The following is a 56,122-nucleotide window of genomic DNA, read 5'->3' as shown; positions in this document are numbered from 1 at the left end:
TCCCGATAGTCGGAGTAGCCCAAAAGCTCGCAGACGATCCGGTGGAGCGCGGCCCCTCTATTTCTTTCTTGATCCCGACCAGCATCGGGGAAGGAACGGCCTATCGCACCGCGCAATCGCTCAAAGACTTCGCCGAGCGGTAGCATCAAGCCGTGAGCAGGGTGGTCTGTTGGGCTGACGTGTTCAGCGAGATTCGCTCCTGCGCGAACGTGAGGGTTGAGAAGGTCCGTATCCGTCGCTGAAATCAGTTCTTCGGTTTCATCGCTGGGTACCAGCCGCGCCTGATACTTTTGCGTCAGCGTTCCCGTCGTGTCGAGTTGAGCGAGTTCCTCGCCATTTACGACCTTAACTCGCGTTATGGCCCCTGCGTCGTCTACCCGCAGAATCACGTAGCGCCGTGACGGAGAAAGCTCTTCGTTCCAAACCTGAAGGTTATTGGCTTTCTGGGCATACGTGTCGAACATTTGTCCGAAGAACCGGGGCTGGATTTTTTTGAAACTCTTTGGGATCGGGTAACCAAGCGCCCGGCATACGTGCTGCTTGACCAGTTTCGATCTTGTCCGAATTGGAACGTCGAGGCCGTCAATGCCGACAAGTTTCTCGTTTAATATGCGCTCAAGGTCGGGTGTGGGAATCCAAAGGTCAGGATCGCCAATTTCGATAGGATCAAAGATGGAAAGCCCGCTATTGGTGATGTTTTCTACGTAATTTGTTTTCATGAATGGTCCTGCCCTTCCTCAATACTCGTTGAGGGTTAGCACTGGTGGGGACCAACTTCCAGAACCGTGCGCACAACTGGGCGAGCCGTATGTATGCGAACGCGCGCATCCGTTTAAACACGGATTCGGGCAAATCACCGTGGTGTTTGAAAAATGTTTGAAAAACGCGAAAACCGCCAAGCTGTCGCTCGGCGGTTTTTCGTTTCCGATCAATCGGTTAAAGTGGTGAGCCGTGCAGGATTCGAACCTGCGACCCACTGATTAAAAGTCAGTTGCTCTACCAACTGAGCTAACGGCCCACTCTGTGGAGGCGGTGACTATAACCCGGGGCGGGGCGGGTCAAGCACATTTTTGCAGGAATCTTCACGATCGCTGGCAAATTTTTCGAGCAGGGCGTATATCGCCCTTCATGACAAGGCCTGAGCATACGGAATCCCTGCATTTCATGAAATGGCATGGGGCAGGAAATGACTTCGTGATGATCGATTCACGGGGGCGGGCGCCTATTGTGAGTCGTGAACTGGCCGCAGCCCTCGGCGATCGGCACCGGGGCGTGGGATTCGATCAGCTGGCCGAGATCCGCACATCGGATGTGGCAGACATCGACCTGGACTTTTGGAACGCGGATGGCTCGCGTGCTGGGGCCTGTGGCAATGCAACTCGCTGCGTCGCGCGCTACATGATGGATCGCGCGCGCACGGACCGGCTGACCATCCGCACTTCGCGCGGCATCCTGGAAGCCCGCAGCGAAGGCGAGCTGGTCACCGTGAACATGGGGCAGCCGCAGCTGACCTGGCGCGACGTGCCCCTGGCCGGGGATGTGGACCTGCAACACCTCCCGCTGGACGGTGACCCGGTCGCCGTTGGCATGGGCAATCCGCATTGCGTTTTCTTCGTCGAGGATGCCGAAGCCGTGGATGTCGCCGGAATCGGCCCGCGGTTCGAGAAAGACCCGCTGTTTCCCGAGGCCACCAATGTGGAGTTTGCCGAGGTGCGCGCGCGGGACGAGATTCGCATGCGGGTCTGGGAACGCGGCACCGGCATTACGCTGGCTTGCGGCTCGGGCGCCTGTGCAACCGCCGTCGCCGCTGCGCAACGGGGCCTCACCGATCGCAAGGTGCGCATGGAGGTCGACGGCGGCTGGCTGACGCTGGACTGGCGTGAGGATGGTGTCTGGATGACCGGCCCGACCTCCTTTATCTTCGAGGCCGAGCTGACCCCCGCCTTCCTGGACGCCCTGTAATGACCGCCAAGCCCCCCATCTTCGCGACGCTCGGCTGTCGCCTGAACGCCTATGAGACCGAGGCGATGAAACGCCTGGCCGCCGACGCAGGGGTCGAGGGCGCCGTGGTGGTCAACACCTGCGCCGTCACAGCCGAGGCCGTGCGCAAGGCGCGGCAGGAGATCCGCAAGTTGCGCCGCGACAACCCGAACGCCAAGGTGATCGTTACCGGCTGCGCCGCCCAGACCGAGCCCGAGACCTTCGCGAATATGGACGAGGTCGACGCGGTCATCGGCAACTCGGAAAAGATGGCGCCGGAGACCTGGGCAGGCTTGGCCCCCGACCTGATCGGCGATACCGAACGCGTGCAGGTCAATGACATCATGTCGGTGACCGAAACCGCTTCCCACCTGATCGACGGATTCGGCACGCGAAGCCGCGCCTATGTTCAGGTCCAGAACGGCTGTGACCACCGCTGCACCTTCTGCATCATTCCCTATGGCCGGGGCAATTCGCGTTCGGTCCCCGCTGGTGTCGTTGTGGACCAGATCAAGCGCCTGGTGGATCGCGGCTTCAACGAGGTGGTGCTGACCGGGGTGGACCTGACCTCCTGGGGCGCCGACCTGCCGGGCGAGCCGCGTCTGGGCGATCTGGTGATGCGAATCCTGAAACTGACCGACGTGCCGCGCCTGCGCATCAGCTCGATCGATTCGATCGAGGCGGATGAGAACCTGATGCTGGCTATCGCAACCGAGCCGCGCCTGATGCCGCATCTGCACCTGTCCCTGCAGCATGGCGACGACCTGATCCTGAAACGCATGAAACGCCGCCACCTGCGTGACGATGCGATTGCCTTTACCGAAGAGGCCCGGCGCCTGCGCCCGGACATCACCTTCGGTGCGGATATCATCGCGGGCTTCCCGACCGAGACCGACGAGGCTTTCGAAAACTCGGTCAAGCTGGTCACCGATTGCGACCTGACCTGGCTGCATGTCTTCCCCTATTCCGCGCGCGAAGGCACGCCGGCGGCCAAGATCCGCAACACGGTGAATGGCAATGTGATCAAGGCCCGCGCCGCCCGCCTGCGCGAGGCAGGCGCCGCGCAGGTCGACCGCCACCTTGCGGCGCAGATCGGCAAGACCCATCGCATCCTGATGGAAAACCCGCGCATGGGCCGCACCGAACAATTCGCCGAGGTCCGCTTCGACAGCGACCAGCCCGAAGGGCAGATCGTTGACGCCTGTGTCAAAGGGATACTGGACGGACAGCTGACCGTCTGACAGGCTGCCTCCGTTTCGAGGAGGTCCAATGCATCCGAATCCCGTTTTCCGCGACACACCCACCCATCGCAACCTGGCCTTTGCAAGGGAGCGCGGTTTCGGCGTTCTGTCGGTGAATGGTGGGGCCGGGCCGCTGGTGGCACATGTGCCCTTTGTCGTGAATGATGAGGGGACCGAGGCTTATCTGCACCTCATGCGCTCGAACCCCATCGCCCGCGCGCTGGAGCAGGACCTGCCCGCCGTGCTGGCCGTATCCGGGCCGGACGGCTATGTCTCGCCGGACTGGTATGACCTGCCCGACCAGGTGCCGACCTGGAACTATGTTGCCGTGCATCTACGCGGGTCGCTCACGCGCATGGCCGACATCCGGCTGCGGGAGGTGCTGGACCTGTTGTCGGCCGAGTTCGAAACGCGCCTGGCCCCGAAACCCGCCTGGCTCAGCGCCAAGATGGCCCCGGACGCGATGAACCGCATGATGCGCATGATCCAGCCGGTAAAGCTTGAGATCGGCTCGGTCGATGGCACCTGGAAGCTGAACCAGAACAAGCCGGAGGCAGCACGCATGGCAGCTGCCGAGGCGATGCCGGATGGGATCGGACAGGAGCTTGCTGTGTTGAGCACGCTGATGCGCATGCCGCCCGAATAAGTGGACTTTCACTGCGGTCGTTCCTACATTTTCCCTAAAGCGTTTCGAGATTAACTTGGGACGCGAGGTAATCTCGAAACGCACACAACATCGGAAGGTTGCGCGCGTTTCGCCTCATTGTTGTGTCTCAACAATAAGCCGAAACGCTTTAGGAGGAGAACGTCATGGCCCTGCCCTTAGCCCCCGTCGCCGCCCCAATCATCACCACAGTCCTGCGCTATGGAACCGTCGCGCTTGCCGGATATGCGATTGCCCGCAGCGTCGAAAAAGGCCGCCGCGATCAGCGGGCCGAGGATGCGCTGGACGAGGTGCCAGAAGGCCTGACCGCCCGGCGCGAGACCGAACAGGTCAATGCCACGCACCGTTTCCGGCGGGTGATCCGGCTGGGCTCCACCGGCCCGGCCATTGAAATCGACGCCACCACGCTTACCCGCATTCGTTTCCGAAAGGTCTGATCCCATGCAACTGATTTCCTCGCCCGCCTCGCCCTTCGTGCGCAAGGTGCGGGTGGTTCTGCTTGAAACCGGCCAGGAAGGGGATGTGGAGCAGATTGACGTCTCGACCACACCGCTGGCCCCGGCCGCCGAAGTGACCGCGGCCAACCCGCTGTCGAAGATCCCCGCGCTGATCCGCCCGGATGGGCCGACGCTCTATGACAGCCGCGTGGTGACCCGGTTTCTGGATGCCCGCGCCGGGGGGCACCTCTACCCATCCGAACGCATCTGGGAGGTGCTGACCCTCGAGGCCACCGCCGACGCGCTTCTGGATGCTGCCGTGCTGATGGTCTACGAGGGCCGCTGCCGCCCCGAGGACAAGCAGGACAAGGGCTGGCTGGACGCGCAATGGTCCAAGATCGAAGGCGCGCTGGATGCGCTCAACGAACGCTGGATGAGCCACCTGTCCGGCCCGCTCGACATGGGCCAGATCGCCGTGGCCTGCGCCCTGGGCTACCTCGACTTCCGCCACGGAGACCGCCAATGGCGCAAGGGGCGGGATGCGCTCGACGATTGGTTCGCGGTGTTTGCGCAGCGGGACGCGATGCAGGCGACGAAGCCGGTGGGGTGATTTGCTTTGTTAGATTTGGGGAATAAGTGCAGTGCATACTTTCGGGATGAGCTCTCCACGAGATGCGTTGGAGGACTTTCGGCAGAAGTCCAACCATCTTCAGGCTGAACCCCTCAATGACTCTCTTGCAATGGACTGTGCTGTAGCGGCCTGGTCTTTAGTTGATTGGCTATTTGAAACATATGGGACGAGCCACGGGCATGGATCATTAGGTGCCCTGCGTGCGCACTTGATCGCCCGATGCCCTCAGCTTGAATGGCTTCGGGACGTTTCAAACGGACGAAAGCACATGTTCATTACAAGGTACACACCACGGATAGGGCGCGCACGAACAAGAGGAGGGGCGTTTAGCTCCGGGTTTTCGACCTCGTTCGACACAAGTCGCCTTGTCGTGGAATTGGACGGCGTGGAACACAGCTACATCGATGCCGTGACAAACGCACTAACGACCTTCGATGCCTACTTCGCCGCTCACTCGATAGCGTAGGGTGTCTTATGCAAGCCCCACCCACCCCTCGCGGTTGCTTGACGCATGTTAAGGGCGATTCGGCTCGTTTGCGCTAACCAGTGCTTAACATGATGATTTTTCGATCACGCCGACCTTGCTTTTCGGCCCCTGCGCCCTATTGACCGCTGGACGCAGCTTCTTTCCTTGGCTAAACAGCGCCCCAATGGGCTGCGCGTAAGCGCGGCCTTCCGTCGTGTCGGTCGCGAAAAGCGACCTAGCTAGGGAGATGCGAACGTGTCACACGCTGACGACCAAGGGGGAACCCGTCGGGATTTCCTGTACTATGCCACCGGCGGGACCGCCGCCGTGGCGACCGGGGCTGCTGTCTGGCCTCTCGTCCACCAGATGAACCCTTCGGCTGACGTGAAAGCGCTCAGCTCGATCCGGGTTGACGTCTCGGGTGTCGAAGTGGGCAGCCAGATCACCGCCCTTTGGCTGGGCAAGCCGGTGTTTATTCGCCGCCGCACCGCCGAGGAAATCGAGCGCGCCCGCGCCGAGAACAATGCCTCCGACATGATCGACGTGCTGGCCCGCAACGACAACCGCGATCCCGCACTGTCGGCTGACGACCAGAACCGCGCCATGGACGAAGCCGGTGAATGGCTGGTCATGATGGGTGTCTGCACCCACTTGGGCTGTGTGCCCCTGGGCGATGGCGCCGGTGACTACGGCGGGTGGTACTGCCCCTGCCACGGCTCGCACTACGACACCTCGGGCCGCATCCGCAAAGGCCCGGCACCCGAAAACCTGCCAGTTCCCGTCGCCGAGTTCGTCGACGAAACGACGATCAAGCTGGGCTAAGGGAGGCGCACATGTCCGGAATTCCGCACGATCATTACGAACCCAAGACGGGTATCGAGAAATGGCTGCATCAGCGCCTGCCCATCGTTGGCATGGCCTATGACACGCTGATGATTCCCACCCCCAAGAACCTGAACTGGTGGTGGATCTGGGGCATCGTCCTGGCGTTCTGCCTGGTGCTGCAGATTGTCACCGGCATCATCCTGGTGATGCATTATACCCCGCATGTGGACCTGGCCTTTGCCAGCGTTGAACATATCATGCGTGACGTGAACGGCGGGCATATGCTGCGCTATATCCACGCCAACGGCGCCTCGCTGTTCTTCGTGGCCGTCTATATCCACATCTTCCGTGGCCTGTTCTACGGCTCCTACAAGGCGCCGCGCGAAGTGACATGGATCATCGGCATGCTGATCTATCTGATGATGATGGGCACCGCCTTCATGGGCTACGTTCTGCCCTGGGGTCAGATGTCCTTCTGGGGCGCGACCGTGATCACCGGCCTGTTCGGCGCCATCCCGTTCATCGGTGAGCCGATCCAGACCTGGCTGCTTGGCGGCCCGGCGGTGGGCAACGCGACGCTGAACCGCTTCTTCTCGCTGCACTACCTGCTGCCCTTCGTGATCGCCGCCCTGGTGGCACTGCACATCTGGGCCTTCCACCACACGGGCAACAACAACCCGACCGGTGTCGAAGTGCGCCGTGGATCGAAAGAGGAAGCCGCGAAGGATACCCTGCCCTTCTGGCCCTATTTCGTGATCAAGGATCTGTTCGCCCTGTCGCTGATCCTGCTGGTGTTCTTCGCGATCGTCGGTTTCATGCCGAACTACCTGGGTCACCCGGACAACTATATCGAGGCGAACGCCCTGGCGACGCCTGCGCATATCGTGCCTGAATGGTATTTCCTACCGTTCTACGCGATCCTGCGTGCCTTTACCGCCGATGTCTGGGCCGTTCAGTTCGTCAGCTTCATCACCGGCGGCATCGTCGATGCGAAGTTCTTCGGCGTGCTGGCCATGTTCGGCGCCATCGCGGTTATGGCCCTGGCCCCGTGGCTCGACACTTCGTCGGTGCGTTCGGGCCAGTACCGTCCGCAGTTCCGCTGGTGGTATCGCCTGCTGATCGTCGACTTCATCGTGCTGATGTGGGTTGGCGCGCGCGACACCGAGTTCCCGCATGACTGGATCTCGCTGATCGGTGCGACCTACTGGTTCGCCTACTTCCTGGTCATCCTGCCGATCCTGGGCCTCATCGAGAAGCCCGAGACCCCGCCGGCGACCATCGAGGAAGACTTCAACGCCCACTATCCCGGCGCAGCCGAGTGAGAGGATCTAGCAACATGATCAAGAAACTCACAGCAACCGCCCTTACGGCTCTGACCCTGACTGCCGGTGGCGCACTCGCCGCCGGTGGCGGCGGGGAAATCCACGACGAGCAGTTCTCGTTCGAAGGGCCCTTCGGCACCTATGACCAGAACCAGCTGCAACGCGGGCTGAAGGTCTATACGGAGATCTGTGCCTCCTGCCACGGCCTGAAGTTCGTGCCTCTGCGCACGCTGGCCGATGAAGGCGGTGTCGGGTTCACCGAAGACCAGGTGCGCGCATTTGCGGCCGAGAACTTCGAGATCTGGGATCCGTCGCTGGAAGATGGCGAAGGTGACTTCCGCCCGGCCAAGCCGGTGGATCACTTCCCGGCGAACACTTCGGCCGGCGCCCCGGACCTCAGCCTGATGGCGAAGGCACGCGCAGGGTTCTCCGGCCCGGCAGGCACCGGCCTGAACCAGCTGGTGCGCGGAATCGGTGGTGCGGAATATATCGCCGCCTTCCTGGCCGGGTATACCGGAGAAGAGACGGAAGTCGCGGGCAATATCCTTTATGGAAACACCGCCTTCCCGGGTGGCTGGACCGCCATGGCCCCGCCGCTCTATGGCGAGGATGTCGAGTTCGATGACGGCCATGCCAACGACCTGCACCACGAGGCGGTCGACGTCGCGGCCTTCCTGATGTGGGCCGCCGAGCCCAAGATGATGGCCCGCCAGCAGGCCGGTTTCGTCGCCGTCATGCTGCTGACCCTGCTGACTGTTCTGCTCTACCTGACGAACAAGAAGCTCTGGGCGCCGCACAAGGGCAAGAAGCTGGACCTGTGATCCGCGTCACATGAGACACGAAAGGGCGTCCCACGGGGCGCCCTTTTCTTTTGCCGATTGCCGTTAATCTCGGCCCAGATAGTCGCGCAGCGCCTCGGGCGGGTTGGCAAAGATCTGATCCGTCGGCACCGGCACATGGGCGCGCCCTTCGGCGACCAGCACCACGTGATCGGCGATCAGGCGGGCGTCCTCGGGCTCGTGGCTGACCATCATCAGCGTCGCGCCGGTCTCATTCAACAGCTCTGCCACCAGCGACAGCATCTCGGCCTTCAGGGCCGGTCCCAGCGCACCGAAGGGTTCGTCGAGCAACAGCACCGGCCGGTCGCGCAGCAGAACCCGGGCCAGCGCCACACGAGCCACCTGACCACCAGAAAGGCGGCCTGGCTTGCGCGCGCCGTACCCGTTCAAACCGACGCGCTCCAACGCCCCATCGACCCGCTTGCGGTCCTCCGTGGACAGCCGCAGAGATGGGTTGAGCCCGAGTGCAACATTGTCGAAGGCGCTGAGGTGCGGAAACAGGTTGTTGTCCTGAAACACCATGCTGATCGGCCGTTTCGCGGGGGTGGTCGGCATGGGCGCGCCATCCCACAGCACCCGGCCCTGCACCAGCTGAAATCCGGCGATCGCGCCCAACAGCGTGGATTTGCCAGCCCCGGACGGACCCAGCACGGCAACCCGCGCACCGGTGGGCACGGTCAGATCGGCAGAAAGGGCAAACCCCTCCATCTCGACGCGCATGTTCTCAAGCGTCAGCATCCACGCGTCCTCCTCGGTCGAAGATCCAGAAAATCGCCAATGACAGCGCCAGCAGCAACAGCCCCGCCGCCGCCGCATCATCCATGCGGTAGGCCCCCATCAGGCGATACATCTGCAAGGGCAGCGTCGCGGTCTGCGGGTCGGCGAACATGGTGATGACGCCCAGGTCCCCCATGCTCAGCGCGGCGGCCAGCCCGCCTGCAAAGCCCAGCGGACGGCGCAGGCGTGGCAACCACAGCCGCCTGAGCCGCGCCCAGCCGGTCAGGCCCATCTGATCGGCCAGGGGCCCGAAATTCGTCTCTATCCCGGCCAAGGCGGGGGTCAGGGAACGCAAGGCAAAGGGCAGCGCCATGGCCGCATTCACCAGCGCGGTGACCGGCAGTGCCAGGGCGAAAGGGTCCATGATCGGGAAGACAATGACGAAGAGCCCGGTGCCGATCACCAGCGGCGAGGCGGCAATCGTCAAATAGCCCACGCCCTCGATCAGGGCCGATCCGCGCTTCACGGCGAGGGCAGCAATCGGCAGGGCGAGAGTCAGGCATAGGAGCGCGGAGGAAAGCGAGACGATGATCGACAGGCCCGCGGCCTCAATCACCGCAGAAGGCAGCGACAAAAGCTCCGGCACGCCCCGCGCGACGATCATCGACAGAGGCAGTACCAGAAACAACGCAGCCAGGGCGATGCAGGCTCCATCTTGCACCACCAGCCAACCGCCCCCATCCCAGCGCGTCACGGCGCGGTCCAGCCCGCTGCCCATGCCGCCAGGGATGGCAACACGAAAGGCGATCAGGGCCGCGCCTGCGCTCATGGCGAATTGCACCAGCGCCAGCAGAGCGGCCTTGCCAAGGTCGAAGTCGAAGCGGAAGGCCTGGTAGATGGCGAGCTCCACTGTCGTGGCGCGCGGGCCACCGCCCAGGGCCAGAGCCACGGCGAAGGAGGTCAGGCAGATGAGGAAGATCACTAGCAGTGCGCCGGGCACCACCTCGCGCAGCATCGGGCGTTCGAGCACGCGGAAGGTGTCGGCGGGGGTAAAGCCCAAGGACGCGGCGAGGCGGAAGCGTTCGGCGGGGATCGCCAGCCAGCCTTGCAGGATCAGCCGCGTCGCCAGCGGCAGGTTGAAGAAGACATGGGCGATGATGACGCCGTGCCAGCCATAGATGGAAACAGGCTCTAATCCAGCCCAAATCAAGATCTGGGACAGGATGCCCGCCCGTCCGAAAACCGCCAGCAGGCCCAGGACGGCCACGATCACTGGAAGGATGAAGGGCGCACCCAGAAGGGTGATCAGGATGCCCCGCCCGGGGAAGCTGCGACGCGCAAGCGCGCGGGCTACGGGCGCCGCCAGGGCGACCGACAGCGCGGCTGACAGCACCGCCTGCCACAGGGTGAAACGGATCGCGGCCCAGTCGGCGGGGCCAAACCCGCCCGCCCCTTCTGCCCGCCAGGCAACCGCCACCAGCGTGCCCAGCGTCAGGCAGACCACCACCCCCAGCGCGAGGGCGCCAAGGGTGGTGGTGCGTGTCATTTGGCCGAAGCCGCCAGCCATTCGGCCAGCGCCGCGTCACGCACCGCATTCGCATCGGCGGCCGGTACAATCAGAGCCTTTTCCGGCTGGATCAGGGTCGAAAAACCCTCCGGCAGGCCACCCACCGGGGTCACTGCCGGATACATCCAGTTGGTGGTCGGGATGATCGACTGGAACGCGTCCGAGCCCACGAAAGCCAGGAACTGATCGGCCAGCTCGGGCACATCCGTCGAGGCAATCTTGCCCGCTACTTCGATCTGCATGTAGTGGCCGTCCGAAAAGGCCGCAGCGGATTTCGAACCGTCTTCCTCGGCAATCAGGTGATAGGCCGGCGAGGTGGTGTAGGAGAGCACCATGTCGGCCTCGCCCTCCAGGAACATGCCATAGGCCTCGGACCAACCCTTGGTGACGGTCACGACCTGGTCGTTCAGCGAAGCCCAAGCCTCGCCCGCCTGGTCGCCATAGACCGATTTCACCCACAGCAGCAGGCCCAGACCGGGGGTCGAGCTGCGCGGATCCTGGATCACGATGGACAACTCGCTGTCGGCCAGTTCGGCGAAGGATTTGGGCGGGTTAGTGACCTTGGTGTTGTCGTAGACGAAGGCGAAATAGCCCCAATCGTAGGGCACGAAGGTCGGGTCGGTCCACTCGACCGGCAAGGCCCAGTCGCCAGTCACGCCATGGGCCGCGAACAGACCCGTGGCCTCGGCCGCCGCCGTCAGGTTGGTGTCGATGCCCAGCACCACGTCAGCATTGGTGCGCGCGCCTTCAAGCTTCAGGCGCGAAAGCAGCTCAGCGCCGTCACCAACGGCCACGAACTCCAGGTCGCAGCCGCATTCGGCCTCGAACGCGGCCTCGACCGCCGGGCCCGGGCCCCATTCCGAGGTAAAGCTGTCATAGGTGTAGACGGTCAGGGTGTCGGCCTGCGCGGCCGTCGCCATCAGGGCGCCTGCGATAACGGGAAGGGTCTTCATCTCATCCTCCATTTCGCCGGACGGTGTTCGGGTGAGGATCACCTTCCCTCCGCCGGTCTTAACCGGTTCAGGTTCTACGGGTTCGCGATTGCGCATCTCAGCCGGGAAATCCCAGGCACCCCGAGGTTCGTTCTCTGTGAACCTTTGCGCCCTCAAAGGCAAGCCCCTTGACGTCGGTCGCGTTTGGCGCAATGTGAGCGGTAACAACCCCAAAACGCCGGAACAGACCCATGTCCGAGACCTCCCAATCGCCCCTCAAGGGCCTGGGCGCCGCCTTTGGTGCTTTCGCGCTTTTCGCCACGCATGATGCGATCATCAAGGCCTTGGGCATGGAGTACGCGGTGTTCCAGATCATCTTCTTCGCGATGCTCTTTGCCTTCGTGCCCATGGCAGTGGTAATGCTGGCGGACCGGCAGGTGGACAATTTCCGCCCGCACCATCCCTGGCTGATCCTGGGACGCGCGGCGATGACGGTGCTGGCGATGGCCTCGGCCTTCTATGCCTTTACCGTACTGCCGCTGGCCGAGACCTATGCGCTGCTGTTCGCCACGCCTTTGCTGATCACCGCGCTATCGGCGCTGCTGCTGGGGGAAAAAGTGCGCCTACAACGCTGGGGGGCGGTAATCGTCGGGCTTGTTGGCGTGATCGTTGTCCTGCGGCCCGGGGTGACGCAAATCAGCTTCGGCCACCTATGCGCATTGACGGCGGCGGTGGCGTCGAGCTTCGGTTCCATCATCGTGCGCAAGATCGGGGGCGAGGAACGCTCGGCCGTCATGATCCTTTACCCGATGCTGGCGGCGATCCTGGCGATGGGGGTGATGTTGCCCTTTGTCTACAAACCGATGGACCTGCCGGATCTTGGCATGGCAGCCTCGGTCGGGCTTTTGTCGGTCATCGCACAAGGCGGGATCATCATGGCCTATCGCGCGGCCCCTGCCGCCGTGGTTGCGCCCACGCAGTATTCGCAGATCATCTGGGCCGCGCTCTTCGGCGCGCTGTTCTTTTCCGAACGTCCGGACATGTGGGTGGCTGTCGGCGCGGGGATCATCATTGCCTCGGGCATCTTCATCGTCTGGCGCGAAGCCCGGCCCGCAGTGTCCAACCGCAACCCGGTCCTGCGCAACCCGAACCCGCGTTATGACGCCGGTCCCAGCCCGAAACCGAAACACCGCCGCCCAAGCTGACTTTTCAACGGCGCGCCAAGCCGCTATCACGCTGGCGAACAAGGAGCACGCCCATGTCGATGAACAGCTTTGGACACCTCTTCCGCGTCACCACCTGGGGCGAAAGCCACGGGCCTGCTCTGGGGGCAACAGTGGATGGCTGCCCGCCGGGCGTGGCGCTGGAACCCGAGATGCTCCAGGTCTGGCTGGACAAGCGCCGCCCGGGTCAGGACAAGAACATGACCCAGCGCAACGAGGCGGACGAGGTGCGCATCCTGTCCGGCGTGTATGAGGGCAAGACCACCGGCACGCCGATCCAACTGATGATCGAGAACACCGATCAGCGGTCGAAGGACTATGGCGAGATCGAAAAGACCTTCCGCCCTGGACATGCCGATATCACCTATTGGCAGAAATACGGCATCCGCGATCCACGTGGGGGTGGACGCTCATCCGCCCGTGAAACCGCTGCGCGTGTGGCCGCCGGGGGGGTGGCGCGCGAGGTGCTGAAGGCGCTGGTGCCGGGGCTTGAGGTCAAGGGTTATATGACCCAGATGGGCGAGCTGCACCTGGACCGGTCCAAGTTCGACTGGGATGCGATTGACACGAACCCGTTCTGGCTGCCCGATGCTTCCGCCGCGAAGGACTGGGAAGCCTATCTGCAAAAGATCCGCACGGATGAGAACGACTCGGTTGGCGCCGCGATTGAGGTCGTCGTGCGCGGTGCACCCGCAGGCCTGGGCGCGCCGGTCTATGCGAAGCTCGACACTGATCTGGCCGCCGCGATGATGTCGATCAACGCCGTGAAGGGCGTCGAGATCGGCGAGGGCATGGCCGCCGCCGCCCTGCGCGGCACCACAAATGCGGATGAGATCTTCATGGGGGAAAACGGGCCCGAATACAGCTCGAACCATGCAGGCGGCATCCTGGGCGGGATTTCGACCGGGCAGGATATTGTCGTGCGGTTTGCGGTGAAACCCACAAGCTCGATCCTGACGCCCCGCAAGTCGATCACCAAGGCGGGCGAGCCCATCGAGGTTGTCACCAAAGGCCGCCACGACCCCTGTGTGGGCATCCGTGCCGTGCCCGTGGGCGAAGCCATGGCCGCCTGTGTCGTTCTGGACCACCTGCTGATGGACCGCGCCCAGACCGGTGGAGATCGCGGCAAGATTGGCTAGAGGCCTTCCCGGACCGACGCAAGTAAAAGGGGGCCTGCGTGGCCCCCTCTCTGATTCAGCTGCGTGGACCTGATCAGGCGGTGGCCGCCGCCAGAGCCGTATCCATCAACGCCTTGATGTCCGACTTGCGGGTACCGGCGACGATGCGGCCAAGCTCCTGGTTGCCCTTCAGCACAACGAGCGTCGAGCGGCGCGGGATATTGAGGCTTTGCGCCAGCGCGCCATTGCCGTGGGCATCCCAATCGACATTGATAAAAGTGATCGCGCCGTCATAGGTCGGGTCCTCGGCGCGCAGGGCGTTGATCACACGTTCCTGAGCGGCGCAGGTCGAACACCAGCTTGCCTTGAAGTCCAGAAAAACGGTTTCGCCATTGTCCAGCGCCTGCTGAACCAGACCGGGGGTGTAGTCCATCACCGCGGCGCGGGCGGCAAGCGGGGCCAGGGTGGCACCGGTGGCGAGGGTCAGGAAGGTACGACGTTTCATCAGGGGGACTCCTTACAGGGAAACGGAAAGATCAATCAGCCAGGCGGGCAGGTTGGCGACCGCCCAAGCCTCAAGCATGTGATGGACACGCAGCAGGATGCCGACACCCACAGCGACAAAGACCGCACCCAAGATCGGGCGGGACTTCGCGGCGATAATGCGCATGGTGGCCTGACGGCGCTGGATCGCGGCACGGGCACCATAGCCCAGCACGAGGATGATGGAGGACACGCCCAGCGCAAAGAACACCATGATCGCGGTGGCCCAGCCCAGGCTTTCGCCTTGCGAGGCCAATCCGATGGCGCTGCCCAGGGTCGGGCCGATACAGGGGCTCCAAACCGCGCCCAGAAGCACGCCGCCAAGGAACTGGCCCATCAGGGACGAGCGGTCAACCTCCTCCAGCCCGGCGTCGGCGCGGGCCGAAACACCGGCTGTGGCGGTGGCAAAACGTTCGGACAGGCGCGGGACCAGCAGGACCAGGCCGAAGCCGATCATCAGCACCGCACCCGCATTGGCAATGGTGCCTTCGTGAATGCCAAGGGACCGTCCGGCGACGGTGACGAGCATGCCCAATGTGACGAAAGACAGGCTCATCCCCGTCGCCACTGCCAGGGGGCCAAACCGGCTTGCGTTCAGGGCGGTGGCCAGGACGATGGGCAGCACCGGCAGAACGCAGGGGTTGATCAGGGTCAGAAGCCCTGCGGCATAGGCAAAGACGAGTTCCATGGCGCTACCCTATTCGGGCAGCGGGGAAAGTCACCTCACAAGGGAGGCGCAGCAGTTCACGACTGCGTGGGGTTTTGTTTCGCCAGTTGCACCAACAGAATGCCGACAGTGATCACTGCCACGCCGACCCCATCGAGCCAGCCCAGCGCTTCGCCCAGCAGGACGGCGGCCACGGCGACGCCGAAGAACGGGTTGAGGAAATGGAACGTGGCCGCGCGCACGGCGCCGACGCGGGTAACCAGGGCAAACCAGATCCAAGTTGCCAGCAGACCCGGCCCCAGCACCGTGTAGGTAAAGGCGACGCCCAACTGCCAGCTCCAGGTCACCGTGGGCGTTTCCAGCACGGCAGAGGCGATGGCGAGCGCAAAGGCGCCCACGAACATCTGCAGCCCGACAATCATCATCAGATTGCCGCCCGAACTGGCCGTTCGCACCGACAGGGTGGCGATGGTCAGCGCGGCGGCGGCAATGAAACAGAGCACAACTCCGGTCACATCCACCCCGCCCGACAGGCGCGAGCCCATGATCAGCGTGACCCCGGCAATGCCCAGCGCCAGTCCGATCGCCGCCTGCGGTTTCAGCCGATCGCCAAATATGGTCCACCCGGCAAAGGCCACCATCAGCGGCATGGTCGACGCAATGATCGAGGCCAGCCCGGCTTCGACCCATTGCATCGCAACGAAATTCAGGCCCAGGTAGAGCGCGTTCTGGCACAGGCCGAAGACGATCACCGCACGCCACTGGTTGCGGGTCAGGTGCCAGTTCTGCCCCAGCGCCTTGGCGATCGCCACGCCGATCAGGCCCGAAATCAGGAAGCGCACCGCAAGCGAGCCCATCGGTGGCGCGTAGGTGACGATCACCCTGGCCGAGGTAAAGGCCGAGCTCCAGAGAAAGGCAAAACCCAGCCCCATGAAGATTGCGCGCAGGTCCATTCCAAACTCCATGAGAACAAGGGCCGCCAAGTCGTGCGAGACTTTCCCAGTTCCCGGCAAATGGCAATGGCAGTTCTTCTGACTTCGCGCATAAGATTTTTTGCTCGCCTCGCGCATGCGGGCAACGAAAAAGGGCCGCCCGGAGGCGACCCTTTGACGAATTCCGTTGATCCGGACTTAGCCGTTCACACTGTCCTTCAGCGCTTTGGCGATGGTCATTTTCACGACCTTGTCGGCGTCCTTGTGGATCTGTTCGCCGGTGGCAGGGTTGCGCACCATGCGGGCCGGACGCTCACGGCAATAGATCTTGCCAACACCCGGAAGGGTCACGGCACCGCCGCCCGACACTTCGTTGGTGATGATCGACACGATGCCGTCCAGCGCGGCCGAAGCGGCCTTCTTGTCAGCGCCCATTTCTTCGGCCAGAGCGGCCACCAGTTGGGTTTTGGTCATCGGTTTTGCCATGTAAGTAACTCCTCGTTGGCCCCCTATACTGGGGTTAGATTGCGCGCATTAAACTGGATATGGTTGACCTACACAATCATTAGTGTTCCGAAATTTGACCAAATCGGCAGGTTTTCCCCTGTTTTTTAGGGTTGACCCCGCGTCAATCCACCCCGGAGCCCTTACAGGAAGGCCGTTTCCTCGAAACTGCGCAACTTCCGGCTGTGGATACGTTCAAGCGGCATGCCCCTCAAGATCTCCATCGCGCGGATGCCGATCAGCAGATGTCGGCCCACCTGGTCCTTGTAGAAATCAGACGCCATGCCGGGCAGTTTCAGCTCCCCATGCAAGGGTTTGTCGGACACGCAGAGCAGCGTGCCATAAGGCACGCGGAACCTGAAGCCGTTGGCGGCGATGGTCGCGCTTTCCATGTCGAGCGCGATGGCGCGCGATTGGCTGAGGCGTTGCACCGGACCGGTGTGGTCGCGCAGCTCCCAGTTGCGATTGTCCAGGCTCGCGACTGTGCCGGTTCGCATGATGCGCTTGAGTTCGAAGTCCTCCAGCTCGGTCACGCCCGCCACGGCCTGCTCCAGGCTGCGCTGGATCTCGGCCAGCGGCGGGATCGGGATCCAGATCGGCAGATCGTCATCCAGCACCTTGTCCTCACGTAGGTAGGCATGGGCCAGGACGAAGTCCCCCAACCGCTGCGAGTTACGCAGACCAGCGCAGTGGCCGACCATCAGCCAGGCATGCGGACGCAGGACGGCAATGTGGTCTGTCGCGGTCTTTGCGTTCGACGGACCCACACCGATATTGACCAGCGTGACCCCGGTCCCATCCGGTCGCTTCAGGTGATAGGACGGCATCTGCGGCAGTTTCGCCGGCGCCTCGATCTTGCAATCACAGGTCGTGATCTCGCAATTGCCCGGCCCCACGAAGCTGGTATATCCGCTGTCCGGATCGGCCAGAGCCCGGCGGGCATAGGCCTCGAACTCCTCGACATAGAACTGGTAGTTGGTGAAGAGCACGTGGTTCTGGAAGTGCTCAGGCAGCGTGGCGGTGTAGTGGCTGAGGCGCGCCAGCGAATAATCCACACGCTGCGCCGTAAAGGGTGCCAGTGGGGCTGAGCCATCCTCATGCGTATACCCCAGCCCGTTGACGATATCATCGTGGGTGGTCGCCAGATCCGGCACGTCGAAAACATCTCGCAGCGGGAAGGCCATCGCGCCTTCCTGCGGGACCGTCACGGACGGGTCGTTCGCCACCGCGAAATGTACCGGAATCGGTGTTTGCGAGGGGCCAATCACCACCGGCACGCCGTGGTTTTCCAACAGCAGGCCGATCTGCTGCACCAGGTAGTTCTCGAACAGGTCCGGGCGGGTGATCGTGGTGGAATAGATACCGGGCGCAGACACGTGACCAAAGCTCAGCCGCGTATCGACCTGGGCGTGGCTGGTCGTGGTCAGGCGGATCTCGGGATAAAACGCGCGATACCGCGTCGGGGGCTGCGCGCCATGCACGGTCTGGCTGAAAGTCTCGGCCAGGAAGGCGCAAGCCTGGGCATAAAGCTCCTTCAGCCGGTCCACAGCGGCCTGGGCGTCGGTGAAAACCTCGTGCTCCGCATGGGGCGGGGTCACGACCGGAATACGCAGCTCACTCGCGTTCATGCGGTCTCCTCGAACAGGGATGTGATTTCAAATGTGTTGACGTCGACCAAGCCCAGATCGCTGATACGCAGCTCGGGGATGACCACGAGCGCCAGGAAAGAGTGCTGGATCGACGCGTTGTTCAGGGTGCAACCGCAGGTAAGCATCGCCTCGACAATGGCCTCGGCCTTTTCGGCCACCAGGGGCGCGGGGTCGTCGGACATGAGTCCCGCGACGGGCAGTTCGACCAGCGCCAGCTCCTTGCCGTCCTTGAAGACGCAGATGCCGCCGCCGACCTCGCCCAGACGATTCGCTGCCAGCGCCATGTCACCGTGATCGGTGCCGACCACGATCATGTGGTGGCTGTCATGTGCGACGGTCGAGGCCATGGCCATCTGACCCTGATAACCGAACCCGCTGACGAACCCGTTGACCACGCCACCGGTGCCCTTGTGCCGTTCCACCAGAGCGACCTGCGCCACGTCCTGCGCCTGATCCGGCAGCACGATGCAGTCGGTCACGGACAGACTCGCACGCAGCGCCTTGGTCGGGGCCTGGTTTTCAACAATCCCGATCACCTTGGCGGTAACGGAGTTCGCACCTTCAGGCGCTTCAATGCGGAAATCGGACGGGGTCAGCACCTTGCCCAGATGCATGGTGTTGCGGGCATGGTCAGGCCAGGCAAGGTGTGGGAATTCGACCCTATTCTGGCCGGTTTCGGCCACTTTGATGCCCTTGGCATAGACCGTATTCACCGGCAGGGAACGCAGGTCGTCGGTCAGGATCACATCCGCGCGCCGCCCCGGCGCGATGGAGCCCAGCTCGCGCTCCAATCCAAAATGCGTCGCCGTGTTGATCGTCGCCATCTGCAGCGCGATCAGCGGGTCACAGCCACATTCGATGGCATGGCGCACGGCGCGGTTCATGTGGCCTTCGTTCACCAAAGTGCCGGAGTGGCAATCATCCGTACACAGAATGAAACTGCGCGGGTCCAATCTCTTTTCGGTCACGGCGCTGATCTGTTTTTCGACGTCGAACCAGGCCGAGCCCAGCCGCATCATCACCCGCATCCCCTGACGCACGCGAGCGATGGCATCCTCTTCACAGGTGCCCTCGTGATCGTCCGCCGGGCCGCCCGCCGCATAGGCGTGGAAGTTCGGCCCCAGGTCGGGGCTGGCATAGTGCCCGCCCACGGTCTTGCCCGCGCGCTGGGTCGCCGCAATCTCGGCCAGCATCTTGTCGTCACCATGGATCACGCCAGGGAAATTCATCATCTCGCCCAGCCCGATGATGCCGGGCCAGGTCATTGCCTCGGCCACGTCCTCGGGGGTGATTTCATAGCCCGTGGTCTCCAGCCCCGGCGCAGAAGGCGCGCAGCTGGGCATCTGGGTAAAGATCGAAATGGGCTGGATCAGAGCCTCATCATGCATCAGACGCACGCCTTCGATGCCCAGCACGTTCGCGATCTCATGCGGGTCGACAAACATCGAGGTCGTGCCATGCGGCGTGACCGCACGGGCAAACTCGGCCGGGGTCAGCATGCCACTTTCGATATGCATGTGCCCGTCACATAGGCCAGGGACCAGATATTGCCCCTCGGCCTCGACCACCTCGGTGCCGTCGCCAATACAGTGGCTCGCATCCGGCCCAACATAGGCAAACCGCCCGTCGGCCATCGCCACCTGCCAGTCGAGCACTTCGCGCGTGTGTACATTTACAACACGCCCGCCGCGGATCACCGTATCGGCAGGCGTACGTCCTGCCGCCACCGCCACCAGGCGGGCCGCAGATTCAGGCCATGTTTTGAAATATGTATTCTCCATGGACCAATTGTTCAGCTTTTCCGGTCGGCTTCAAGCCCCCTTCGTGACCTCGGCACGTAACCAGCGTGTGAACGCCTGCGCATGGGGGTTCGCCTCGGCCTGTGGGGTCTGCAGCAGGTAATAGGCCTCGGGCAGCGGGGCGCGGTGGTGGAAGGGGGCAACCAGTTTACCCTCGGCGATGAGCCGCCCGGCAATCATGTCATGGGCCAGGGTCAGTCCCCCACCGGCCTGGGCCACGGCGAGGGTAAAGGTAAAGGTGGTGGCAAAGGTCACGTCCGGATTGGGCCAGATTAGAGACTGTTCCTCGGCCCAACCCGCCCAGCTGCCCAGCATGTTGGTGCAGTCATAAAGCGGTTGGTCGGCGAGCGTTTCCAGGGTGACATCATATCCCGGCGCGCAGACGGGATAGTAGTGATCGCGGGTCAGTAGCTCGGCCCTTGTGCCTTCATCCGGGCGCAGGGAATAGCGGATTTCGACATCCACGCCTTCGGCCATCGAGGCGGGCTCCCACAGCTCGGTCTGGATCTCGAGGTCAATCTCGGGGTGGGCGGCGCGAAAACCGGGTAGGCGCGGGGCCAGCCAGTGGATCGAGAAGGTAATGTTCGACTGGATGCGCAACAGGTTGGTGCGTCGCCCGGTCACCGCATTGGTCCCACGCCGGAGCGTGCCGAAGGCGTCGCGCACCACGGGCAGATAGGTCAGCCCGGTCGAGGTCAGCTCCAGCGCCTTCGGGCGGCGGTGAAACAGGGGCCGACCCAGGTGGCCCTCCAACGACTTGATCTGCTGGCTCACCGCACTTTGGGTCATGTTCAGCTCGCCCGCCGCGCCAGTAAAGGACAGGTGCCGCGCAGCGGCCTCGAAAGCGCGCAGCCAATTCAGCGGAGGCAGGTTTTGCCGCATATGCATAATCCCATCATAAGTTTGACTAATAGGATGGCCGCGTTTTTTTCATTTGTTAAGTGCTTCGTCGCGCGGCACCGTTTCCAGACGAACAGGGAGACCAAGATGAGCGTCACGAAACTGCGCCCCAACATGGATCATTGGCAGGAACGGGTGGACATGGCCGCCGCCTTCCGCTGGACCGAACGGCTGAACATGCACGAGGGGGTGGCGAACCACTTCTCGCTGGCCGTGAATGACGATGGCTCGCAGTTCCTGATGAATCCGAACCAGATGCATTTCGCGCGGATCCGGGCCTCGGACCTGTTGCTGCTGGATGCGAATGACCCGGAAACGATGTCGAAACCCGGCGCGCCGGACCCGACCGCCTGGGGGCTGCATGGCTCGATCCACCGGCTTTGTCCGCAGGCGCGTTGCGTGATGCATGTGCATTCGATCCACGCGACGGTGCTGGCGTCACTGGCAGATTCGAACCTGCCGCCGATCGATCAGAACACCGCGACCTTCTACAACCGTTATGTGATCGACGATGGGTTCGGTGGGCTGGCCTTCGACGATGAGGGCGCGCGCTGTGCCGCGATGCTGACCGACCCCAAAGTCAAGACGATGATCATGGGCAACCACGGTGTCCTGGTGATCGGTGACGACCCGGCGGATACGTTCAACCGGCTCTACTACTTCGAACGCGCGGCCGAGACCTATATCCGCGCCTTGCAGACCGGTCGGCCGCTGCGCGTTCTGTCCGACGAGATTGCCGAGAAGACCGCGCAGGAGCTGGAGGATTACCCCGGCCAGGCCGAAGCCCACATGCGCGAGATCAAGGCGATCCTGGACGCCGAAGGCTCGACCTACGCGGACTGAACCCATGGCAAAGAACATCTACACATACGGCGGCCACCCGGCACGCCGCAATCTGACTGTTGCCTGCCTGCGGGCGAACAAGGCGGCGGGGGTGAAGATGACCCAGGTCTCGGCGCTGAATGGCGACGAGGCGGCGGCCTGTGCAGCGATGGGCATCGACATGATCACCATTGCGGATGTGGACATTGTCGAGGTGCGGGCAGCGGCGCCCGAAACCTTCGTCACCGGCAGCCAGACCATGGTGCAATACATGACCGAGGACGAGGCGCTGGCGGCCGCGATCCGCTGCGCCGAGGCCGGGGCCGACGCGATCTATACACCGCGCGGGCTGAAGACCATCGAGCGGCTGGCGGGCGAAGGCCTGGCGGTGCAGGGCCACCTGGGCCTGGTTCCGCGCAAATCAACCCTGGTCGGGGGCCTGCGCACTGTCGGCAAGACCGCCGAGGAGGCGCTGCGCCTGTTTCAGGATTTCAAGCGGCTGGAAGACGCAGGCGCCGTGGCAGCCGAGGTGGAATGCGTCGCCGTCGAAGCCCTGCAAGAGATCGGTCCGCGCACCTCCATCGTCACCCATTCCATCGGCGCAGGGTCCGGCGGGGACATCATTTTCTCATTCATGGAGGACATCTGCGGCGACGTGGAAGACCCGCCGCGCCACGCCAAGGCCTGGGGCGATGTGCTTTCGATCCGCAAGGCTCTGGCCGCCGAGCGCGAAAAGGCGCTGACCGGGTTTCGCGAGGACGTGCAATCCGGCGCCTTTCCCGATGCCGCCCACACGGTCGGCATGGCCCCCGGCGAGGAAAACAAGTTCAAGGAGGCCCTGGACCGATGGACGCCCGTACACCAGTGAACGACGCCACCGACTATACCAAGGCGTTCGCCGCCAAACCCCAGCCGCTGACGCTGGAACAGGCCGCGTGGAAGACGCCGCCGATGCAGCTGACCGATACCGAGGGCATGATCGACGTGCCCCGGATGCGGCGCTATCGCCAGAACCGTCTGCGTGAGCAGATGAAGGCGCACGGGTTGGCCGCTGTGATCCTGACCGACCCGCTGTCGATCCGCTATGCCACCGGGGTGCGCAACTGCACCCTGTTCCAGATGCATATCCACGCGGGCTACCTGTTCATGCCCGCCGAAGGGCCAGTGATCTATTTCGATTCGGAGCCCGGGCGGGAAACCGGGGCGCAGTTGGAAACCATCGATGAAATTCGCGACGACCTGATGCCGCTGAGCTACATGTTCGCGGGCTATCGCCACCAGGAATGGTGCGCGAAATGGGCGCGGCAGATGCGGGCGCTGGTGGATGAGCATTGCGGCGGCGAGACACGCATCGGTATCGAACGCACCGCCCCCCTGCCCCACATGGCGCTGGAGGCCGAGGGGCTGACCCTGATCGATGCGGGCGAGGCCCTGGCCCATGCGCGCAAGATCAAGAGCCCGGAAGAAATCCTCTGCATGAACCAGACCATCGCGATCGCCGAAGACGGCATGACGCGCATGCGCAACAACCTGGTCAACGGGATCTCGGAACAGGAGCTATGGAGCCACATGTGGGCCGCCAATATCGAGGGTGGCGGCGAATGGATCGACTATCGTCTGCTGGCCTCGGGCGAGCGCACCAATCCCTGGCAGCAGGAAGCGTCGTCACGCATCATCCGCGCGGGCGATCTTGTGGTGTTCGATTGCGGCATGGTCGGCCCGTGGAGCTACGGCGCCGATATCAGCCGCGCCTATCATTGCGGGCCCGGTCGGCCCAGCGACGAGCAATGCCGCCTCTACCAGCACGCACATGCGGAAATCATGCACAATGCGTCTCTACTCCGGCCCGGGATCAGCTTCCGCGAGCTGATCGACAACCGCTATATCCAGACCGAAGGCTACGGCGACCAGTTCTATCCCTGCATGATGCACGGGCTGGGCATGGCCGATGAATACCCGGTGATCTACTACCCGAAGGACGCGGAATTCCACTACGACGGCCAGCTTGAGGTCGGCATGGTGATCTGCGTTGAAAGCTACGTCGGCAAGATCGGCGGGCACGAGGGCGTGAAGCTCGAAGACCAATATCTCATCACCGATACCGGCGCGATCTGCCTGTCGCGCTACCCGTTCGAAGACGCGCTTCTGTCGCGCGAAGTCTGATCTGGTCAGGGAGGAGAGACCAATGACCGATGCCACCACCCAGATGGGCCAGACCACGGCCCCGCAGGAGCAGATGGAGGATATGAGCCGCGAGTGGAATTACCACCCGGAGCTGCCGCTGGATAACCCGTCGATCTTCAAATGGCCGCCGAACCCCGCCTACCTGGCAGGCTGGCTGGCACGCAACTGGCTGACCCTGTCCGAACGGGTGTTGATGCTGGGCCTGGCGCTCCTGCTCTATTTCTTCTTCTACCCGTCGCTGGAGGCCGCCCAGAGCTTCGCGCTCGGCTGGATCGCCCAGGTCTATGTGGTGAATTTCGCCATCATCGCGCTGACGGCCGGCACGCTGCATTGGTATTTCTACATCCGCAAGGGCCAGGGCAAACGACTGAAATTCGAACGGCGCGAACAGGGGAAGAACAACTCCCTGTGGAACTTCAGCGACCAGGTGAAGGACAACATGTTCTGGTCGCTCGGCTCGGGCGTCGCCCAGCTGACCCTGTTCCAGGTGGTGACCATGTGGCTGATGGCCAACGGCCATACCCCCACAATCACATTCGCCAGCAATCCGATATGGTTCCTCGCCTTCCTGGTGATCATCCCGATGTGGTCGGCCTTCCATTTCTACTGGGTGCATCGGTTGCTGCACCAACCGTTCCTCTACAAGCGGGTGCACGCCCTGCACCACCGCAACGTGAACATCGGACCGTGGAGCGGCTTTTCCATGCATCCGGTGGAACATTTCATCTACCTGACCACGCTCTGCGTGCACTGGGTCGTTGCCAGCCACCCGATTCACCTGATCTTCCACATTGTGTTCCAGGGCCCGGGCGCCGCGATGAGCCACACGGGCTACGAAGACCTGCTGATCAAGGACAAACGCCGCCTGGCTCTTGGCACCTTCTATCACCAGCTGCACCACCGCTATTATGAGTGCAACTACGGCAACCAGGAGATGCCCTGGGACCGCTGGTTCGGCACCTTCCATGACGGATCGCCCGAAGCCACGGCGGAAACCCGGGCACGCAAGAAAAGGATGTTCGGATGAATGTACTATTCCTGATGGTGGACGAGCTCTCCTGGTGGGGGCTCGGCCATATGAACCCGGCGGTCCGGACCCCCAATCTGGACCGTCTTGCCGCGCGCGGGGTGCGGTTCGACGCGGCCTATACGCCTTCGCCCATGTGCGTGCCAACCCGCGCGGCGATTGCCACGGGGCGCTATGTGCACGAGGTCGGGTATTGGTCCTCGGCCGAGGCCTATGACGGGCGCGTACCCAGCTGGGGGCACGTGCTGCGCGACGCAGGCAAGTTGGCCGTGTCGATCGGCAAGCTGCACTATCGCAACGGCACGGATGACACAGGGTTTGCCGAACAGATCGAGCCGATTCACATCCCCGGCGGGCGCGGCTGGGTGCGCGGGCTTCTGCGCCGCCCGGTCTGTTCCTATGACGCCACGGCGGAGCTTGCGCAGATGATCGGCCCCGGCGACAGCGAGTATCTGCAATTTGACCAGCGGGTCACCGCGCGAGCCTGTGAATGGCTGTCTGACCCCGCCCGCCGCAACCAGGACTGGGCCGCTTTCGTCAGCTGGCTATCCCCGCATTACCCGCTGATTGCCCCGCCGGAGTTTTATGACCTCTACGATCCGAAAGACTTCGAGGCCGAGGCTCAGACACCGCCAGATCACCCGATTTTGGCCGAAATAGTCTCTTTCTTTGACCATGACACCCATTTCACGCCGGAAAGCCGCGGCATTGCCATCGCCAGCTACTATGCGCTGTGCAGCTTCATGGATGCGCAGGTGGGTCGGGTTCTGGACGCGTTGGAGGCGGCAGGACTGGATGATACGCTGACCCTGTTCACCTCGGATCATGGCGAGATGCTGGGCGAGAAAGGGTTCTGGACCAAATCCTGCATGTATGAAAGCGCGGCGCGCGTGCCGCTGATCATGTCCGGGCCCGGGATTGCGCCAGGGGTGCGGGTGGACCCGGTCAGCCTGATCGACGCAGCACCGACCATCTGTGCCGCCCTTGGCGTGCTTAGCCGCGCCTTTTCGGGTCACGACCTACGAGCGGAACCGGAAGGATCCCGCACGGTGCTGTCGGAATACCACGACGGCGGGTCGTCGGTTGGGGTCACGCTGGTGCGTTGGATCGAGGGCGACATATCGTGGAAATACGTGCACTACGCCGAGGGTCACCCGCCGCAGCTGTTCAACCTGACCGACGATCCGCGTGAGGAAGACGATCTGGCCGCCTCCCGCCCGGACCTGGTCACCGAAGCGCTGAAACGCCTGTCCCGTTGGATGGACCCGGAGGTCACCAATGCCCGCGCCCACGCCGACCAGGCAACCCGGATCGAAGCCATGGGCGGGCGCGCCGCATTGGAGGCGGAGCCGCAGTGGAACTTCACCCCGGCAGACAGCAAATAGGGTCTATTCCGGCGGAAAACGCATATCGCGCGGAGTTTCCCCGAACTCCGCACGAAAGGCGCGGGTAAAGGCGCTGGCATCCTGATAGCCCGCGCGCAGGGCGACCTCGGCCACGCTCAGGTCGCTCTCCAACACCAGCTTGCGCGCTGCGATCAAACGCAGGCGCTTGTAGATCGCCTGCGGTCCCGCCCCCAGTTCTCGCCGCATCCGTGCCTCCAGGTCCTTCTGACTACGCCCGATCCGCCGCGCGACCTCGCCAATGGGCAGGGGCTCCTCCAGGTTCTCCTGCATCAGCGCTACAGCGCGCGCGACCGACTTGCCGCGGGCCAGCGGCGCATCCTGCGGGCCGGTGGCCTCGGGCGACATGAACAGGGTCGCGACCTCCAACCGCAGGGTCGGCCCATGGGTCGCGCCGATCAGCTCGACCATCAGGTCAAACGCGGCCTGCGCACCGGAACAGGTAATCCGATCACCATCGATCACATGCCGCTTGTGCTGCGCAATAACGTCGGGAAAGGCCTCTTCAAACCGCGCTAGCTCCTCCCAATGAATGGTCGCGCGTCGCCCGTTCAACAGCCCCCCCGTTGCCAGCAACCAAGCGCCGGTGTCGAACCCGGCCAGCACTCCATACCGCCCCGCCGCAGCCCGCAGCGCCCGCAGCACCATCGGCGTGGCATGTCCAACGAAACGGTAGGAGGGCAGCGCGATCAGCATGTCGCCGGTCCCGTCCATCGGTTCCGCCGCCACGGTCATGCCAGACGACGAGGTCGCTGGCGCCCCGTCCACGGAAACGAATCGCCAGTCATACAACCGCCGCCCCGACAGCTGGTTCGCTGCCCGCATCGGTTCGACCGTATTCGCCAGGCACAGGCCCGAGAAATCATCGAACAGAAGCAGGTCCACCTGCTGCGCTGCGGCGTTTTGTTTTTCCCAACTCTGCATGGTTTTTTCTAATCCGGCACGAAAGCCGTATGCAACCCTCTTACGCTAAGTCAAAACCGCGAACAGAAAGGGTTCCCGATGCAGTTTGGTCTGTCCGAAGAACAGGAGATGATCGTCTCGACCGTGCGCAGCTTTGTCGAGAACGAGATCTATCCCCACGAAGCCGAAGTCGAACGCACCGGCCAGGTGCCCCACGCGCTGGGCGAAGAGATCAAACAGAAGTGCATCGACCTGGGCTTCTACGCCTGCAATTTCCCCGAAGAGGTGGGCGGTGCGGGTCTATCCCACCTCGATTTCACCCTGGTGGAGCGCGAATTGGGGCGCGGCTCGATGGCGCTGACCCATTTCTTCGGCCGCCCGCAGAACATTTTGATGGCCTGCAATGACGAGCAGCGCGAACGCTACTTGCTGCCTGCCGTGCGCGGGGAGCGCATGGATGCGCTGGCAATGACCGAACCGGACGCCGGGTCGGACGTGCGCGGCATGAAATGCCAGGCGTTGCGCGATGGGGGCGACTGGGTGGTGAACGGCTCGAAACACTTCATCTCGGGCGCAGAGCATGCGGATTTCTTCATCGTCTTCATCGCCACCGGCGTGGATGAAACCCCGAAAGGTCCGAAGAAGCGCATCACAACCTTCCTGGTCGACCGCGGCACGCCCGGGTTCGAGGTGCGCGAGGGGTACAACTCGGTCAGCCACAAGGGCTACAAGAACTACATCCTGACCTTCGACGATTGCCGCCTGCCCGACGCGCAGGTGCTGGGTGAGGTCGATGGCGGGTTCGCCGTGATGAACGAATGGCTCTACGCCACCCGTCTGACCGTGGCGGCCTTCTGCGTCGGACGTGCGCGGCGCTGCTTTGATTACGCGCTGGAATACTCCGCCGAACGCAAACAGTTCGGCCAGCCAATCGGCAAGTTCCAGGGCGTCGGCTTCCAGATTGCTGACATGATCACCGAGATCGACGCGGCCGACTGGTTGACCCTCTCCGCTGCCTGGCGCCTGGACCAGAACTTACCCTCGAACCGCGAAATCGCCTCGGCGAAACTCTATGCCTCGGAAATGCTGGCGCGAGTCACCGACACAACGTTGCAGATCTTCGGCGGCATGGGGTTGATGGATGACTTCCCGATTGAACGGTTCTGGCGTGATGCACGGGTGGAGCGCATCTGGGACGGGACCAGCGAGATTCAACGCCATATCATCAGCCGCGACCTGCTGCGGCCACTTGGGGCATGAGCGGGCGCATGAGCGCGCGCGATCTTTCACGCCTGTTTCGCCCCCGCACCATCGCTGTCATCGGCGGGGGAGCCTGGTGTACCCAGGTGGTGGAACAGTGTCGCAAGATGGGCTTTGACGGCGCGGTTTGGCGGGTACATCCAAAGGGGGGGGAAGGTGTCTATTCCACCCTGGAATCGCTCCCCAGCGCGCCAGATGCCGCCTTTGTCGGCATCAATCGGCACGCGACCATCGAGGCGGTGCGCGTGTTACGCGACATGGGTGCGGGCGGGGCCGTGTGCTTTGCCAGCGGGTTCTCCGAGGCGGCTGCCGAGGACGCCCAGGCGCATGATCTGCAAGCCGATCTTCTGGCAGCGGCCGGGGACATGCCGATCCTTGGGCCCAACTGCTACGGCTTCATCAACGCCATCGACGGCGCGCTTTTGTGGCCGGATCAGCATGGGTCCACGCGGGTCGCCAAGGGCGTGGCGATTCTGACGCAAAGCTCGAACATCGCGATCAACCTGACCATGCAGGCGCGGGGCCTGCCGATTGCCTATACCGTGACCTGCGGAAACATGGCCCAGACCGGCCAGGCGGAGATCGCCGCCGGGCTACTGGACGACGATCGCGTCACCGCCATTGGCCTGCACGTCGAAGGCTTCTCCGATCTGCGCGCCTGGGAGGCGCTGGCCACCAAGGCCCATGCCAAGGGCATCCCGCTTATCGCTCTCAAGGTGGGACGCTCGACGCAGGCTCAGGCAGCAACAGTGTCTCATACGGCGTCGCTCGCGGGCGGTGACGCGGGCGCGCAGGCCCTTCTGGACCGGTTGGGCATTCCCCGGCTGGACAGCCTGCCAGCCTTCCTGGAAACGCTCAAGCTGCTGCACATTACCGGGCCGCTGCTGTCGAACCGCATCGCCTCGATCTCGTGTTCAGGCGGCGAGGCATCGCTGGCCGCCGACACGGCCCATGGGCGCGACGTGGTGTTTCCACCGCTGAATGCGACGCAGAAACAGGCTCTAACCAAGGCACTTGGGCCAATGGTGGCACTGGCGAACCCGCTCGACTACCACACCTATATCTGGCGCAACGAGGGTGCGATGACCGCGGCCTGGTCGGGCATGGTCGACCCGGATCTGGCGTTGACCATGATCATCCTCGACTACCCGCGCGCGGATCGCTGTGATGCAACCGACTGGGATATTGCCACCCACGCCGCGCTGAACGTGCGCGCGCAGACCGGCGCGAATGTGGCCGTGGTGGCCAGCCTGCCGGAACTGATGAGCGAGGCCACCTGTGAACGGCTGATGGCGGGCGGTGTGGTGCCGATCCTGGGATTGGACGAGGCGGTCATGGCTGCGGAGGCGGCTGCAAAATGGCGGCCCCCCGTGTCGGAACCCGTCTGCCTGCCTGGCGCCGAACGCAACGGCCGGGTCCTGTCCGAGGCCGAGGCGAAATCCGCTCTGGTGGCCCACGGCCTGGACATCCCGAAGGCCAGATCAGGCTCTAATCCAGCCGAATTGGCATCCGAGGTCAGCTTCCCCCTGGTCCTGAAGGGCGAAGGTATTGCGCACAAGACCGAGGCCGGCGCCGTAGCCTTGGGGCTGACCAACACTGAAGAGGTCACCGAAGCCGCCGCGAAAATGCCGACGGAGAGCTTCCTGGTCGAGGAAATGATCACCGGTGGCGTGGCCGAGCTGCTGATCGGCGTGACCCGGGATCCGGCGCATGGATTTGTCTTGACCCTGGCAGCCGGGGGCACGTTGACGGAACTGTTGCAGGACAGCGCCTCGCTTCTGGTCCCAGCCAGCCGAGTGAGTATCGAACAGGCTCTATCCCGCCTGAAAATGTACAAACTGCTGCAAGGTTATCGCGGTGCGCCTGCCGCCGATATCGACGCCATCCTGGACGCCGTGGATGCGATCCAGTCCTATGTGCTTGCCAATGCCGATAGGCTTGAGGAAGTTGAAGTGAACCCGCTCATCTGTACCCCCACCCGCGCGGTGGCGGCGGATGCTCTGATCAAGGAAGACCCCGCATGACCAACCCGATCAAGACCCGGCGCGAAGGTGCCATCCTTGAAGTCACCCTGGACCGCCCCAAGGCCAATGCGATCGACCTGGCGACCTCGCGCATCATGGGCGATGTCTTTGCCGAGTTTCGTGACGACCCGGAGCTGCGCGTGGCGATCATCACTGGCGGGGGCGAGAAATTCTTTTGTCCCGGCTGGGATCTGAAAGCGGCGGCAGATGGCGACGCGGTGGATGGGGATTATGGCGTCGGTGGGTTCGGCGGCATACAGGAACTACGCGATCTGAACAAGCCGGTGATTGCCGCGGTGAACGGCATCGCCTGCGGCGGCGGGTTGGAGCTGGCCCTGTCCGCCGACATGATCCTGGCCGCCGATCACGCGACGTTCGCGCTGCCGGAAATCCGCTCGGGCACCATTGCCGATGCCGCCAGCGTGAAACTGCCCAAGCGTATCCCCTACCACATCGCGATGGAGCTGCTGCTGACCGGTCGCTGGTTCGACGCCGAAGAGGCGCATCGCTGGGGCCTGGTGAACGAGATCACCACCGGCGACCAGTTGATGGACCGCGCCTGGGAGCTGGCGCGCCTGCTCGCCTCCGGCCCGCCGCTGGTCTATGCCGCAATCAAGGAGATCGTGCGCGATGCCGAGGATGCCAAGTTCCAGGACGCGATGAACCGGATTACCCGGCGCCAGCTGCGCACTGTGGATGTGCTTTATGGCTCGGAAGACAACCTTGAAGGTGCGCGTGCCTTTGCTGAGAAACGCGATCCCGTATGGAAGGGCAAATAGGCGCACTGGCGGGGCTGGAACTCTGGCATAGGCGGTGGAATAGTGCCGCCCATGAAACGACTTCTGATCTTCGGCTATGGCTACACCGCCCGCGCGCTGGCGATCCGTTTGCGCGCGGAGGGATGGGAGGTGCGCGGCACCACGCGGGATGGCAGGGATTCCTTGCAATGGCCCGGCACCGATATGACCGAACATCTGGACTGGGCCAGCCACCTGTTGATCTCAATCGCCCCGCGCGCCGAGGGCGATCCAGTGCTGAACGCCTACGCGGAACAGCTTAAATCAGCGAAGTTCGATTGGGTCGGCTACCTGTCCACAACGGCAGTCTATGGCGATCACGATGGCGGCTGGGTCGACGAGGACACGCCCCTGACGCCTGCCACCCAGCGTGGCAAGTGGCGCGTGGCCGCGGAAGAGGGCTGGGCAGAAATTGATCTGCCGCTGCATATTTTCCGACTGGCCGGGATCTATGGCCCCGGGCGCGGCCCGTTCGCCAAGGTGCGCGCGGGCACGGCGCGGCGGATCGTGAAACCGAACCAGCTGTTCTCGCGCATCCATGTCGATGACATCGTCCGGACCCTGGCGGCATCCATTGCGCGCCCCAACCCGGGCCAGTCCTATAATGTCTGTGATGACGAGCCCGCACCGCCCGAGGACGTGCTGGCCCTAGCGGCCGAGATGCTGGACCTGCCAGCGCCCCCGGCCGAGGATTTCGCCACCGCCGAGATGACGCCGATGGCGCGCAGCTTCTACGCCGAATCCAAACGGGTCCGGAACGACCGGATCAAGGACGAGTTGGGCGTCAGGCTGACCTACCCCACCTATCGCGAGGGGTTGGCCGCGCTTCTTGACGAGAGCTGATGAGTGTCAGTCATTCCGGCACATAGGACGAGCCGCTGGACAGCGCCACGCCCAGGAAGATCAGCATCATGATTGGGACCAGGATGCCGTGTGAGGAGGAAGAGGCCGCCTCTTCAATGATCACGGCCGGTTCAACAATCGGATCGGTGTAGCCGTCGGCGAAGACCGAGTTGGCAGACAGGGTCAATGCAGCAGCAAGGATGATTTTTTTCATTGGTAACGCCTTTCTTGAGCAGACGTTATCGACTCTTCTTGCAAGCTGATTCGAGTCCAGCCCAACCGGCGGAGTTTCGCCGAATCTTAAGGAAATGTGGCCTTTTTGTGTCAGGCTAGACTTGGGTCAGGCCCGGCGACTTCCCAGCTGGGTGATTCCCAGAACCTGCAGGACCTTGGCCTCGATATCCTCGGCATTCAGCCCGGCATCAGCATACATTGCGGCAGGGTTGGCGTGGTCGATGAATGTGTCGGGCAACACCATTGAACGGAACTTGAGCCCGGTGTCGAATACGGCTTCGTCGGACAAAAGCTGCGCTACATGGCTGCCGAATCCACCCACGGCGCCTTCCTCGATCGTGATCAGGGCTTCGTGGTCGGCGGCCAGGCCCAGGATCATCTCGCGGTCCAGCGGCTTGGCAAATCGGGCATCCGCAATGGTCGGTGTAATCCCGCGCGCTTCAAGCTTTTCAGCAGCCTTTTCGACCTCAGAGAGACGGGTGCCGAAGGACAGGATGGCAACGCGCGCACCCTGCTGGATCATGCGACCCTTGCCGATTTCCAGCACCTCGCCCTTCTCGGGCAGCTCAACGCCGACGCCCTCGCCGCGCGGATAGCGGAAGGCCGAGGGGCGGTCGTCGATGGAATGCGCGGTGGCGATCATGTGCATCAGCTCCGCCTCATCAGCGGCGGCCATGACCACGATATCGGGCAGGTTGGCCAGGTAGGCGATGTCGAACGATCCCGCATGGGTCGCGCCATCCGCACCGACCAACCCCGCGCGGTCGATGGCAAAACGAACCGGCAGGCGTTGCACCGCGACGTCATGCACAACCTGGTCATAGCCACGCTGCAAGAAGGTCGAATACATCGCGCAGAAAGGTTTCAGCCCGCCCGCCGCCAGACCGGCGGCGAAGGTCACGCCATGCTGTTCGGCAATGCCCACGTCGAAGGTGCGCGACGGGTAGCGGGTCAGCATTTGCGCAAGCCCCGTGCCATCTGGCATGGCGGCGGTCACGGCACAGACCTTGTCGTCTTCGGCAGCCAGGCGCACCAGTTCCTTGCCGAACACGGACGTGTAGCTGGGCGCGTTGGACGGCGCCTTGTGCTGCTTGCCGGTCACCACGTCGAACTTGGCGGTCGCATGGCCCTTGTCATCAGCCGTTTCGGCGGGGCCGTATCCCTTGCCTTTCTTGGTAATCACGTGGATCAGCATCGGCCCGGTGGCGCGGTCGTGCACCGTACGCAGGACACTCATCAGCTGGTCCATGTCATGCCCGTCAATGGGGCCGACATAGGAAAAGCCCAACTCCTCGAACAGGGTGCCGCCGACGGTCATGCCCTTGAGCATTTCCTTTGCCCGACGTGCACCTTCCTGGAAAGGTTCGGGCAGCAGGCTGACCGCGCCCTTCGCCGCGGCCTTGAACTCCTGGAACGGCTCGCCCGCGTAAAGGCGGGACAGATAGCTGGACAGCGCCCCCGTGGGCGGCGCGATGGACATCTCGTTATCGTTCAAGATCACGAACAGGCGCTTGCCCAGGTGGCCCGCATTGTTCATCGCCTCGAACGCCATGCCTGCAGACATGGAGCCATCGCCGATCACCGCAATCGCATCGCCGATCCCGTGTTCCGGCGCACCGCCCAGGTCGCGGGCGACGGCGAAGCCCAGCGCGGCGCTGATCGAAGTGGACGAATGCCCAGCGCCAAACGGGTCAAACGCGCTTTCCGAGCGTTTGGTGAACCCGGACAGCCCGCCTTCGGTGCGCAGGGTGCGAATTCGGTCGCGGCGCCCGGTCAAGATCTTGTGCGGATAACACTGGTGGCCCACGTCCCAGATCAGCCGGTCACGCGGCGTGTCAAAGATGGCGTGCAGCGCGACGGTCAGCTCGACCACCCCCAGCCCCGCGCCCAGGTGTCCACCGGTCTCGGACACGGCCGAGATCGTCTCGGCCCGGACCTCATGGGCCAGCTGCTCCAGCTCACGGTCCGATAGCGCCTTCATGTCGGCGGGAACCGCGATACGGTCCAGAATGGGCGTGATGGGACGCTCGGACATGAGGAATTCCTTGGCTTACCTGTCTCGCGAGATAACGAACCGGGCGGCTTCCCGCAAGGTTTCGGCGTCGTCGCCATAGGGGGAAAGAGCGTCGCAGGCATCATCGATCAAGGTGCGCGCGCGGGCTTTCGCCGCGTCCAACCCCAGGAGCGACACAAATGTCGCCTTGCCCGCGTCGGCATCCTTGCCAACCGCCTTGCCAACCGCCTCGGCATCCCCTTCGACGTCCAGCACGTCGTCCCAGATCTGGAAGGCCAGGCCCAGTTTGTCCCCGTAGGTATCAAGCGCATCAATTTCGGCATCAGCCAGAATAGCACCAGCAGTGGCGGACCAGCGGATCAACGCGCCGGTCTTGCCGTTCTGAATTGCGATGATCTGGTCCAGGCTGTACGGGGTCTTGCGTGTCTCGGCCATGATATCAGCCATCTGCCCGCCAACCATACCGGAATGACCAGCTGCTGCGGCCATGCGGCGTACCAATTTCAACCCGATCCGTTCCTCTCCGATCGACGCGTGTGTGAGCAGCCAGAAACAGAGCGCCTGCAACGCATCCCCGGCCAGAACAGCCGTATGTTCATTCCATCTGCGGTGAACAGTTGGTTTGCCACGCCGCAAGTCGTCGTCGTCCATACAGGGCAGGTCGTCATGGATCAGCGAATAGGCATGCAAACATTCAACAGCCAGCGCGGCCCCCCCGGCACTCTGCGCCGAAATATTGTGGACGCGCGCGCCTTCCAAAACCAGGAAAGCCCGCAGCCCCTTTCCTCCGTCCAGCGCATATTTCATCGCAGCGATCAGGTCTGGCGTTCCATGTCGCGTCTGTCCGCGAAAACTCGCCTCCAGGCTGGATGCGACAACGCCTTGCGCCCGCTTGAGCGCATCGGGGAATGGTAGCGGATCCAGCGAGGTGTCGGGCAGGCGCTGGAAGCTAAAGCCCTTGCCGTCGGACATTACAGCCCTTCGACCGGTTTGGTGCCGGTGGGGGTGCCGTTCGCATCCAGGGTGATCGCGGCGACCTTTTCCTCGGCCTCCTTCAAGGTGGTTTCACAGCGCGCCTTCAAGGCAGCGCCGCGTTCGTAGAGCTTGATCGACGCCTCCAGCGCCACGTCGCCGCGTTCCAGCTGGCCGACCACGCCTTCCAGCTCGCGCATCGCTTCCTCGAAGCTCATTTCTTCCACAGGCTTGCCGCTCATGCCCCGCGCTCCATCATGACCCTCACATATGCCCCGACGCTCTCGCCCAGGGCCGTGAGATCATAGCCGCCTTCCAGGCAGGACACCACCCGCCCGGCGCAGCATTCGGAGGCCAGATCGCAGATGCGGGTCGCCAGCCAGGAAAAATCCTCGTTCTCCCATTGCAGCCCCGCCAGTGGGTCGCGGACATGGGCGTCGAAACCCGCCGAGACCACGATCAGGTCGGGGTCATAGTCTCGCAGAACTGGAAAGACCTTTTCCTCGTAGGCGTCACGCATGACCGCACCGCCGGTGGCTTCCTCAAGCGGCACGTTGATGATCTGCCCGAAGGCGCCTTTCTGGTGGATCCCGCCGGTGAACGGGTAGAAGGGCATTTGGTGGGAGGAGGCGAACTTGACCCGACTTTCGTGCCACAGCACATCCTGCGTGCCATTGCCGTGGTGCACGTCGAAGTCGATCACCGCGACGCGCCCAAGGTCGTATTCATTAGCCGCATGGATCGCCGCAATCGCCACGTTCGAGAAGAAACAGAACCCCATCGCGCGGGCTTTTTCGGCGTGGTGCCCCGGCGGACGAGTGGCGACGAAAGCGTTGGTAGCCTCGCCAGTCATGACCGCATCGACAGCGGCCACGGCCCCGCCAACTGCGCGCAAGGCCGCCTCCCAGGTGCCAGGTGACATAAACGTGTCAGGGTCCAGATGCGCGTCGCCATAGTCCGGCATCGCCGCCTTGATGCGGTTGTAATAGACCTTGGAATGACCCTTGCGGATGGTCTCCAGTTCGCCAAGCGGGGCCAGGCGGCGGTCCAGCGCCGCAAACTCGGGGGCGGACAACACCGCCTCGATCGCCTCGATCCGCGCCACCTGTTCCGGGTGGCCGTGAGGGGTGACGTGATCCAGGCTGGCGGGGTGGGTGAACAGAGCGGTTGTCATGGCCGGAGCCTATGGCAATAGTCGGAGGCAAACCATTGAGAAAGATCAATATGCGACACCTTGTTTCCCTTGTTGCCGCCCTTGCCCTAACGGCAAGCCCAACTCTGGCGCAGGAGTTTTCCACCACCCTGGTGGCCGATTTCACCGGCGAGGGGCTCAATGATCGCGCCGAGCTGATCGCGATGCAGCGCGGCGATGACGCGACTCTGAAGATCTGGAACAACGGCAATTTCGTTTTGGAGGTGCCCGGTATCGCCTGGGTCGGCGGCATCGGGCAGGAGCCTGAACTGGCCGTCACCCCTCACGGGTCATTGCAGGTCATTTCGATGAACGAAGCCATCGGCCGCAACCGTTGGCACGAAACCCTGACCATCGCCTATCGGCGCGGCGTGTTCGTGGTCGCAGGCTATACCTATGACTGGTACGACACGCTGAACCTGAACGATCAGGGCACTTGTGACATGAACTTCCTGTCAGGCAAGACCTTCGTTGACATCGGCCCCGATCGCACCCGGATCATTCGTCCGACCGAGATGACCGTTCTGCCCCTTGCGCTTTGGCCGGGTGACATCCCGAAGGTCTGCGCGGATTACCTGAACTGACCGGACCGGCAGAGGCGCCTATTCCGGCGCCAGCATGTAACCCGCGCCGCGCACGGTTTGCAGGAAGCGGGGCTGTTTCGGGTCGCTCTCGATCTTCTTGCGCAACCGGGTGATCTGCACGTCCACAGCGCGCTCCTGGGCCTGGCCCTCGGCACGGCCCAACTGTTCGACCAGATCGCCCCGGCTGACCGGCTCGCCGACCGAACCGGCAAAGATCTTCATCAACTGGCTTTCCGTGGCGGTCAGCCGCACCAGCTCTTCGCCCGACCATAGCTCGCCCCGTTCGACGTCATAGCGCACCGGACCCAGTTGCAGCATCTTCGGCGCCAGGTCCGCGGCCACCTGCGGCACGCGGCGCAGGATCGCGTTGATGCGCAGCAAAAGCTCCTTGGGCTCGAACGGTTTTGCCAGGTAATCATCCGCCCCGGCTTCGAGCCCGGCGATGCGATCTTCGGTCTCGCCCTTGGCGGTCAACAACAAGATCGGCGTGGCAATGCGCCCGCGCAGGTCGCGGGTCAGGCTGATCCCGTCTTCGCCCGGCATCATCACATCCATGACGATCATGTCGAACTCCAACCCATCCAACAGGCGCCGCGCATGAGCCGCATCCCGCGCGGCCGAAACCCAGAACCCATGGCGAATCAGAAACTTCTGCAACAGCCCGCGAATGCGTTCGTCGTCATCCACAATCAGCAGGTGGGTATCATTTCCGTCACTCATGTCCCGCATCCTTCAACCGGTTGAACAGGCGGCGCAGCTCGGGGTCCATCATCGCCTCCAGCACCGCACGAAATCCCTGGACCGCCTCCGGCCCGGCCTCACGGTAAGCGACCCGCATGCGCTCACGTTGCGCATCCGACAACTCACGTTCCAACGCCTCGCCTTCGTCGGTCAGGAACAGATGCCGCTCGCGCTTGTCCCGCGTGCCGACCCGGCTTTCGACCAACCCGTCCTCGACCAGGGTACGCAGCACCCGGTTAAGGCTCTGTTTCGTCACGCCCAATATCGACAGAAGATTGTTCACCGTGGTGCCCGGGCTGCGCGAGATGAAGTGGATCGCGCGATGATGCGCGCGCCCATAGCCTTTTTCATCCAGGATGCGATCCGGGTCGGCGGTAAAGCCACGATAGGCGAAAAACATCGCCTCGATCCCTTTGCGCAGCTGTTCGTCCGTCAAGAACAGCAGCGACTGTCCTCCCGGAGACCCCCCTGGCGCCCGCCCGTCATTCATCTGCCGCCTCATCACGTTTGATGTTTCAGTTTTGGATTTTATGTCAGCCTTGTTGACTTTCCAAGAATCAATTGATAGCCATCGTCGGATTTTGCGAAATATTATGTCCGAACCGGCCATATCTTCGCAACAATCGCAAATTTGAAACGCCCGAGGTGGCACAGCAAAGGAACATGGTCATGAGCGGATACGAAGACCGCGACGGCAAGATCTGGATGGATGGCAAGATGGTGGACTGGCGCGACGCGCAGGTACATATCCTGAGCCACGCGCTGCATTATGCCTCGTCGGTATTCGAGGGCGAGCGCTGCTATGAGGGCAAGGTGTTCCTCAGCCGCAAACACTCGGAACGCCTGCTGAAATCCGGCGAGCTGATGGACATGCCGATCCCCTACACCGTTGACGAGATCGAGGCAGCCAAACGCGCCGTGCTGGACGCCAACAACCTGACCAACGCCTATGTGCGCGTTCTGGCTTGGCGTGGTGCGGGCGAAGACATGGGTGTCAGCGCCGCACGCAACCCGGTCCGCATGGCAGTCACCGCCTGGGAATGGGGTGACTATTACGGCGATGCCAAGATGAAGGGTGCCAAGCTGGACGTGGCCAAGTGGAAACGCCCCTCGCCGGAAACGATCCCGACCGCTGCCAAGGCTGCGGGTCTTTACATGATCTGCACCATGTCGAAACACGCCGCCGAGGCAAAGGGCTGCTCGGACGCGCTGTTCATGGACTACCGCGGCTACGTGGCCGAGGCGACCGGCGCCAATGTCTTCTTCGTCAAGGACGGCGAAGTGCATACGCCGCTGCCCGACGCGATCCTGAACGGGCTGACCCGTCAGACCGTGATCGGCATGCTGAAGGAGCGTGGCATCACCGTGCATGAACGCCACATCATGCCGGACGAGCTGGACGGGTTCGAACAGTGCTGGCTGACTGGCTCCGCCGCCGAGGTCACCCCGGTCGGCCAGATCGGCGACTGGCATTTCGAGGTCGGCGCGCTGACCCGTGAGATCTCGGAAGCCTATGAGAAATTGGTGCGCTCGTAAGCGTATTAACCGGTTTTGAACCTGTGACTCCTATCCTGAGGTCAACTTGGGATAGGAGTTTTCTTATGCTGGTAATGCAGCGCAGCGTCATGCACCTGCTGATCGTCATCCTCCTGGTGGTTGCTCCGACCGCCGGTGCGCTGACCTATTACTGGTTTACCAAGAACCCCCACGTGCGCCCCCTGGGCATTACCCGCGAGAGCCTGGATGCCTTCGAACGTGGCGGCGGCCCGGTATTCGAGATCGTGGCGCATATCTCCTACGATCCGCGCTATTCCGACGGCAAGTCCCAGGCCGAGATGCACCGTGCCTTTTCCAACGCCTTTCGCGCCAAGGGGGTCCATGTAAACGTGAAATTTGCGCGCACCGGTGGATCGGGCACCTGGGTCACCTATGTGATCGGCCCTTCAACGATTGGCCCCTACCCATTGTCCGAAGCCTCCAGCGGGATCAACAAGGCCGTCGAAGCCTATCGGATGAGCGTGAAACCCCCGGCAGACTGACAAAGGTCGGCCCCCGAAGGGACCGACCTGACTTCACCCCTGATGTGGGATCATTGCGGCAGGATCTCTGCCGTCGGACGCGGGGTGGTACCGGTTTCTGCAGGAAGGGCCGGGACCGAAACCGCAGGCACGGGGCCCGACAGCGCCCCCAGGAAGGCGACGATCTGATCGGCTTCCCCATCCGTCAGCTCTTCTCCCAGTTGGCTTTCCGCCATGATCTGCACGGCGACCTTGAGGTCCCAGACCTTGCCGGAATGGAAATAGGGTGCGGTTTCGGCGATATTGCGCAGTGGCGAGGCCCGGAAGACGTATTCGTCATCGGCGGTTTCCGTCACCGCAAAGCGGCCCTTGTCGCCCTCGGGCAGCACGTCGCTGCCGGGCTTTTCGATCAGACCGAACGGGTAATAGCCATGGCCGCCCACGTTCACGCCCGAATGGCAGCTGGCGCAACCCTTGTCCATGAACAGCTCGAGCCCGGCCAGCTCGACCTCGCTCAGCGCAGCGTCATTTCCGTTCAGCCAGGCATCAAAGGGCGCGGGGGTCAGCAGGGTCGCCTCGAAAGCCTCGATCGCCTTGGCCATATTGTCGAAGCTGACCGCATCCCCACCGTCGAAAGCACTGTCGAAAGCGGCGACATAGCCGGGCATGGAGTTCAGCGTGGCGACCACATTGGCGGGCGTGTTGGCCATCTCGACCCCGGCCTGGATCGGGCCCTTGGCCTGCTCGGCCAGGTCGGCGGCGCGACCGTCCCAGAACTGCGCCTCGTTCAGGACCGAGTTCAGAACGGTCGGCGCATTGCGCGGCCCCTTTTGCCAGCCGTGACCGATGGAGGTCTCCAAATTGTCGTCCCCACCAGTCGCAAGGTTGTGGCAGGAATAACAGCTGAACACACCCGAAGCAGACAGGCGCGGATCGAAATAGAGCATCTTGCCCAGCTCGATCTTGGCGGGCGTGATCGGGTTGTCCGCCACCGCCGGCACGGTCGAGGGCAAGGGTTTGAACATGTCCAGAGCCGCCTCGCGCAGGTCATTGGCCAGGGCCGGGCTGGCCAGCAGGGTGGATGCCAGAAGAGTGGGGATGATGCGTTGCATTGTAGCCTCCAAGTTACGCATTGGAAGCATTCTAATTCTTATTCAAAATACACTTTGATTTAGAACAATTCCAGGAAATTGATCCAGATCAAATGGCGGCCCTAGCGCGGTTTGTTTTCCAGTATTTCAAGGGCCCATCGCGCAGCGTCTGCCACCACCGGGGCCGGGTCTGCGACAAGCTGCCTCACGGTCGGGATCAGGCTGACGTCGCGGGAGTTTCCGATGGCGTAGAGCACATTGCGCACAAAACGGTCGCGGCCCAGCCGTTTTACCGGCGAGCCGCTGAAAAAACTGCGAAATTCCGAATCACCCAGGGCGACCAGATCTGCCAGTTTCGGTGCCAGCAGATCATCGCGCGCGGCATAGCGCAGCTCATGCGCCTCGACCGCGAACTTGTTCCACGGGCAGGCCGCCAGACAGTCATCGCAGCCGTAGATATGGTTGCCCAGCAGGGGCCGCAGTTCGGGGTCGATCGGCCCCTGATGCTCAATCGTCAGGTAGGAAATGCAGCGTCGCGCATCCAACTGGAAGGGCGCGGGAAACGCATTGGTCGGACAGACATCCAGGCAGGCAGTACAAGTCCCGCAGTTCTCCCGCCCCGGCTCATCCACCGGCAGCTCGAGCGTGGTGAAGATCGCGCCCAGGAAGAACCAGCTGCCCAACTCGCGGGACAGAAGGTTTGTATGTTTGCCCTGCCAGCCCAACCCGGCGGCAGCAGCCAGGGGTTTTTCCATCACCGGGGCAGTGTCGACGAAAACCTTGATTTCACCCCCGTACTGGTCGATCAGCCAGCGCCCGACCCGTTTCAGCCGCTTCTTGACGATGTCGTGATAGTCGCGGTTCTGCGCATAGACGCTGATCGCACCGCGGTCGGGCATGGCTAGCACATCACGGGGGTCGTGGTCCTGCGTATAGGGTTCGGCCAGCATGATGACCGATCGCGCCTCGGGCCAAAGCGCGGCGGGGTTTCCGCGCCAATGCATGCGCTCACCCATCCAGCCCATGTCGCCATGTTTGCCCTCGGCCACGAACTGCGCCAGACGGTCGGCAATTTCAGGCACGGCATCCGGGCGGCAGACACCCGCTTGCGCAAACCCTTCCTCAAGCGCCTTGTCGATGATCGCGACTTTGACCTCGGCGGTCAAAAGTCCAGATCCGCATAGTGGCCGGGCGGCGGGAAGCCGGGCACCTGGTCGGCCAGGATCGAGCGAAACGCGGGGCGCGATTTGATCTTGGCGTACCACTCGCGCACGTTCGCGTTGCGGTTCCAGTCCACGTCCGAAATGTAATCCAGCGCCGACAGATGCGCGGCGGCGGCGAAATCGGCCAGGCTCATCTGATCGCCCGCCAGCCAGCGGCGCTGGTCCAGCAGCCAGCCCATGTAATCCAGGTGATACTTGATCGCCTTGGCCCCGGCTTTCACAGAGGTGGAGTCCGGGTAACCCTGTTTCATCACCTTCTTGTTGACCCGCTCATATAGCAGTTTCGAGGTGACCTCGTGATGGAACTTGTCATCGAACCAGGTGACCAGGCGACGCACCTCGTATTTGCCATCCGGGTCGGTAGGCATCAGCGGCGGTGTCGGGTGGCGCTCCTCGATATATTCACAGATCGCCGCGCTTTCCGTCAGAACTTTACCGTCCATCTTCAGGACCGGCACCTTGCCCGCCGGGTTACGGCGCAGGAATTCGGCGCTTTTCTCCCAGTACCTTTCCTCGACCAGCTCGACCTCCAACTTCTTTTCGGCCAGCGACAGGCGGACCTTGCGGCAGAAGGGGGACAGGGGGACGTGGAACAGTCGGATCATGGGAAACTCTGCAATCGTGCGCGTTTCCTCTCTATTGCCGCAAAATGGGCAGGAGGATCAATCCTCGAAACAGGCCGCGCGCCCGTCCCGGCGGATCGTTGCGGCCCCATCACGGATGCTGGCGGCACGTCGCTGGACAAAGGCCGAGGGTCGCGCGGCGGATCGGCGTTTGGGATCCGGAAGCAACGCGGCCAGCAATGCGGCCTGCTGCGCGGAGAGGTCTTCGGGGCCCACACCGAAGTAGTGACGCGCGGCGGCTTCGACACCAAACACACCCTCATCGAACTCGGCCACGTTCAGATAGACCTCGATGATGCGGCGCTTGGACCAGACCAGTTCCATGCCGGGAGTGATCAACGCCTCCAGCGCCTTACGCACCCAGCTGCGCCCGTGCCAGAGATAGACGTTCTTGACCACCTGTTGGCTGAGCGTGGAGGCCCCGCGCCCGCCACCTTCTTCGATGGCCGCGCGGATGGCACCCATGTCGAAGCCCCAATGGGCGCAGAAATTCGCGTCCTCGGCGGCAACCACCGACCGGGCCATGACCGGGGCGACCTCATCAAGCGGCACCCATTGATAGTCGATCTCGCCCAATCGGCCGCGTTCGCCGATCATATAGGGCGTCGTCCAAGGGTCGAAGAGGGCGTAGAAGCTGATGGCCAGGGCAAAGACGCCGATGGCCAGCAGCAGGATTCGGCGCATCTGGCGCAGGGTCCAACGCAGCGGGCGTGGGCGCCAGCGGGCGGGTTTCGCCTTGGGCTTTTCCTTGGATTTTGCTGCTCGTGCCATGGGTCTTTCTGACCACGCGGAACGGGGGCGGGTCAAGCAAAGGAAAAGGGCGGCCCGGTGAGGCCGCCCTTGTTATCGTGTTGATACCGGTTATTCGGCCGGGATCGCCGCCGCTTCGCAGTCCAGGGGCGCGGGCAGCTTGTCCAGCATCTCCTTCGGGCAGACCTGCAGGAAGTTGGCTTTCTCGGTCTCCCAATGCTGCAGGATCTCGCCTGCCTTCACGCTGCGGGTTTCCTCGAAGTGCCGCTCAACCAGCCCTTTCAACTCGGCCTCCCAATGCGGGTTGGCGACGGTGTTGGTGACTAGGGTCTCCATGTTCATGTGGTTCTGGGCGTCACCTTCCGGATCATAAAGGTAGGCCATGCCCCCGGTCATACCTGCACCGAAGTTCGACCCAATCGTGCCCAGGATCACCGCGATCCCGCCGGTCATGTATTCGCAACCACAGGCGCCGCAGCCCTCGATCACCACCTTGGCGCCGGAGTTGCGCACGGCAAACCGTTCGCCCGCGCGGCCGGCAGCAAAGAGGTAGCCGTCGGTGGCGCCGTACAGAACCGTGTTGCCGATGATCGTATTCTCCGACGCAACCAGCGGCGAGGCCATCGGCGGGCGCACCACGACGGTGCCGCCGGACAGGCCCTTGCCGACATAGTCGTTGGCGTCACCCGACACCTCCAGCTTCAGTCCCGGCGCGGCAAAGGCGCCCAGCGCCTGACCGGCAGAGCCCGTCAGTTTCACCGTTAGGTGATCCGGCTGAAGATTGTTGCGCATGCCGAAGTTCTGCACGATGTGGCTCGACGTGCGGGTGCCCACGGTGCGGTGGGTGTTCTGCACGGCATAGCTGAGCTGCATCTTCTCGCCATCCTCCAGGAAGCGATGCGCGTCGCGCACGATCTCGGCATCCAGCGTGTCAGGCACGGCGTTGCGCGGCTGGTCACGGTCGTAGACGATCGAATCCGCACCATCCACGGTCAGCAGAAGCGGGTTCAGGTCCAGATCATCCAAATGCGCGGCACCCCGGCTGACCTGGCTTAGCAGGTCGGCACGGCCGATGATCTCGTCCAGCGAACGGGCGCCGATGCGGGCCAGGATCTCGCGTACTTCCTGGGCGTAGAAGGTGATCAGGTTGACCACCTTGTCCGCCGTGCCCTCGAACTTGGCGCGCAGGTCGTCGTCCTGGGTACAGACGCCGACCGGGCAGGTGTTCGACTGGCACTGGCGCACCATGATGCAGCCCATGGCGATCAGGGCGGCGGTGCCGATACCGTATTCCTCGGCCCCCATCATCGCGGCCATGACGATGTCACGACCGGTGCGCAGACCACCATCGGTGCGCAGGGTCACGCGTTCGCGCAGGTTGTTCATGGCGAGCACCTGGTGCGCTTCGGTCAGGCCCATTTCCCACGGCAGACCAGCGAACTTGATCGAGGTCGCCGGGCTGGCGCCGGTGCCACCATTGTGGCCCGAGATCAGGATGATATCCGCCTTGGCCTTGGCCACACCGGCGGCAATCGTGCCGACACCGGACGAGGCCACCAGCTTGACCGTCACCTTGCAGCGCGGGTTGATCTGCTTGAGGTCGTAGATCAGCTGCGCCAGATCCTCGATCGAATAGATATCGTGGTGCGGCGGCGGCGAGATCAGGGTCACGCCCTTGGTCGAATGGCGCAGCTTGGCAATCAGGTCGGTGACCTTCATGCCGGGCAGCTGACCACCCTCGCCGGGCTTGGCGCCCTGGGCAACCTTGATCTCAAGCTCTTCACAATGCAGCAGATATTCTGCCGTCACGCCGAAACGGCCCGACGCGACCTGCTTGATCTTCGCCGACGCGTTGTCGCCATTGGGTTCGGGGGTGAAATCCTCGGGGCTTTCGCCGCCTTCACCCGAATCCGACTTGGCGCCGATGCGGTTCATCGCGATCGACAGGGTACGGTGTGCCTCGGGCGACAGGGCGCCCAGGGACATGCCCGGGGTGACGAAACGCTTGCGGATCGCGGTGATCGATTCGACCTCTTCAATCGGAACCGGCGTGCCGATGGGCTTGATGTCCAACAGGTCACGCAGGTGGATCGGCGGGTTCGACTGCATGCGGGATGAATACTGTTTCCACAGCTCATAGGACGCCTTGTTACAGGCGTGCTGCAACAGGTGCATGGTCTGGGCTTCCCAGGCATGGGTCTCGCCGGAGCGGCGCGCCTTGTAGAAGCCGCCGACCGGCATGGCCGCGTTGCCACCCCCATTTCCTGCGCCGAAGCCCGCGGCGTGCACCGCTTCCAGCTTCTTCTGAATGCCCGACACACCGATGCCCGAAATCCGCGACACCATGCCGGGGAAATATTCGGCGCACATGGCGCGCGACAGCCCCACGGCCTCGAAGTTCAAACCACCACGGTAGGAAGAAATGACCGAGATCCCCATCTTCGCCATGATCTTCAGCAGACCCTGGTCGATGGCCTCGCGGTAGCGACGGGTCGCCTCGGTCAGGGTGCAGTCCAGCAGGCCACGGTCGATGCGGTCGGCCAGGCTGTCCTCGGCCAGGTAGGCGTTGACGGTGGTCGCACCACAGCCAACCAGGACTGCAAAGTAATGCGGGTCGATACATTCGGCCGAGCGCACGTTCAGCGAGGTAAAGGTGCGCAGGCCCTTGCGAGTCAGCCAGCTGTGCACGGCCGAGGTCGCCAGGATCATCGGCATGGCAATACGGCCCTCGCCCTGGTCACGATCCGACAGGACGATGTGGCCCGCGCCGGAACGCACGGCCTCTTCCGCCTCCTCGCGGATGCGTTTGAGGCCTGCAGACAGCCCACCAGCCCCGGCGTCAGCCGGGAAGGTGCAGTCAATCCGCGCCATCTGCGTATTGAAGCCTTCAACCAGCCTGTCGAACTGAGCGTTGCCGACGAAGGGGCTGTCCAGCACCAGGATTTCCGTCTGGCTGGAGCTTTCGTCGAGCACGTTCTTGAGGTTGCCGAACCGCGTTTTCAGCGACATCACGCGATATTCGCGCAAGCTGTCGATCGGCGGGTTGGTCACCTGGCTGAAGTTCTGACGGAAGAAATGGGACAGCGGGCGATACTTGGTCGACAGGACCGCCGACGGGGTGTCATCCCCCATCGAGGCCAGCGCCTCTTTCCCATCCTCGGCCATCGGGGCCAGGATGTGTTCCAGCTCTTCCAGCGTATAACCGGCCGCGATCTGACGCTGGCGCAGCTCTTCGCCGGTGAACAGCGGTTGTTCCTCGACCTGGGCCAGCTCGGCATCCATGTCGACGATCTTGCCGACCCAGTCGCCGAAGGGGCGGCTGGCAGCCAGTTTGTCCTTGATTTCGGTATCGTGATAGAGCGCGCCTTCGGCCATATCCACGGCCAGCATCTGACCCGGGCCCAGGGCGCCTTTTTCGACCACGGTCGCTTCGTCAGTAGGCACCATGCCCGCTTCGGAGCCCGCGATCACCAACCCGTCGCCGGTCACAACATAACGCATCGGGCGCAGACCGTTGCGGTCCAGACCCGCACAGACCCAGCGGCCATCGGTCATCGCCAGGGCTGCCGGGCCGTCCCAGGGTTCCATGACCGAGTTGCAGTAGGAATACATATCCTTCCAGGACTGCGGCAGGTCCACGGCCTGTTTCGACCAGCTTTCCGGCACCAGCATGGTCTTGGCCATCGGCGCGGAGCGGCCGGCGCGCACCAGCACTTCGAACACACCGTCCAGCGCGGCGGAGTCCGACGCACCGCCGGTGACGATCGGCTTGATGTCCTCAGCCAACTCGCCAAAGAAGGACGAGGCCATGCGGATCTCGTGGCTTTTCATCCAGTTGACGTTGCCCTTCAGCGTGTTGATCTCGCCGTTATGAGCCAACATGCGGAAGGGCTGAGCCAGCCACCATTGCGGGAAGGTATTGGTGGAATAGCGCTGGTGATAGATCGCGAAGGCCGATTCGAACCGTTCGTCCAGCAGGTCCGGGTAGAAGACGGCGACCTGTTCAGCCAGCATCATGCCCTTGTAGATGATCGAGCGGCAGGACAGCGACGCCAGGTAGAGGTCATTGATCGAGGCCGCCTGAGCGGCTTTCTCGATCCGGCGACGGATCACGTAAAGCTCGCGTTCAAAGGTCTCTTCGTCCACACCCTTGGAGTTCGAGATCAGGATCTGCTCGATCTCCGGACGGGTCGCATTGGCCTTCTCGCCCAGGCAGGAGACATCGACCGGCACGTGGCGCCAGCCATAGATCGAATAGCCCATTTTCAGGACTTCGGTCTCGACGATGGTGCGACAGGTTTCCTGCGCACCGAAATCGGTGCGGGGCAGGAAGACCTGACCGACCGCGATCAGCTCGTCCATGCGGGGCTCGTGCCCGGTGCGGCGGATCTGGTCATAGAAGAAGGGAACCGGGATCTGCACATGGATGCCCGCACCGTCACCGGTCTTGCCGTCGGCGTCCACGGCGCCCCGGTGCCAGATCGCCTTCAGCGCGTCGATACCCGCATCGACGACCTTGCGCGAAGGCTTGCCATCCACGGACACCACCAGGCCAACGCCGCAGGAACTGTGCTCGTCTTCAGCGCGATAGAGCGAATGCTCGGCCATATAGGCGCGGCGGGCTTCTTCGTTCTTGACCCATTCGGCATCATATTTGGTCATGTCGTGTCTCCGTCTTTCGGGGCGAAAATGGCAAGCATTTCAGCCTCGGTCATCTTCCTGTGGTCGCCATCAAAGGCATAGCCACCAGGTTTCTTGTCGCTATAAAATTCCAGTTTCAGGTCCATGCCTGCTGCATCCGGGAACAGGCCGGCGGATAGGTTCTTCTGCCCATGTCCGGGACCCTCGGCGGTGATCTCGTACCACAGCGGGCTGCCGCATTCGGCGCAGATTGCGCGCTGGGCCCAGTCCGAAGTCTGGATCACCTTGATCGGCCCCTCGGCGGTCACGCTGCCCGGCTCACTGGCCACGGACACAAAAGCACCAGAGGTCCAGGCGCGGCACATGTCGCAGTGGCAGGCCCGCAGCCGGTCTTCGGTCAGGGTCGCATTGATCGTAACGGCCCCGCACATGCATCTACCCTGCATCGCGATGCCCTGTCTTGATCTCTTCGCAGCCATACAACGGCGTCGTGACACCGAAGCCGGGTTCACCGGGGTAGATGAAATCCACCGGACGCGAGTCGTATTCGATGGTGCCGCCGTCCTGGGCCACGACCTCGTCCTGGGCCGGGAAGAACAGGCGCATCTCGCGGCTAACGTATTGGGTGCCCTTGGACTGGTAATCAACCTCACCGCCTTCGGTGAAATAACGCAGCTCGGTCGCCAGTTCCTCCAGCGCAACCCCGTCGATGGTCACGCTTTCGCCGGTCAGCACATCCGCGCCAATCACGCGCATGGTCTGGGTGTGGCCCACCATGGTGCGGCGCACGGTAAAGGCAAAGGTGTCATGCCCGGTCTCGAACAGGTCATCCATGTGGATCGGGTCTTCGCTGTCCAACAGCACTTCGCGCGAGTTGTCCCACAGGTAGGTGGTGTCGAGCCATTGGTACTGGTGATCATAGGACGACACCGACAGCAGCCCTTGATCGTCGAAGGCGGCAGACCAATGGTAGCCCTCGGGCTCTTTCTCGCAACGCCACATCAGGAGCGAGGTACAGCCTTGGGTCTGCACTGTCAGGAAGGCCTCGCAACCCTCGGGCACGATGGACTCGGACGCCATTGCTGGCAAGGGCAGGAGCAGTAGGGGGATCAAGCGTTTCATGCGGCGCTCCCGGTACGTTCGCGAATCTCGGCCATTTCTGCGGGCGTTTCATTGATGGACAGCTGGGGCAGTTCGGGCGCTTCGGCCAGATCGGCAATTACATCCTCATCGGCGCCTTGCGACCGGTCGAACCCGCCATATTGCGCAACCAGACGTGCCACCGCGGCGGGGTCGTCGGCCAGGACACGACGGATCAACGCACCCACGCCGAATTTCTTCAGCATCGGCACGAAAATCGCGTGCGGACCTGCGGGAAACGCAAAGTGATGCACCGTGTCACTCTGCGGAAACAGAGCGGCATGGGCCAGGTCGGGCGTCGAGAGCGGGTAGAACATGTAAAGCCGCTTGCAAGCCGCCGCCGTGCCCAGGATTGAGGTCCCCTCGGCCTGGTCATGCACATTCCACAGGATGCGATCCCCGCGCGGGTCGATCCGGCGCGTCAGAGGGCCCAGGTCCACGACCGGCGTGCCCGCAACCGTCGCATCGAAGGGCACCCAACGGTTGAACAGAATCGCGCCATAGCCGCCCATCGAGTTGCCGAAGCTCACCAGCTTCTCGAACCGATGGTCCTTCTGCAGGGCGGACAGCGTGTCGACGATGGTGCGGATCTGGCCAGGGTGGGTGTAGTAGCCACCGGTCATGTCCTTGATGTGCAGGACATTGTGCTGTGCGGCTTCACTCAACTGGTCGGGCATGCCAACGTCCGGGATATCCCACCCGCGCTGATGCGAGCCGAAGGTCATGAAGTTCACCACCAGCGCACGACCCTTGCCGGGCTGAAAGGTGATCCTCAGCCCGGGGTCTGCGTGCAGCAGCTGGTATTGGTGAACGACGGCGTCGGCCATGGTTATTCCGCAGCGACCTGCGCCTGGGCGTTCAGCGTGTCCAGGATGTTGTCGGCGGCGTCACGCCCATCCTTGATCGCCCAGACCACCAACGAGGCACCGCGCACGATGTCGCCCACGGCCCAGACACCGTCCAGATCGGTCCGGCCAGTGTTGAACTGGGCCTTGATAGTGCCCCAGCGGGTTACCGGCAGGTCGGGTTCACCCCAGAGGGTCGGCAGGTCTTCGGGCTCGAAACCCAGCGCCTTGATCACCAGGTCAGCCTCTTCGACGTAGTCCGCGCCTTCGATCACCTCGGGGCTCTGACGGCCCGACGCATCCGGGGCGCCCAGGCGCATTTTCTGCACCATGACGCCGCTGACCGGATCACCGGCAAAGCCCTTGGGCGCGGCGAGCCAGACGAATTCCACACCTTCCTCTTCCGCATTCTTGGTTTCTCGCTGCGAACCCGGCATGTTGGCGCGGTCGCGGCGGTAGAGGCATTTGACGCTCTCGGCGCCCTGACGAATGGCCGTGCGCACACAATCCATCGCGGTGTCGCCGCCGCCGATGACGACGACCTTCTTGCCCTCGGCATTCAGCTCACCGCTTTCGTATTCAGCCACGGTGTCGCCGAAATTCAGACGGTTCGAGCAGGTCAGATAGTCGATTGCCTTGACGATGCCCTGCGCGCCCGCGCCGGGGCCCTGCAGGTCGCGCGACTTGTAGACGCCGGTGGCAATCAGCACTGCGTCATGCTGGCCGCGAATGGCCTGGAAGGTCAGATCCTCGCCGACATTGCAGTTCAGCACGAATTTCACACCGGCCTTTTCCAACTGGTCGAAGCGGCGCATGATCACGTCCTTCTCCAGCTTGAAGCCCGGGATGCCATAGGTCAGCAACCCGCCAGCGCGGTCGTGGCGGTCATAGACGGTGACCTGGATGCCCGCACGCACCAGGCGATCGGCAGCAGCCAGACCACCGGGGCCCGCGCCGATGATGCCCACGCTTTCGCCCCGTTGGGCGCCGGGCACGATGTCCTCGACCCAGCCTTCTTCCCAGGCGGTATCGGTAATGTATTTTTCCACCGCGCCGATGGTCACGGTCTCATGGCCCGACTGTTCGATCACGCAGTTGCCTTCACACAGGCGGTCCTGCGGGCAGATGCGGCCGCAGATTTCCGGGAAGGTGTTGGTGGACTGGCTGAGCGCATAGGCTTCTTTCAACCGACCGGTGGCAGTCATGCGTAGCCAGTCGGGGATGTTGTTGGACAGGGGGCAGTGTGCCTGGCAATAGGGCACGCCGCACTGGCTGCAGCGGCTTGCCTGTTCCTCGGCCTTGGCGGCGGCGAACTCGGCATAGATTTCGTTGAAATCCTGGCTACGCGCCTCTGCCCCACGCTTTTCGGGCATGTCGCGGTCCACGGTCACGAATTTCAGCATCGGCTGCTTGGCCATCCCTCGCTCTCCATCTTTTGGCTAGGTTCGTTTGTGTAATCGGGTCGAGGAAAAAAGAAAAGTCAGAAGTGCTGCCCTATAATCAAATATTCTGTTCGATTTTGGGCCGAACAGCAACGTTGTGGCAAAGTTTTAGGTAATATACTATGACCCTTATACCGGCTTTCCTTTTCACCTCAATCAGTTAGCTTGACGCCAGCTTCTAACTGAACGGGTCAAGATGTCACTGCTGCACCTCTTCATAATCGCCGTGGTTCAAGGGGTTACCGAGTTCCTTCCGGTGTCCTCCTCTGGCCACCTGATTCTGATTCCCACGCTGACAGGCTATGAGGATCAGGGCCAGGTGATCGATGTGGCGGTGCATCTGGGCACGCTGATCGCGGTGATCCTGTTCTTCTGGGCGGATGTTCGCGCGGCGATGGGCGGGGTGCCGCGCCTGCTGCGCGGCAAGATCGACACGCCAGGCTCTCGGCTGGCCTTCCTGCTGGCGGCCTCCACCATACCGGTTGTCATCGCAGGGTTTGTGCTGAAGGCAACGGGCCTGTCCGACGCGATGCGTTCGGTCGCCGTGATCGGCTGGACCATGATCACCTTCGGTGTCGTGCTCTGGCTGGCCGACAAGCGTGGCCCGACAACCAAGCGCGAGGGCGACTGGTCCCTGCGCGATGCGCTGATCATGGGGCTGTGGCAGGCTTTGGCACTGATACCGGGCACCTCCAGGTCGGGCGCAACGATCTCCGGCGCCCGCGCGCTGGGCTATGCGCGCGAGGATGGCGCAAAGCTGGCCATGCTGATGTCGATCCCGACGATCATCGCCTCGGGCACGCTGTTGGGGATCGAAGTCGTCGGAACGGCGAACATGGCCGCTGCGCGGGACGGCGCAATTGCCGCCACCTTCTCCTGCGTCGCCGCTCTGCTGGCGTTGAGCCTGATGATGCGGCTGCTGAAATCGGTAAACTTTACCCCCTACGTGATCTACCGCGTCGCGCTGGGCGGGGTTCTCTTGGGCTTCGCCTATAGCTGAAAAAAACCGCCGCCCAATTGGGGCGGCGGCTCACGTGAGTTCTGAACCCGTCAGGCCTTGAGATTCTTGGCCGAGTTGGTGATTGCCGCATACTGGCCGGACGGGCGGAAACGCCACAGGTAATCCGGCAGGATCGCGCCCATCGCCTTGGGCTGAATGCCCAGAGCCTCGAAGCCCTGCGCTTCCTCGGCCACCACATTGTCCTCGCGCAGCGCCTTGACCTGATCGCGGCTTAGCGTGGCTGGCACGAGGCCGAAACTGAACTTCTGAACCATGTCAAAGCTCCAGCCCATGATGCGGGCGATCCAGAACGGGATGTTCACCACGCCGCGGCGGCGCTGGATCACACCCAACATGCGGTGCATCAGCTCGCGCATGGTTTCGACGTCCGGGCCGCCCAGCTCGTAAATGCCAGCCTCCGCCTCGCCCAGCACAGCCTTTTCGGCGGCGGCAGCCACATCATCAACGTATACCGGCTGGAACTTCGTCTCGGCACCGACCACCGGCAGAACCGGCCCCATCAGCGCAGCCATGCCAGCGAAGCGGTTGAAGAACCCATCCTCGGTCCCGAAGATCAGCGAAGGACGCAGGATCACCGCACCCGGGAAAGCGGCCTGAACAGCGGCTTCACCCTCGCCCTTGCTGCGCTTGTAGTCGCAGGTGCTGACGGCATCCGCACCGATGGCCGAGAGATGCACCATCTGGCCCACCCCCTGTTCGGTGGCGATGCGGGCAATGCGCGCGGCCCCGTCCTTCTGAACCGCGTCGAAGCTGTTCTTGCCCAACGAGACCAGAACCCCCACGCAGTTGACCACCGCATCGGCCCCCTGCATGGCGGCGCGCACGCTGTCATCGTCGCGAATGTTACACAGGATGGGTTCGACCTGGCCGACGGCACCGTATGGTTTTACATAAAGCGCTTCGTTGGGACGACGCACGGCGACGCGTACGCGCCAGCCCTGTTTCGCCATGCGGCGCGCGATGTACCGCCCCACAAAGCCCGAACCGCCATAGATGGTGACGAGTTTCGACATGCTGGGTCTCCTTGAATTCGGTGCGTTCTGCTTAGCTTTTAAAGGCGTTTTTCACAAGCGGCAAAGCAGCGCGGGGGGCGGCGCCAAAAAAACGGAAAGAAAAATCCAGAATCGCGTTGACACCCCCCGTCGCCATCTTTAAATCGCCCCTCACGACACCTGCCCAGGTGGCGGAATTGGTAGACGCGCTAGCTTCAGGTGCTAGTGTCCGTATGGACGTGGAGGTTCGAGTCCTCTCCTGGGCACCATTCATCCCGAACATAGATGCTCAAAAGCCTTGAAAAACAAGCGTTTTTCGGGTATTTTGCTGCTCATAGCTGAACCCCTGTACCCAACAAATCGCACCACTTTCTGGGTACAGAACTGGGTACAAACCAGCAAATGAGCAATTCGGGAGTGCTGTGCCCAATATGCCCCTGTCGGACCTTAAGATACGCAAGCTAAAACAAAAGGATAAGCCCTTCCGCGTGAATGATGGTTGGGGTTTGTATTTGCTGGTTCGACCAACCGGTACGAAATCCTGGCAATTTCGCTATCAGTTCATGGGGAAAGAGAAAACACTCACCATCGGGCAGTATCCCGTGATGACCTTGGCTGAAGCACGCAGCAAACGTGATGAAGCGAAAAGGCTACTTGCAGATGGCACTGACCCCTCGATCCAGAAGAAACTCGATCGAATTGACGCGCATGTGAAAGAACGCATGACGTTCAAAGAGGTGGCCGATGAATACTACGAAAGCCTGGTGGATCGTGAACTGGCCCCGGCAACTCTCCGCAAGAAGCGTTGGCATATCGAAGATCTCTCGAAACCGTTGCACACCCGCCCGATCGACCAAATCACCGCTGCTGAGCTCCTGCATCTCTTGAAGCCGATCGAACGAAGCGGACGGCGAGAAACTGCAAAGAAGCTGCGCGCTACGATTTCAGCTATCTTCCGGCTGGCAATGGTCACTATGCGCGCCCCTGCTGACCCCTCTGCCGCATTAAAAGACGCCTTACTACCTCCGAAGGTCAAGGGTCGTGCAGCCATCACTGATGAGAAGGAGTTCGGCCAATTGCTGTGCCGTCTCGATGAGTATCCTGGTTGGCCGGTAATCCCAGCGGCCATGAAGTTCCAGATACTGACCTGCACACGACCAGGGGAGACGCGAGGGGCGAGAATGCAGGAATTCGACCTTGACGCCCGCACATGGACGATCCCGGCCACTCGCATGAAAATGCGGCGGGAACACAAGGTGCCTCTTTCCGATCAGGCATTCGAAATCGTCATGGAGAACTGGTCTGAAATCAAGGGTGTGGAGTTGCTGTTTCCGTCATTGATCTCGAACCGAAAACTAGTATCTGAAAATGCCTTTAATACCGTCTTGAGACGGCTTGGCTACTCCGGAGACGAAGTCACTGCGCATGGCTTTCGAGTAACCGCTAGCACGATTCTAAACTCTCGTGAATACAATCCAGATGTCATTGAAGCCATATTAGCGCACCAAGACCCGAACGCAATCCGAAGGACATACAACCGCACAACCTACTGGGATCAGCGCGTTGAAATGATGCAAATTTGGGCCAACCTATGTGATGGGCTGAGAGCTATTTGGAGGAACTGATCCAAGTATCTGTTTTTTACGAGATCAAGAACCATATAGTTCGGCCAAGTTTGGCTTCTCCAGGTTGTTCTCAACTAGCGCAATGGAGCGATTGGATGCAGAGGACACTACACCGGATCGACCCCCGTGGGGCCACCACAATGTCGAGACCTTAGTTCGTGGTTCGACAGCTACTAGACTCGTCCTGGGTTCGTTTGCCTCTGATCGTAGATTGATTGCCCGGTGAGAAAGTAGTCGACGGACGTGAACATGAGGTTCGCTTGTTGAAGTGATTGAGCCAAGTTTGTATAACGATTTCGACGAACGGATGGAGATTGCGTGCAAGACTTTTTCAACCAGATTTACAATGGTTTCCTTCTTAGGGATCTGTTGGGATATTTCGTTCCAGGAACAGTGGTGATCGTCTGCTGCTTGCACTTGACCTCTGTCTTGCTTGGGCAAGACTTTGTCTTGCTGCTACAGAGCTTAGGCAGCTCAAGCATAACCTACATCTTGCTGGCAGCAGCGTGTTACGCTGGCGGCCATTTTATTTCAGGGGTATTCTTCCATACTCCCTTCTTTCGAAGAGTTTTCTCATATAGCCCGAAGATTGAAGTTCTCACTGGATCCAAGCACGGAGACTTCAATGCTGCCTGGGCCCAACATCGTGCAGACTACCAAGCTGCTTGCAACGAAGAAAATGAGAAAGCACAGATCCATATTGAGCGCCATGCTGCACTTATTCATTTCACCGGCCATTTTTCAGCGGCAATCGT

Annotated in this window: 54 protein-coding genes, 2 tRNA genes and 1 riboswitch (2 of these 57 running past the window's edge); of the genes, 26 read left to right on the top strand and 30 right to left on the bottom strand. The window is 62.6% G+C overall.

Annotated features, from left to right (window positions below):
• Positions 1-719, bottom strand: the 5' portion of a protein-coding gene (locus ACO07D_RS07790) for a hypothetical protein (protein WP_421702391.1). It extends 316 nt beyond the left edge of the window; the window shows 719 of its 1,035 coding nt (coding positions 1-719); the start codon lies at positions 717-719; its stop codon lies off the left edge, out of view.
• Positions 720-942: 223 nt separating this feature from the next.
• Positions 943-1,018, bottom strand: a tRNA-Lys gene (locus ACO07D_RS07785).
• A 110-nt stretch (positions 1,019-1,128) separates the two neighbouring features.
• Here ACO07D_RS07785 and dapF point away from each other — a divergent pair.
• The 8 genes from dapF (at position 1,129) to ACO07D_RS07745 (ending at position 8,387) form a co-directional block, all read left to right on the top strand.
• A complete protein-coding gene (dapF, locus tag ACO07D_RS07780) occupies positions 1,129-1,962 on the top strand; it encodes a diaminopimelate epimerase (protein ID WP_421702390.1) in 834 nt (277 codons plus the stop codon).
• Positions 1,962-3,221, top strand: a complete 1,260-nt coding sequence (gene mtaB, locus ACO07D_RS07775) for a tRNA (N(6)-L-threonylcarbamoyladenosine(37)-C(2))-methylthiotransferase MtaB (RefSeq protein WP_421702389.1) — start codon at positions 1,962-1,964, stop codon at positions 3,219-3,221. Before dapF ends, mtaB begins: the two co-directional genes overlap by 1 nt.
• Before the next feature lie 28 nt (positions 3,222-3,249).
• Complete coding sequence (locus ACO07D_RS07770; protein WP_421702388.1) at positions 3,250-3,867, top strand: FMN-binding negative transcriptional regulator; 618 nt, start codon at positions 3,250-3,252, stop codon at positions 3,865-3,867.
• Positions 3,868-4,031: 164 nt separating this feature from the next.
• Positions 4,032-4,322 (top strand): hypothetical protein, encoded by a 291-nt coding sequence (locus ACO07D_RS07765; protein ID WP_421702387.1) that lies wholly within the window; start codon positions 4,032-4,034, stop codon positions 4,320-4,322.
• A gap of 4 nt (positions 4,323-4,326) precedes the next feature.
• Positions 4,327-4,932: a glutathione S-transferase gene (locus tag ACO07D_RS07760; protein ID WP_421702386.1), complete on the top strand. Its 606-nt coding sequence runs from the start codon at positions 4,327-4,329 to the stop codon at positions 4,930-4,932.
• Between the two features lie 742 nt (positions 4,933-5,674).
• On the top strand, positions 5,675-6,241 hold the full coding sequence (petA, locus tag ACO07D_RS07755) for a ubiquinol-cytochrome c reductase iron-sulfur subunit (protein WP_421702385.1): 567 nt from the start codon (positions 5,675-5,677) through the stop codon (positions 6,239-6,241).
• A gap of 11 nt (positions 6,242-6,252) precedes the next feature.
• Positions 6,253-7,566 carry a cytochrome b gene (gene petB / locus ACO07D_RS07750; protein WP_421702384.1) on the top strand — a complete coding sequence of 438 codons (1,314 nt, stop codon included), beginning with the start codon at positions 6,253-6,255 and terminating at the stop codon, positions 7,564-7,566.
• 14 nt (positions 7,567-7,580) lie between these two features.
• Positions 7,581-8,387, top strand: a complete 807-nt coding sequence (locus tag ACO07D_RS07745; protein ID WP_421702383.1) for a cytochrome c1 — start codon at positions 7,581-7,583, stop codon at positions 8,385-8,387.
• 63 nt (positions 8,388-8,450) lie between these two features.
• Here ACO07D_RS07745 and ACO07D_RS07740 read toward each other — a convergent pair whose 3' ends face one another.
• Genes ACO07D_RS07740 through thiB form a run of 3 tightly spaced genes read right to left on the bottom strand, consistent with a single transcriptional unit; the run spans position 8,451 to position 11,642 of the window.
• Complete coding sequence (locus ACO07D_RS07740; RefSeq protein WP_421702382.1) at positions 8,451-9,143, bottom strand: ATP-binding cassette domain-containing protein; 693 nt, start codon at positions 9,141-9,143, stop codon at positions 8,451-8,453.
• On the bottom strand, positions 9,130-10,668 hold the full coding sequence (locus ACO07D_RS07735; RefSeq protein WP_421702381.1) for a thiamine/thiamine pyrophosphate ABC transporter permease ThiP: 1,539 nt from the start codon (positions 10,666-10,668) through the stop codon (positions 9,130-9,132). The genes ACO07D_RS07740 and ACO07D_RS07735 overlap by 14 nt, the downstream gene beginning before the upstream one ends.
• Entirely contained in the window at positions 10,665-11,642 is a 978-nt protein-coding gene (gene thiB / locus ACO07D_RS07730; RefSeq protein WP_421702380.1) for a thiamine ABC transporter substrate binding subunit, read from the bottom strand. The genes ACO07D_RS07735 and thiB overlap by 4 nt, the downstream gene beginning before the upstream one ends.
• A gap of 27 nt (positions 11,643-11,669) precedes the next feature.
• Positions 11,670-11,775: riboswitch (TPP riboswitch) on the bottom strand.
• A 97-nt stretch (positions 11,776-11,872) separates the two neighbouring features.
• Here thiB and ACO07D_RS07725 point away from each other — a divergent pair.
• Both ACO07D_RS07725 and aroC read left to right on the top strand, forming a co-directional pair.
• Positions 11,873-12,826: a DMT family transporter gene (locus ACO07D_RS07725; RefSeq protein ID WP_421702379.1), complete on the top strand. Its 954-nt coding sequence runs from the start codon at positions 11,873-11,875 to the stop codon at positions 12,824-12,826.
• Positions 12,827-12,879: 53 nt separating this feature from the next.
• Complete coding sequence (aroC, locus tag ACO07D_RS07720) at positions 12,880-13,983, top strand: chorismate synthase (RefSeq protein WP_421702378.1); 1,104 nt, start codon at positions 12,880-12,882, stop codon at positions 13,981-13,983.
• Positions 13,984-14,056: 73 nt separating this feature from the next.
• On the opposite strand, the gene ACO07D_RS07715 is transcribed toward aroC, so the two are convergent.
• From ACO07D_RS07715 to ACO07D_RS07685, 7 genes are all read right to left on the bottom strand, one after another.
• Complete coding sequence (locus ACO07D_RS07715; protein WP_421702377.1) at positions 14,057-14,467, bottom strand: thioredoxin family protein; 411 nt, start codon at positions 14,465-14,467, stop codon at positions 14,057-14,059.
• A gap of 12 nt (positions 14,468-14,479) precedes the next feature.
• On the bottom strand, positions 14,480-15,193 hold the full coding sequence (locus ACO07D_RS07710) for a cytochrome c biogenesis CcdA family protein (RefSeq protein WP_421702376.1): 714 nt from the start codon (positions 15,191-15,193) through the stop codon (positions 14,480-14,482).
• 56 nt (positions 15,194-15,249) lie between these two features.
• Entirely contained in the window at positions 15,250-16,125 is an 876-nt protein-coding gene (locus ACO07D_RS07705; RefSeq protein WP_421702375.1) for a DMT family transporter, read from the bottom strand.
• A 177-nt stretch (positions 16,126-16,302) separates the two neighbouring features.
• On the bottom strand, positions 16,303-16,590 hold the full coding sequence (locus ACO07D_RS07700; protein ID WP_421702374.1) for an HU family DNA-binding protein: 288 nt from the start codon (positions 16,588-16,590) through the stop codon (positions 16,303-16,305).
• Between the two features lie 161 nt (positions 16,591-16,751).
• Positions 16,752-18,236: an AMP nucleosidase gene (locus ACO07D_RS07695; protein ID WP_421702373.1), complete on the bottom strand. Its 1,485-nt coding sequence runs from the start codon at positions 18,234-18,236 to the stop codon at positions 16,752-16,754.
• Positions 18,233-20,038: an adenine deaminase gene (ade, locus tag ACO07D_RS07690; RefSeq protein WP_421702372.1), complete on the bottom strand. Its 1,806-nt coding sequence runs from the start codon at positions 20,036-20,038 to the stop codon at positions 18,233-18,235. The genes ACO07D_RS07695 and ade overlap by 4 nt, the downstream gene beginning before the upstream one ends.
• Positions 20,039-20,068: 30 nt before the next feature.
• Positions 20,069-20,944 (bottom strand): LysR substrate-binding domain-containing protein, encoded by an 876-nt coding sequence (locus ACO07D_RS07685; RefSeq protein WP_421702371.1) that lies wholly within the window; start codon positions 20,942-20,944, stop codon positions 20,069-20,071.
• A gap of 99 nt (positions 20,945-21,043) precedes the next feature.
• Here ACO07D_RS07685 and ACO07D_RS07680 point away from each other — a divergent pair, with 99 nt between their 5' ends.
• The 5 genes from ACO07D_RS07680 to ACO07D_RS07660 are packed head-to-tail and all read left to right on the top strand — an operon-like array spanning position 21,044 to position 26,374.
• Positions 21,044-21,799: a class II aldolase and adducin N-terminal domain-containing protein gene (locus tag ACO07D_RS07680; protein WP_421702370.1), complete on the top strand. Its 756-nt coding sequence runs from the start codon at positions 21,044-21,046 to the stop codon at positions 21,797-21,799.
• Between the two features lie 4 nt (positions 21,800-21,803).
• Complete coding sequence (locus tag ACO07D_RS07675) at positions 21,804-22,646, top strand: 3-methyl-2-oxobutanoate hydroxymethyltransferase (RefSeq protein WP_421702369.1); 843 nt, start codon at positions 21,804-21,806, stop codon at positions 22,644-22,646.
• Positions 22,625-23,941, top strand: a complete 1,317-nt coding sequence (locus ACO07D_RS07670; RefSeq protein WP_421702368.1) for a M24 family metallopeptidase — start codon at positions 22,625-22,627, stop codon at positions 23,939-23,941. Before ACO07D_RS07675 ends, ACO07D_RS07670 begins: the two co-directional genes overlap by 22 nt.
• A 22-nt stretch (positions 23,942-23,963) precedes the next feature.
• Positions 23,964-24,989 (top strand): sterol desaturase family protein, encoded by a 1,026-nt coding sequence (locus tag ACO07D_RS07665; protein WP_421702367.1) that lies wholly within the window; start codon positions 23,964-23,966, stop codon positions 24,987-24,989.
• Positions 24,986-26,374 (top strand): sulfatase-like hydrolase/transferase, encoded by a 1,389-nt coding sequence (locus tag ACO07D_RS07660; RefSeq protein ID WP_421702366.1) that lies wholly within the window; start codon positions 24,986-24,988, stop codon positions 26,372-26,374. Before ACO07D_RS07665 ends, ACO07D_RS07660 begins: the two co-directional genes overlap by 4 nt.
• Positions 26,375-26,377: 3 nt before the next feature.
• On the opposite strand, the gene ACO07D_RS07655 is transcribed toward ACO07D_RS07660, so the two are convergent.
• The gene (locus tag ACO07D_RS07655; protein WP_421702365.1) at positions 26,378-27,316 is read right to left on the bottom strand and encodes a GlxA family transcriptional regulator; all 939 of its coding nucleotides are present in this window, start codon (positions 27,314-27,316) and stop codon (positions 26,378-26,380) included.
• 78 nt (positions 27,317-27,394) lie between these two features.
• On the opposite strand from ACO07D_RS07655, the gene ACO07D_RS07650 reads away from it, so the two are divergent.
• From ACO07D_RS07650 to ACO07D_RS07635, 4 genes are read left to right on the top strand one after another with little or no spacing between them, the layout of a single operon-like run.
• A complete protein-coding gene (locus ACO07D_RS07650) occupies positions 27,395-28,555 on the top strand; it encodes an acyl-CoA dehydrogenase family protein (RefSeq protein WP_421702364.1) in 1,161 nt (386 codons plus the stop codon).
• Between the two features lie 8 nt (positions 28,556-28,563).
• Positions 28,564-30,579, top strand: a complete 2,016-nt coding sequence (locus tag ACO07D_RS07645) for an acetate--CoA ligase family protein (RefSeq protein WP_421702363.1) — start codon at positions 28,564-28,566, stop codon at positions 30,577-30,579.
• Positions 30,576-31,358: a carnitinyl-CoA dehydratase gene (locus ACO07D_RS07640; RefSeq protein ID WP_421702362.1), complete on the top strand. Its 783-nt coding sequence runs from the start codon at positions 30,576-30,578 to the stop codon at positions 31,356-31,358. The genes ACO07D_RS07645 and ACO07D_RS07640 overlap by 4 nt, the downstream gene beginning before the upstream one ends.
• A 51-nt stretch (positions 31,359-31,409) precedes the next feature.
• Complete coding sequence (locus ACO07D_RS07635) at positions 31,410-32,219, top strand: SDR family oxidoreductase (RefSeq protein ID WP_421702361.1); 810 nt, start codon at positions 31,410-31,412, stop codon at positions 32,217-32,219.
• A 10-nt stretch (positions 32,220-32,229) separates the two neighbouring features.
• On the opposite strand, the gene ACO07D_RS07630 is transcribed toward ACO07D_RS07635, so the two are convergent.
• From ACO07D_RS07630 to ACO07D_RS07610, 5 genes are all read right to left on the bottom strand, one after another.
• A complete protein-coding gene (locus tag ACO07D_RS07630; protein ID WP_421702360.1) occupies positions 32,230-32,433 on the bottom strand; it encodes a hypothetical protein in 204 nt (67 codons plus the stop codon).
• 126 nt (positions 32,434-32,559) lie between these two features.
• A complete protein-coding gene (gene dxs / locus ACO07D_RS07625; RefSeq protein WP_421702359.1) occupies positions 32,560-34,488 on the bottom strand; it encodes a 1-deoxy-D-xylulose-5-phosphate synthase in 1,929 nt (642 codons plus the stop codon).
• Between the two features lie 15 nt (positions 34,489-34,503).
• Positions 34,504-35,439: a polyprenyl synthetase family protein gene (locus ACO07D_RS07620; RefSeq protein WP_421702358.1), complete on the bottom strand. Its 936-nt coding sequence runs from the start codon at positions 35,437-35,439 to the stop codon at positions 34,504-34,506.
• On the bottom strand, positions 35,439-35,681 hold the full coding sequence (locus ACO07D_RS07615) for an exodeoxyribonuclease VII small subunit (RefSeq protein ID WP_421702357.1): 243 nt from the start codon (positions 35,679-35,681) through the stop codon (positions 35,439-35,441). Before ACO07D_RS07615 ends, ACO07D_RS07620 begins: the two co-directional genes overlap by 1 nt.
• Positions 35,678-36,613 (bottom strand): histone deacetylase family protein, encoded by a 936-nt coding sequence (locus ACO07D_RS07610; RefSeq protein ID WP_421702356.1) that lies wholly within the window; start codon positions 36,611-36,613, stop codon positions 35,678-35,680. The genes ACO07D_RS07615 and ACO07D_RS07610 overlap by 4 nt, the downstream gene beginning before the upstream one ends.
• A 50-nt stretch (positions 36,614-36,663) precedes the next feature.
• Here ACO07D_RS07610 and ACO07D_RS07605 point away from each other — a divergent pair, with 50 nt between their 5' ends.
• Complete coding sequence (locus tag ACO07D_RS07605; protein WP_421702355.1) at positions 36,664-37,215, top strand: hypothetical protein; 552 nt, start codon at positions 36,664-36,666, stop codon at positions 37,213-37,215.
• A gap of 18 nt (positions 37,216-37,233) precedes the next feature.
• Here ACO07D_RS07605 and ACO07D_RS07600 read toward each other — a convergent pair whose 3' ends face one another.
• Complete coding sequence (locus ACO07D_RS07600; protein ID WP_421702354.1) at positions 37,234-37,935, bottom strand: response regulator; 702 nt, start codon at positions 37,933-37,935, stop codon at positions 37,234-37,236.
• Positions 37,928-38,446 carry a MarR family winged helix-turn-helix transcriptional regulator gene (locus ACO07D_RS07595; protein ID WP_421705009.1) on the bottom strand — a complete coding sequence of 173 codons (519 nt, stop codon included), beginning with the start codon at positions 38,444-38,446 and terminating at the stop codon, positions 37,928-37,930. Before ACO07D_RS07595 ends, ACO07D_RS07600 begins: the two co-directional genes overlap by 8 nt.
• 179 nt (positions 38,447-38,625) lie before the next feature.
• Here ACO07D_RS07595 and ACO07D_RS07590 point away from each other — a divergent pair, with 179 nt between their 5' ends.
• Both ACO07D_RS07590 and ACO07D_RS07585 read left to right on the top strand, forming a co-directional pair.
• Positions 38,626-39,492: a branched-chain amino acid aminotransferase gene (locus ACO07D_RS07590; protein ID WP_421702353.1), complete on the top strand. Its 867-nt coding sequence runs from the start codon at positions 38,626-38,628 to the stop codon at positions 39,490-39,492.
• A 65-nt stretch (positions 39,493-39,557) separates the two neighbouring features.
• Positions 39,558-39,995 carry a hypothetical protein gene (locus ACO07D_RS07585; protein WP_421702352.1) on the top strand — a complete coding sequence of 146 codons (438 nt, stop codon included), beginning with the start codon at positions 39,558-39,560 and terminating at the stop codon, positions 39,993-39,995.
• Between the two features lie 50 nt (positions 39,996-40,045).
• Here ACO07D_RS07585 and ACO07D_RS07580 read toward each other — a convergent pair whose 3' ends face one another.
• The 9 genes from ACO07D_RS07580 to ACO07D_RS07540 form a co-directional block, all read right to left on the bottom strand.
• On the bottom strand, positions 40,046-41,086 hold the full coding sequence (locus ACO07D_RS07580) for a cytochrome-c peroxidase (RefSeq protein ID WP_421702351.1): 1,041 nt from the start codon (positions 41,084-41,086) through the stop codon (positions 40,046-40,048).
• 101 nt (positions 41,087-41,187) lie between these two features.
• Positions 41,188-42,231, bottom strand: a complete 1,044-nt coding sequence (queG, locus tag ACO07D_RS07575) for a tRNA epoxyqueuosine(34) reductase QueG (RefSeq protein ID WP_421702350.1) — start codon at positions 42,229-42,231, stop codon at positions 41,188-41,190.
• Positions 42,228-42,893 (bottom strand): glutathione S-transferase family protein, encoded by a 666-nt coding sequence (locus ACO07D_RS07570; protein ID WP_421702349.1) that lies wholly within the window; start codon positions 42,891-42,893, stop codon positions 42,228-42,230. Before ACO07D_RS07570 ends, queG begins: the two co-directional genes overlap by 4 nt.
• Before the next feature lie 57 nt (positions 42,894-42,950).
• Complete coding sequence (gene mtgA, locus ACO07D_RS07565) at positions 42,951-43,682, bottom strand: monofunctional biosynthetic peptidoglycan transglycosylase (RefSeq protein ID WP_421702348.1); 732 nt, start codon at positions 43,680-43,682, stop codon at positions 42,951-42,953.
• A 90-nt stretch (positions 43,683-43,772) separates the two neighbouring features.
• Entirely contained in the window at positions 43,773-48,323 is a 4,551-nt protein-coding gene (gltB, locus tag ACO07D_RS07560) for a glutamate synthase large subunit (protein ID WP_421702347.1), read from the bottom strand.
• Positions 48,320-48,733, bottom strand: a complete 414-nt coding sequence (locus tag ACO07D_RS07555) for a GFA family protein (RefSeq protein WP_421702346.1) — start codon at positions 48,731-48,733, stop codon at positions 48,320-48,322. The genes gltB and ACO07D_RS07555 overlap by 4 nt, the downstream gene beginning before the upstream one ends.
• A gap of 4 nt (positions 48,734-48,737) precedes the next feature.
• On the bottom strand, positions 48,738-49,424 hold the full coding sequence (locus tag ACO07D_RS07550; protein ID WP_421702345.1) for a hypothetical protein: 687 nt from the start codon (positions 49,422-49,424) through the stop codon (positions 48,738-48,740).
• Positions 49,421-50,269, bottom strand: coding sequence for a hypothetical protein (locus tag ACO07D_RS07545; RefSeq protein WP_421702344.1), 849 nt, complete (start codon positions 50,267-50,269; stop codon positions 49,421-49,423). Before ACO07D_RS07545 ends, ACO07D_RS07550 begins: the two co-directional genes overlap by 4 nt.
• A gap of 2 nt (positions 50,270-50,271) precedes the next feature.
• Positions 50,272-51,705 (bottom strand): NAD(P)-dependent oxidoreductase, encoded by a 1,434-nt coding sequence (locus ACO07D_RS07540; protein ID WP_421702343.1) that lies wholly within the window; start codon positions 51,703-51,705, stop codon positions 50,272-50,274.
• Between the two features lie 220 nt (positions 51,706-51,925).
• Here ACO07D_RS07540 and ACO07D_RS07535 point away from each other — a divergent pair, with 220 nt between their 5' ends.
• Positions 51,926-52,729 carry an undecaprenyl-diphosphate phosphatase gene (locus tag ACO07D_RS07535; RefSeq protein WP_421702342.1) on the top strand — a complete coding sequence of 268 codons (804 nt, stop codon included), beginning with the start codon at positions 51,926-51,928 and terminating at the stop codon, positions 52,727-52,729.
• A 50-nt stretch (positions 52,730-52,779) separates the two neighbouring features.
• On the opposite strand, the gene ACO07D_RS07530 is transcribed toward ACO07D_RS07535, so the two are convergent.
• Positions 52,780-53,763, bottom strand: a complete 984-nt coding sequence (locus ACO07D_RS07530; RefSeq protein ID WP_421702341.1) for a complex I NDUFA9 subunit family protein — start codon at positions 53,761-53,763, stop codon at positions 52,780-52,782.
• A 161-nt stretch (positions 53,764-53,924) separates the two neighbouring features.
• Here ACO07D_RS07530 and ACO07D_RS07525 point away from each other — a divergent pair.
• From ACO07D_RS07525 to ACO07D_RS07515, 3 genes are all read left to right on the top strand, one after another.
• Positions 53,925-54,011: transfer RNA gene (locus ACO07D_RS07525), tRNA-Leu, on the top strand.
• A 162-nt stretch (positions 54,012-54,173) separates the two neighbouring features.
• On the top strand, positions 54,174-55,367 hold the full coding sequence (locus ACO07D_RS07520) for a tyrosine-type recombinase/integrase (RefSeq protein WP_421702340.1): 1,194 nt from the start codon (positions 54,174-54,176) through the stop codon (positions 55,365-55,367).
• A 318-nt stretch (positions 55,368-55,685) separates the two neighbouring features.
• Positions 55,686-56,122, top strand: partial view of a hypothetical protein gene (locus ACO07D_RS07515; RefSeq protein WP_421702339.1) — the 5' portion only. 208 nt of this gene lie beyond the right edge of the window; the window shows 437 of its 645 coding nt (coding positions 1-437); its start codon is at positions 55,686-55,688; its stop codon lies off the right edge, out of view.

It is taken from the genome of Aliiroseovarius sp. (assembly GCF_965228805.1).
In the GTDB taxonomy this organism is placed as follows: Bacteria; Pseudomonadota; Alphaproteobacteria; order Rhodobacterales; family Rhodobacteraceae; genus JASBTN01.
Note: the sequence above shows the minus strand (reverse complement) of the source record. Positions and strands in the feature narration are given on the sequence as shown.

Excerpts from the sequence above, each read along its gene's own strand:
- dapF (WP_421702390.1), top strand. The coding sequence starts at position 1,129 with ATGACAAGGCCTGAGCATACGGAATCCCTGCATTTCATGAAATGGCAT.
- mtaB (WP_421702389.1), top strand. The coding sequence starts at position 1,962 with ATGACCGCCAAGCCCCCCATCTTCGCGACGCTCGGCTGTCGCCTGAAC.
- ACO07D_RS07770 (WP_421702388.1), top strand. The coding sequence starts at position 3,250 with ATGCATCCGAATCCCGTTTTCCGCGACACACCCACCCATCGCAACCTG.
- ACO07D_RS07765 (WP_421702387.1), top strand. The coding sequence starts at position 4,032 with ATGGCCCTGCCCTTAGCCCCCGTCGCCGCCCCAATCATCACCACAGTC.
- ACO07D_RS07760 (WP_421702386.1), top strand. The coding sequence starts at position 4,327 with ATGCAACTGATTTCCTCGCCCGCCTCGCCCTTCGTGCGCAAGGTGCGG.
- petB (WP_421702384.1), top strand. The coding sequence starts at position 6,253 with ATGTCCGGAATTCCGCACGATCATTACGAACCCAAGACGGGTATCGAG.
- ACO07D_RS07745 (WP_421702383.1), top strand. The coding sequence starts at position 7,581 with ATGATCAAGAAACTCACAGCAACCGCCCTTACGGCTCTGACCCTGACT.
- ACO07D_RS07740 (WP_421702382.1), bottom strand. The coding sequence starts at position 9,143 with ATGCTGACGCTTGAGAACATGCGCGTCGAGATGGAGGGGTTTGCCCTT.
- ACO07D_RS07735 (WP_421702381.1), bottom strand. The coding sequence starts at position 10,668 with ATGACACGCACCACCACCCTTGGCGCCCTCGCGCTGGGGGTGGTGGTC.
- thiB (WP_421702380.1), bottom strand. The coding sequence starts at position 11,642 with ATGAAGACCCTTCCCGTTATCGCAGGCGCCCTGATGGCGACGGCCGCG.
- ACO07D_RS07725 (WP_421702379.1), top strand. The coding sequence starts at position 11,873 with ATGTCCGAGACCTCCCAATCGCCCCTCAAGGGCCTGGGCGCCGCCTTT.
- aroC (WP_421702378.1), top strand. The coding sequence starts at position 12,880 with ATGTCGATGAACAGCTTTGGACACCTCTTCCGCGTCACCACCTGGGGC.
- ACO07D_RS07715 (WP_421702377.1), bottom strand. The coding sequence starts at position 14,467 with ATGAAACGTCGTACCTTCCTGACCCTCGCCACCGGTGCCACCCTGGCC.
- ACO07D_RS07710 (WP_421702376.1), bottom strand. The coding sequence starts at position 15,193 with ATGGAACTCGTCTTTGCCTATGCCGCAGGGCTTCTGACCCTGATCAAC.
- ACO07D_RS07705 (WP_421702375.1), bottom strand. The coding sequence starts at position 16,125 with ATGGACCTGCGCGCAATCTTCATGGGGCTGGGTTTTGCCTTTCTCTGG.
- ACO07D_RS07700 (WP_421702374.1), bottom strand. The coding sequence starts at position 16,590 with ATGGCAAAACCGATGACCAAAACCCAACTGGTGGCCGCTCTGGCCGAA.
- ACO07D_RS07695 (WP_421702373.1), bottom strand. The coding sequence starts at position 18,236 with ATGAACGCGAGTGAGCTGCGTATTCCGGTCGTGACCCCGCCCCATGCG.
- ade (WP_421702372.1), bottom strand. The coding sequence starts at position 20,038 with ATGGAGAATACATATTTCAAAACATGGCCTGAATCTGCGGCCCGCCTG.
- ACO07D_RS07685 (WP_421702371.1), bottom strand. The coding sequence starts at position 20,944 with ATGCATATGCGGCAAAACCTGCCTCCGCTGAATTGGCTGCGCGCTTTC.
- ACO07D_RS07680 (WP_421702370.1), top strand. The coding sequence starts at position 21,044 with ATGAGCGTCACGAAACTGCGCCCCAACATGGATCATTGGCAGGAACGG.
- ACO07D_RS07675 (WP_421702369.1), top strand. The coding sequence starts at position 21,804 with ATGGCAAAGAACATCTACACATACGGCGGCCACCCGGCACGCCGCAAT.
- ACO07D_RS07670 (WP_421702368.1), top strand. The coding sequence starts at position 22,625 with ATGGACGCCCGTACACCAGTGAACGACGCCACCGACTATACCAAGGCG.
- ACO07D_RS07665 (WP_421702367.1), top strand. The coding sequence starts at position 23,964 with ATGACCGATGCCACCACCCAGATGGGCCAGACCACGGCCCCGCAGGAG.
- ACO07D_RS07660 (WP_421702366.1), top strand. The coding sequence starts at position 24,986 with ATGAATGTACTATTCCTGATGGTGGACGAGCTCTCCTGGTGGGGGCTC.
- ACO07D_RS07655 (WP_421702365.1), bottom strand. The coding sequence starts at position 27,316 with ATGCAGAGTTGGGAAAAACAAAACGCCGCAGCGCAGCAGGTGGACCTG.
- ACO07D_RS07650 (WP_421702364.1), top strand. The coding sequence starts at position 27,395 with ATGCAGTTTGGTCTGTCCGAAGAACAGGAGATGATCGTCTCGACCGTG.
- ACO07D_RS07645 (WP_421702363.1), top strand. The coding sequence starts at position 28,564 with ATGAGCGCGCGCGATCTTTCACGCCTGTTTCGCCCCCGCACCATCGCT.
- ACO07D_RS07640 (WP_421702362.1), top strand. The coding sequence starts at position 30,576 with ATGACCAACCCGATCAAGACCCGGCGCGAAGGTGCCATCCTTGAAGTC.
- ACO07D_RS07635 (WP_421702361.1), top strand. The coding sequence starts at position 31,410 with ATGAAACGACTTCTGATCTTCGGCTATGGCTACACCGCCCGCGCGCTG.
- ACO07D_RS07630 (WP_421702360.1), bottom strand. The coding sequence starts at position 32,433 with ATGAAAAAAATCATCCTTGCTGCTGCATTGACCCTGTCTGCCAACTCG.
- dxs (WP_421702359.1), bottom strand. The coding sequence starts at position 34,488 with ATGTCCGAGCGTCCCATCACGCCCATTCTGGACCGTATCGCGGTTCCC.
- ACO07D_RS07620 (WP_421702358.1), bottom strand. The coding sequence starts at position 35,439 with ATGTCCGACGGCAAGGGCTTTAGCTTCCAGCGCCTGCCCGACACCTCG.
- ACO07D_RS07615 (WP_421702357.1), bottom strand. The coding sequence starts at position 35,681 with ATGAGCGGCAAGCCTGTGGAAGAAATGAGCTTCGAGGAAGCGATGCGC.
- ACO07D_RS07610 (WP_421702356.1), bottom strand. The coding sequence starts at position 36,613 with ATGACAACCGCTCTGTTCACCCACCCCGCCAGCCTGGATCACGTCACC.
- ACO07D_RS07605 (WP_421702355.1), top strand. The coding sequence starts at position 36,664 with ATGCGACACCTTGTTTCCCTTGTTGCCGCCCTTGCCCTAACGGCAAGC.
- ACO07D_RS07600 (WP_421702354.1), bottom strand. The coding sequence starts at position 37,935 with ATGAGTGACGGAAATGATACCCACCTGCTGATTGTGGATGACGACGAA.
- ACO07D_RS07595 (WP_421705009.1), bottom strand. The coding sequence starts at position 38,446 with ATGAATGACGGGCGGGCGCCAGGGGGGTCTCCGGGAGGACAGTCGCTG.
- ACO07D_RS07590 (WP_421702353.1), top strand. The coding sequence starts at position 38,626 with ATGAGCGGATACGAAGACCGCGACGGCAAGATCTGGATGGATGGCAAG.
- ACO07D_RS07585 (WP_421702352.1), top strand. The coding sequence starts at position 39,558 with ATGCTGGTAATGCAGCGCAGCGTCATGCACCTGCTGATCGTCATCCTC.
- ACO07D_RS07580 (WP_421702351.1), bottom strand. The coding sequence starts at position 41,086 with ATGCAACGCATCATCCCCACTCTTCTGGCATCCACCCTGCTGGCCAGC.
- ACO07D_RS07570 (WP_421702349.1), bottom strand. The coding sequence starts at position 42,893 with ATGATCCGACTGTTCCACGTCCCCCTGTCCCCCTTCTGCCGCAAGGTC.
- mtgA (WP_421702348.1), bottom strand. The coding sequence starts at position 43,682 with ATGGCACGAGCAGCAAAATCCAAGGAAAAGCCCAAGGCGAAACCCGCC.
- gltB (WP_421702347.1), bottom strand. The coding sequence starts at position 48,323 with ATGACCAAATATGATGCCGAATGGGTCAAGAACGAAGAAGCCCGCCGC.
- ACO07D_RS07555 (WP_421702346.1), bottom strand. The coding sequence starts at position 48,733 with ATGTGCGGGGCCGTTACGATCAATGCGACCCTGACCGAAGACCGGCTG.
- ACO07D_RS07550 (WP_421702345.1), bottom strand. The coding sequence starts at position 49,424 with ATGAAACGCTTGATCCCCCTACTGCTCCTGCCCTTGCCAGCAATGGCG.
- ACO07D_RS07545 (WP_421702344.1), bottom strand. The coding sequence starts at position 50,269 with ATGGCCGACGCCGTCGTTCACCAATACCAGCTGCTGCACGCAGACCCC.
- ACO07D_RS07540 (WP_421702343.1), bottom strand. The coding sequence starts at position 51,705 with ATGGCCAAGCAGCCGATGCTGAAATTCGTGACCGTGGACCGCGACATG.
- ACO07D_RS07535 (WP_421702342.1), top strand. The coding sequence starts at position 51,926 with ATGTCACTGCTGCACCTCTTCATAATCGCCGTGGTTCAAGGGGTTACC.
- ACO07D_RS07530 (WP_421702341.1), bottom strand. The coding sequence starts at position 53,763 with ATGTCGAAACTCGTCACCATCTATGGCGGTTCGGGCTTTGTGGGGCGG.
- ACO07D_RS07520 (WP_421702340.1), top strand. The coding sequence starts at position 54,174 with ATGCCCCTGTCGGACCTTAAGATACGCAAGCTAAAACAAAAGGATAAG.